Here is a 57,671-nt window from a genome sequence, read left to right as displayed (position 1 = left end):
GGGTCGAGCCCAAGGACGAGGTCGAGGCCGTCTTCACCAGCGAACAGCTCAACCGGCTGGTGGAGGACTCCGGTCAGGCCGGGCTCCTCGGCCCCGAGGAGCAGGAGCGCCTGGAGGACGCGCTGGAGCTGGGCTCCCGGCCGGTCCTGGACGTGCTGCTGCGCCGCGACGCCCTGGTGACGGTCAGCCCGTCGGTCACCCCCGGCGAGATCGTCGCGCTCACCGCCCGCACCGGCTACTCGCGTTTCCCGGTCGCCGCGGGCAACGGCGCCTTCATGGGGTATCTGCACGTCAAGGACGTCCTCGACCTGGAGGACTCCGACCGGGCCGTCCCGCAGCGGATATGGCGCCCGATGACGACGCTGAGGTCCGAGCTGCCGCTCGACGACGCGCTGACCGTGATGCGCCGCGCCGCCACCCATCTCGCCCAGGTGGCGGACGCCACCGGCAAGGTGCTCGGCGTGGTCGCGCTGGAGGACGTCCTGGAACTGCTCGTCGGCGAGGTCCGTGACCCCGCCCACCGCGCGGCCCCGGAGATCCGCCTCACCGAACCCCGCCCCAGCGGTGCACAGGCTCTCGCGACCTGAGCCGGACGCACACCCGCCCGAGCCCGCGGCCGCCCGGCCGCGGGCTCGCGCGCGTCCCGGACCCGCCGCGCCGCGCGCGCCGTCACAGGGCCGACGGATCCTGCGGGCCCCGGCCCGACAGCACCTCGCCGTACGCCTGCATCAGGTCCGGCAGCCGCAGGGTCGCCAGGTCGTCGCGGGTCAGGGTGCCGGGGTAGACGGACAGGCGCAGGTCGCGATAGGCGCAGCTCTTCTCGTACAGGGTGCGCAGGAACCTGCCGTTGCCGAGTTCGTCGATCCAGCCCTGGTCGACCACGTGCGCGGCGATCGAGCCCAGCTCGTCCAGCGCCTCCTCGTCCCACAGGTCGCCGTTCTCCGCGGCCAGCACCTTGCCGATCTCGGTCAGCTCGCCGGGGCGGTACGAGGGGAAGTCCACGCGGCTGGTGAAGCGGGACGAGAGGCCGGGGTTGGCGGCCAGCAGGCGGTCCATGCCCTCGGGATAGCCGGCGAGGATCACCACCAGGTGGTCCCGGTTGTCCTCGGCCCGCTTCAGCAGCACCTGGAGGGCCTCGTCGCCGTAGGCGTCGCCCTTGCCGTACCCCGAGTTGGACAGCGAGTACGCCTCGTCCACGAAGAGCACCCCGCCGATCGCGGAGTCGATCAGCTCGTTGGCCTTGACGGCGGTCTGGCCCAGATACTCCCCGACCAGGTCGGCGCGCTGGGCCTCCACCAGATGGTCGCCGCCGAGCAGGCCGAGCGCGTAGAAGACGCGGCCGAGGATGCGGGCGACGGTGGTCTTGCCGGTGCCGGAGGGACCGGAGAAGACGAAGTGTCGTTTCGGCGGCTGTACGGGCAGCCCCTGCCCGGCGCGCAGCCGGGCCATGTTCAACTGTGCCGACAACGCCTTGACCTGGCGTTTCACCGGCTCAAGACCCACCATGCGCTCCAGCTCGGCGAGCGCCTGCTCAAGTAACGCGGGGTCGGTGGGACCGCTGGGCAGCGGACCGCCCGTGCCCGTGCCGCGCTCGCGCACCCCGGGTCCGGCCGGCGGCGGGAACGGTCCGGCGGCGGGCGGATCGGGTTCGTCCAGACGCAGATCCCGGCCCTCGGTGCCGAACAGCGGGTCCAGCACGTCGGGGCCGTCCACGCTGTCCTGGCCGGCTCCGGCGAGGGTGACCGCGGCGAAGTCGGCGGCCTCGTCGTCGTAGCCGTCGCCCTCGGCGATGGCGGCGAGCCGTGCCGAGGTGTCCATGAAGGCGGGGTCGACCCGGTGCACCGCCCGGTACAGGGGGAGCGCGGCGGCGCTGCGGCCGGTGCCCTCGTGCGCCCGCGCCAGCCAGTAGCGCAGTTCCTTGCGCTGCGGCTGCTCGCTGCGGCACCGCATCAGCGCGGCCGACAGCAGCGGCTCGGCCTGTCCGTACATCTCCAGCCTGACCCGGGCCATGCCGCCGAACAGCCCGGCCTCTATGCCGAGCAGCGCGTCGTCGACCAGCGGGTCGGTGTGCCGTACGAGCTGTTCCCAGTCCTTGACCAGATAGGCCCGGCAGGCGTGCAGGAACCGGACCTGGGCGTCGGTGTCCACCGGCGGCAGCCCGGCCAGCGCCCGGTCCAGCTCGGGCACATGGCGGCCGTCCAGCCAGTGCGAGGCGTGCGCGAGCAGCAGGTCGCGGGGGCTCTCCAGCACCGGCTGCACCCACCAGCCGAGCCAGTACCAGGAGTTGAGGGTGCGGCGGTGCCGGGTGCGCTGCTCGCCGAAGCGGTCGCGGTGGCGGAACATCCGCAGCAGCGCGGTCGTCGTGTCGACGCGCAGCGCGTGCAGCCCGAGCCAGCCGTCCGCCATCGCCGGGTCCAGCTCCACCGCGGCCCGGAACTCCTCCTCGGCCTGCGGATAGGCGCCCATGGTGTAGGCGTCCACGCCCCGCAGCCAGGCGAGGTCGGCCGGGGCCTCGGGGCCCTGCGTGCCGAAGTCCATCACGTCCCCCACAGACCGTGCCCCCGTAGGTTGGCCGCCGGACGGTCGCCCGGTGGCCGCCTTGGTCGAACCGCTGTGCCGCGGACCGGAGTTGCAGGTGCGCGCAGCAGTCGTTCGAAGGCCGCACCGAGGGCATCGTACCTGCGGGGCCGTCGCCCGCCGAAGGGTGCGGTGCACGCCGTTCGACGCGCGGAGGGAGGGGGACGGGGAGGGACGGGGAGAGGGGACGGGAGGGGAGGGGAACGGACCGGACCGGGAGAAGAGCGGGAGCAGGACCGGAGGGGAGACCATACATCCGATTTAGTGACCGAGGGTGACCGAATGGAGCCGTCCGGCGTCCGGATAGCGGTGTCCGGGCAGAACGAAGCCCCCGGTCACGGGGGAACAACCGGGGGCTTCGCGTCAGTGGGCCGGTCTTCGATGACCGCACATTGAGAACGTAAGACCTGTACGGGCCCCCGGTCAAGCGAAGTTGGGACACTGGACCAAGTTCCTCCACAGGTGCCTTCACAAGTTCAGCACATTGCCTCCGGGTCCTCACCCTGCGTAGCGACTTGGTCCGGACCAGCCGCCCCGGCGGGGCCGGGCCGCAGCTCGTACCCCTCGGCGGAACGGCGCACCAGAAGATCCGCGAAGGGCCGGGACGGATCGGCGGCGAAATGCCGGCGCTCCGCCTCGACCCACCCGGACCAGAAATCGCGCTGCTCGGCGCCGTCCCGGGCCCGGCCGCGGGCCCAGGACTCCTCGCGCGGCAGGTCCATCCAGAGCAGCCGGGCCAGATGCGGGCGCAGCGCCCGGCGGCCCGCGCCGACCCCCTCGACCAGGACGACCGGCGCCGGTGCCAGCGTGCGCGAGGCGGGGCCGAAGCGCCGCGCCCGCCAGTCGTAGGGCGCGTAGCGGGCGTTCTCGCCCCGGGTGAACGGACCGATCACCTCGCGCAGCAGCCGCGCGTCCCATCCGAACAGTTCCGCGTGGCTCGCGACGTCGTCCAGGTGCAGGACCGGCGCACCGTCGAGCGCCTCGGACAGCCGGGCGGCGAAGGTGGACTTTCCCGACCCCGCGTGCCCGTCGACGCCGATCAGGCGGACGGGGCCGCAGGACGGGGAGAGGCGGCGCAGCCGGGCGGCGAGGGAGTGCATGGCTGTTCCCGGGGTGAGCGGTGCGGGCGGAGGGGCGGGTACCGACGTGATGGCATATTTACCGGGAACATTCTAGTGACCGGTCATACCGGACGTGCGCGACACCGCCGTGCGCACATTCGGGGAACGCGCGTCGGAACACCCTCAAGTCCCCCTCGCCGCACCGGCAATCACGGGACGAACATGTCGAGAATCGCGTTCCGGTTGTGCCTTGTGCTGAGTAAAGTGCCGTGAGCGCACCGTGAGGCTTCGGGCGGGAACGGCAGGGGGAAGATGACCGCTGGGTTATTCGACGGGCAGTACGTCTGGCACCCGGCGGCGGACGACCGCGTACTCGCGAGTGTGTGCGTGGACATCCGGGCCGGCCGCTGGGCGAGTGCCCGTACGGCTCTCGCCGAGACACGCGCCGACTTCGGGCTGCGGGCCCACCGCTCCCTGGTGCTGGCCTCGGAGGCCGCCGACTCCGATCTCGCCGAACGCTGGCTGGCCGAGGAACCCGGCCCCGAATCCGCCCTGATCTGGGCGCGGGTGGCGGTGCACCGGGCGCTGCGCGCGGCCGACGCCCGCGACGAGCGGGCCGCCGCGCTGGAGCGGATAGCGCTGTCGGCCTGCGACCGGGCCTCGGCGGTGGACCCGGCCGACCCCACGCCCTATGCGGCGAAACTGGCCATGGCCCGGCTGCACCGGCTGCGCGACCCCGCGCCGCAGGGCCTGCTGACGGCTCCGCCCGGACCCTGGCGGCTGTTCGCGCACATCCTCTCCCTCGACCCCTGGCACCGCGAGGCGCACCACCGATTTCTGGCCTTCTTCTTCACCCGGCACGGCGGTTCGGTCAACGCGGCCTGGGACGTGGCCGCCTTCCTGAGCCAGCGCGCGCCCGCCGACTCGGCGCTGCGGCTGCTGCCGCTGGTCGCGCTGGTGGAGAGCTACGACCCCTCGCAACTGCTCGCCGACCGGGTCTGGGAGCAGCCGCAGTGGCGCTCCGCCGCGCTGGCGAGCTACCGGAACTGGCTGCCCGCGGTGTCCGGTTACCGGTTCACACCGGTGCTGGACCTGGCCTATCTGGCGCATGCGCTGGTCCTGGCCGGCTGCGAGTTCGAGGCCCGTGCGGTGCTCACCGCCATGGGCCCCTACGCATCCCGGATGCCGTGGTGCGTCTTCGGCGACCCCGTGGAGCAATTGTCCCGGGCGCGGCGGGCCTGCGGCCTGCCGGTGCCGACCTCCCCCTGAACCCCTGTCCGACCCCCCACCGAGAGAGAGGCCGACCGTGTCGGAACGGATACAGCTCCCACGTGCGAGAAACCGTGGCGCAGCCGCCGCCCCGGGCGCGTTCGACGACGACGCGACCCTGCACGCGATGGGTTATCCGAGAAAACTCACCCGCCGTTTCAAGGCGTTCGACAATTTTGCGATCTCCTTCACCATCATCAATATAATCTCCGGTATTTTCTCCTCCTTCGGATTCGGAATGAACGCGGGCGGTCCGCGCATTCTCGTATTCGGCTGGATCGGCGTCTCGGTCATGGTGCTCTTCGTCGGCGCCGCCATGGGCGAGGTGGCCTCGGCCTATCCGACGAGCGGCGCGCTGTATTTCTCGGCGGGCAAACTCGCCCGTCGGCACAAGGGCGCCTGGTCCTGGTACACCGGCTGGCTGAACTTCGTCGGCCAGGTGGGCGGCACCGCGGCCACCGGGTACGCGGCGGCCACCTTCATCCAGGCGTTCATCGCGCTCCAGTGGTCCGACTACCGGCCGACCGCCCACCAGACCGTGCTGATCACCGCGCTCATCATCGTGCTCCAGGGGCTCGCCAACACCTTCACGGTCCAGTTGGTCGCGGTACTGAACCGGATCTCCGTGTGGTGGCTGCTGATCGGGATGGTGGTCATCGTCACCGCGCTGATCGCCGTCCCCGGTGATCACCGTCCGGCGTCGTTCGTCACGCATTTCGCGAACAACACCGGTTTCACAAGCGGACTTTACGGCGGGTTGCTCGGTCTGCTGGTCACCAGCTGGACCTTCACCGGCTTCGACGGCAGCTTCCACATGTCCGAGGAAACGGTGCAGGCGACCGTCAACGCGCCCCGGGGCATCGTCCGCGCCATCGGCTATTCCGCGATCACCGGTCTGATCCTCATGCTCGCGCTCGTCTACAGCATTCGGGACTACGCGCATGTGGCGAGCACGGACGCGCCGCCCGTCCAGATTCTCATCGACGCGCTCGGCCTGGGCACGGCCAAGGCGCTGCTGCTCATCGTCATCGGGGCCATGCTCTTCTGCGGACTGGCCAACCTCACCAGCAACACCCGGCAGATCTTCGCCTTCTCCCGGGACGGCGCCATGCCCGGCTCCCGCTGGTGGCACTCGGTCTCCCCGCGCACCCGCACCCCCGTCAAGGCCGTCTGGCTGGCGGTCGCCTGCTCGCTGGCGCTGATCCTGCCCGGCTGGTGGTCGCACACCGCCTTCACCGCCATCGTGAGCGTCAACGTCGTCGGGCTCTTCCTCGCCTACGCCGTCCCGATCCTGCTCCGGCTGCGCCTGGGCGACGAGTTCCAGCGGGGCCCCTGGCACCTGGGCCGCTGGAGCCGCCCGGTCGGTGTCGTGGCCGTCACCTGGATCGCGCTGAGCAGCATCCTGTTCATGCTCCCGCAGGCGTCGCCGATCACCGCCGACTCCTTCAACTACGCCCCGATCGCCCTCGGCGTGGTCCTGCTCGTCGCCACCGTCTGGTGGTTCGCCACGGCCCGCCGCCGCTTCCAGGGCCCGGTCAGCTACGGCCGCCCGGACGAGGTCGCGGCGATGGACCTGATCTGAGGGGGCGCGTACGGGTGCCCGGCGGATCCGCCGGGCACCGTGCCGGGCCCGGTGCCCCGGCGGACCGGGTCCTGAACCCGGGGTGAGCGGGCGGGACCGGTGGGTTCCCGTCCTGCGGGGCGCCGCCGCCACCCGAGTCCCCGACCTGCGCGGATGCGCGTCCCATGCCAGTGGTGGAGACCAATATTGCTGGGCGTGGCGTGCGACGAAGTGCTGGCAGGAGGCGGTCGCCGCCGCCATAGTGGGCGCATCCCGTGCACGGACCGGTCACCCGCCCCGACTCGGACACCTGGGGGTCTTCCACCCATGAGCGGACTCGAACAACCCTCCCGCCGATCCGTCCTGGCCGTCGCGGTCGCCGCCGCCGTGACGGGCACGGTCACCCCGGCAGCCGCCGCACCGCGCAGGGCCGCGGACTCGGCCGGCCCCGCCATCCCCTCCGGCGCCGGGCGCACCCCGGCCCGCCCCGTCGACTACCGCGCCTGGACGACGTACAGCGACTGGCGCGGCGGCACCGGGCACGGCACCCGGGTGTCGCCCGGCCCTCGCGCGGGCCTGGAGATCGCCGCCCCGGCGGGCACCACCGACTACACCGACCCGCACACCGGCACCACCGCCCCGTGGGAGTACGCCACCTGGACCGGCCCGCGCCACCGCCTCGCCGTCCCCGCCACCGAGGCGATCGCCTCCTGGAACGCGCACACCCCGCCCGGCACCTGGCTCCAGGCGGAGCTGCGGGGCACGTACTCCGACGGCACCGACACCCCCTGGTACGTGATGGGCCGCTGGGCCGCCGGTGACCAGGACATCAAGCGGACCTCCGTCGACGGCCAGAGCGACGGCAGAAGCACGGTCTGGACGGACACCCTCTCCGTGGACGACCCGGCCTCCGGCCTGCGCCTGGCCTCCTACCGGCTGCGGCTCACCCTGTACCGCAGGCCCGGCACCCGTCTCACGCCGACCGTCCACCGGTTCGGCGCCATGGGCTCCGACGTGCCCGACCGCTTCACCGTCCCCGCCTCCGCACCCGGCGCCGTGGGCACGGAACTCGGCGTCCCGCGCTACTCGCAGGAGATCCACGCGGGCCAGTACCCGCAGTACGACAACGGCGGCGAGGCATGGTGCAGCCCGACCTCCTCGCAGATGGCCGTCGAGTACCTGGGCGGCCGCCTCACCCCCGCCCAACTGGCCTGGGTCGACCCGGCCTACGCCGACCCGCAGGTCTGCCACGCGGCCCGCTCCACCTACGACAGCCAGTACGAGGGCTGCGGCAACTGGCCCTTCAACGCGGCCTACGCCGCGACGTTCGACGGCCTCCAGGGTGTGGTCACCCGGCTCGGCTCGCTCGCCGACCTGGAGACGCTGATCGCGGCCGGTCTCCCGGTCGTCACGTCCCAGTCCTTCCTCAAGTCCGAGCTGACCGGCGCCGGTTACGGCACCTCCGGCCATCTGATGGCGGTCGTCGGCTTCACCGCCGAGGGGGACGTGATCGCGAACGACCCGGCCTCGCCCGGCGACGAGGCGGTACGGCGCGTCTACCGGCGCCGTGAGTTCGAGAACATCTGGCTCAGGACCAAGCGCTACAACGACTCCGGGAAGGTCGTCTCCGGCAGCGGCGGCGTCTGCTACCTGTACTTCCCCGTGCACCTCACCCCGCGCAGGCGCCGGGCGCTCCAGGCGGTGGGCGTGCGCTGACCGGGCGGCGCACGCGCGCTGACCGGCGGCGCACGCGCGCGAAGGCCCCGGGAGACCGGGGCCTTCGCTGTGACCACCGGGCCTTTCCTGTGACCAAGCCCACCGCCGCCGCGGGCGCCGGCGGTGGCAAGGTGGACGGGAGGCGGGCGCAGTGCCCGCGGGGGAGTCCACCCGGCCCGTCAGACCCTGCGAGAGATCATGAGCGCTCCATCGGCCACCGCCGCCGCACCCGCCCGCGTCCGCACCGGCGGCCCCCAGGACGACGGCGACGGCGCCAAGGTCATCGAACACGTGCTCGGCTGGACCCTGGTCGTCGTGATCGCCATGCTCGTGGCCCAGCTCGGTCTCCTCTGACCCGGCCGCACTCCCGCCGCCTCCCCTTCCGCCCGGCCCCGGTCCGGCCGTCGGCCGACCCCTGTCCGGCCGTCGGTCCACCCCTGCCGCACCCCTCCCGGGCTCCGATCCGTCCGCTGCCCGGGAGCACGGTTCGGCCTTTCTTGAAGTAAGCGGTCGTTAACCGGTGACTCCATGCCTCTGATCGGGCATACTCACAGCGCACAGCCGCTGGTCAGCCGCTTCCCGTGACCCGGGAGGGCAGCCGTCGGCAGGCCCGAGGAGACCCCCGGCGGAGCCGCCCCACAGGGTGCTGTCCGCCAGTGCCCGACAGGGAGGAGAGCGTCGCCATGCCCGACCGCGCCCCGCAGCCGGTGGACCGGCAACTGCCCACGGACGAGGCCCGGGAGCTGATCTCGCTCGTCCGCGACATCGCCCAGCGCGAGATCGCCCCGAAGGCGGCCGAGGAGGAGGACGCCGGACGCTTCCCGCGCGAGGTCTTCGCCCTGCTGTCCCGCTCCGGACTGCTCGGCCTGCCCTACGACGCCGAGCACGGCGGCGGCGAGCAGCCCTACGAGGTCTATCTCCAGGTCCTGGAGGAGCTGGCGGCGGCCCGTCTCACCGTGGGCCTCGGCCTGAGCGTGCACACCCTGGCCGCCTACGGGCTCGCCACGTACGGCAGCAAGGAGCAGCGCGCCGAGCACCTGCCCGCGATGCTCGGCGGCGGACTGCTCGGCGCCTACGCCCTGTCCGAACCCGCCGCCGGTTCCGACGCCGCCTCGCTCAGCACCAAGGCGGTCCGCGACGGCGACGGCTGGGTGCTCAGCGGCACCAAGTCCTGGATCACCCACGGCGGCATCGCCGACTTCTACACGGTCATGGCCCGTACCGGCGGACCCGGCCCGCGCGGGATCACCGCCTTCCTGGTGCCCGGCGACGCCGAAGGGCTGAGCGCCGCCGCGCCGGAGAAGAAGATGGGCCTGAAGGGCTCGCCCACCGCGCAGCTCCACCTCGACGGGGTGCGGGTCGGCGACGACCGGCGGCTCGGCGAGGAGGGCCAGGGCTTCGCCATCGCACTGGCCGCGCTCGACTCGGGACGGCTCGGCATCGCGGCCTGCGCCATAGGCGTGGCGCAGGCCGCCCTGGACGAGGCGGTCGGGTACGCCACCGACCGGCACCAGTTCGGGCGCCCCATCGCCGACTTCCAGGGGCTGCGCTTCATGCTCGCCGACATGGCGACCCAGATCGAGGCGGGCCGGTCGCTCTACCTGGCGGCGGCCCGGCTGCGCGACGCCGGCAAGCCGTTCTCCCGGCAGGCCGCCATGGCCAAGCTGTTCTGCACGGACGCGGCGATGAAGGTGACCACCGACGCCGTCCAGGTGCTCGGCGGATACGGCTACACCGCGGACTTCCCGGTCGAGCGCTATCTGCGCGAGGCCAAGGTGCTCCAGATCGTCGAGGGCACCAACCAGATCCAACGCATGGTCGTCGCCCGGCACATCGCCGGACCCGAGACCCGCTGAACCGCCCGCGGCGGGGTCCGGCGGCGAGCCGCCGTCCGGACCCGTCCGGGGCGGCGCACACGCGCGCACAGATCCCGCACCAGGGCATGCCGGTACGCGCCGGTACGCGCCCATGGCACGGGAAGGTGCCGCGGAAGGCCGCGGCGGCCGTGGAGAGCGACAGAAGAGCGACGGAAGAGCGGTGGAGGCCGGGGGGCCGGGGGCCGGGCGGTGCCCGGCCGCTCAGGCTGCCTGGCGGCGCATCACCGGCGCGGGCATCCGCAGCGGGCGCGAGCCCGGACCGCCGACGTGCGAGAAGGGCTGCATCCGCCAGTCGAGGCCCTGCGGGAGCGTCAGCAGCAGGGCGGTCTGCTGCTCCTGCGGTCCGGCGGACTCGTCCGCGGGCCGGGCCTCCGTGGCGTTGCGCCCGGTGCCGGCGCAGACGGTGAGACCGAACGGGTTCCACGGCGAGGCGCACAGCGCGTGCTCCGGCAGGATCTCCTCGTCCGCCAGCAGCGCGATGGGCTGCGCGCACTCCGGGCAGACCACCCGGAACATCTCGAAGGTGTCGTAGGCGTCGAAGTCCTCGCCGAACTCGTCCGGTTCGACGCCCTCCGGCTGAGGCGCGATCACCGGCTGCTGCCGCTTGGGCACGGAGCGACCAGGGCGCTTAAGACTCTGCATGGGATTCTCCCCCTAAGGCTGGGCCGTGAAGGCGCTGCGGCCTCGACCACAGCAAGCACTTCCCGTCCGGTCTCGGCGGTAATCACGAGGACATCACGAAGCGCGCCCGGCTGTTTGTGGCGTTGGTCACATGCCACGCACAGGTGCCCGCCGCGTCCCGTTTGTCCTCCGGTGCGCCCCGGCCGGCGCCCCCTGCCGGACGGATCCCGGGCCGACCGGGCCCGAAGGCGGCGCGACCCGGGCCGCCGAGGTATCCGGAGAGATCAACCGCACTGTAGGTTCTTGCGCCATGGAGGAGCTGGACCGACAGATCGTGCAGCTGCTCGTCAAGGACGGGCGGATGAGCTACACCGACCTGGGCAAGGCCACGGGCCTGTCCACGTCGGCCGTGCACCAGCGGGTGCGGCGGCTCGAACAGCGTGGTGTCATCCGCGGGTACGCCGCGGTCGTCGACGCCGAGGCCGTCGGGCTGCCCATGACCGCCTTCATCTCGGTCAAACCCTTCGACCCCAGCGCCCCCGACGACATCGCGGACCGCCTGGCCGGTGTGCCCGAGATCGAGGCGTGCCACAGCGTGGCCGGCGACGAGAACTACATCCTCAAGGTGCGCGTCGCCACCCCGCACGAACTGGAGGAGCTGCTGGCCCGGGTGCGGACCCTGGCGGGCGTGTCGACCCGTACGACCGTGGTCCTGTCGACTCCCTACGAGGCGCGCCCCCCGCGGATCTGAGCCGGCCCGGCACGCGGGGCGACCGGCCCTGCGTGCGGGAGCGCGCGGGTGAGGCGCGAGACTGGTGCGCATGAGTGAGCGCACCGCCGAACCGCAGACCGTCCTCCTCCGCCGCGGCGAGGTCCACAGTCCCGCCGACCCGTTCGCCACCGCCATGGTCGTCGAGGCCGGACATGTCGCCTGGGTCGGCTCCGAGGGTGCCGCCGACGCCTTCGCGGACGGTGTCGACGAGGTCGTCGACCTGGACGGTGCCCTGGTCACCCCGGCGTTCACCGACGCCCATGTGCACACCACGAGCACCGGTCTCGCGCTCACCGGCCTCGACCTGTCCGACGCGCCCTCCCTGGAGGCGGCCCTCGCCCGGGTGCGCGACTTCGCCGCCGCCCGCCCCGGCGACCGGGTCCTGCTCGGCCACGGCTGGGACGCGGCCCGCTGGCCCGGCGGGCGCCCGCCCACGCGCGCGGAGCTGGACGAGGCCACCGGCGGACGCCCGCTCTACCTCAGCCGGATCGACGTCCACTCCGCGGTCGTCACCACCGCCCTCCTCGACCTGGTACCGGCCGTCTCCGGGCCCGTGGACGGCCCGCTGACCGCCGGTGCCCACCACGCGGTGCGGGCCGCCGCGTTCGGCGCCGTCACGCCCGCCCAGCGCACCGCGGCCCAGCGTGCCGCGCTCGCCCGCGCCGCCTCCCTCGGTATCGGCTCCGTGCACGAGTGCGGCGGCCCGGACATCTCCTCCGAGGACGACTTCACCGGCCTGCTGGCCCTCGCCGCCGAGGAGCCCGGTCCCCGGGTCGTCGGCTACTGGGCCGAGGAGGACGTCGACAAGGCGCGCGGCCTCGGCGCGCTCGGCGCGGCCGGGGACCTCTTCGTCGACGGCTCCATCGGCTCGCACACCGCCTGCCTGCACGCGCCGTACGCCGACGCCGGGAGCACCGGCACCTCCTACCTGGACGCGGACGCCGTCGCCGCCCACGTCACCGCCTGCACGGAGGCCGGTCTCCAGGCCGGGTTCCACGCCATCGGCGACGCCGCCGTCACCGCCGTCGTGGACGGGATGCGCGCCGCCGCCGAGAAGGTGGGCCTGGCCCGCGTGCGCGCCGCCCGGCACCGCGTCGAGCACGCCGAGATGCTCACCCCGCAGACCATCGCGGCCTTCGCCGAGCTGGGGCTCACCGCGTCCGTGCAGCCCGCCTTCGACGCGCTGTGGGGCGGCGAGGACGGCATGTACGCCCGGCGGCTCGGCCCCGGGCGGGCGCGCACCCTGAACCCGTTCGCCGCGCTGCTGCGGGCCGGTGTCCCGCTCGCCCTGGGCTCCGACAGCCCCGTCACCCCGCTGGACCCGTGGGGCACCGTCCGGGCGGCGGCCTTCCACCGCACACCGGAGCACCGGATCTCGGTGCGGGCCGCGTTCACCGCCCACACCCGCGGCGGCTGGCGGGCCACCGGCCGCGACGACGCCGGTGTCCTGGTGCCGGGCGCGCCCGCGGACTACGCCGTGTGGCGCACCGGCGAACTGGTCGTCCAGGCCCCCGACGACCGGGTCGCCCGCTGGTCGACCGACCCGCGCTCGGGCACCCCGGGCCTGCCCGACCTCGGTCCGGGCCGCGAGCTTCCCGTCTGCCTGCGGACGGTGGTGGGCGGCCGGACCGTCTTCGTACGGCCGGGCGAGTGATCTACGGGGGCGGCGCGGCGGCGGTGATCGCCCGCCGCCCCGTCGCGCGACCTGCGCATCCTCGGCACCCGGCGCACCGATGGGGCCGTCCGGGCAGGTCAGCTCCGTGTTTGACAGGCGACGGCAGGTGGCCGGTAGGTTCTGCCGGGTCCACCACCGGACGCACGGCCGGGGAACGTCCGTACCCGCGTCGCAGCGCCGCTGGGTCAGGGACGGTGTGCCGCACCGGGTCACCGTCGCTGGGAGCCAGGCTCAGCGTCCGCGTCGGCGGGGGAACGTTCCGGGCGGTCGGCGAGGTGTGACCCGGGTGGGGCCCGGTCGCTCAGTAGACAACGGCTCTCGGTCGATCCGCAGCCAGCGGGTCCCAGGTCGGCCCGAAGGGCGCCGGGCCCCCTCTCCGCACTCTCCGAGCTCTTCCGGAACCTCTCCGAAAAAGAGGATTCTTACCCCGCTCCGACGGAACCGACACCCCGGAATGCACGTCGCGTCGCATCAGCCCAGGCCGTGGCCACTATGGTGGTCCCCTGCGTACGGACATGAAGGGGCAGCAGTGAACCACGGCGACGGCACCCCCGCGGCTGGGGCCAAGGAGAGGCGGTTCGGTCCGCTCGGTACGGCACTGGTGATCATTCCGACCTACAACGAGGCGGAGAACATCAAGTCGATCGTGGGCCGGGTCCGCAAGGCCGTTCCCGAGGCGCACGTCCTCGTGGCCGACGACAACAGCCCCGACGGCACCGGCAAGCTCGCCGACGAGCTGGCCGGGGAGGACGGGCGGGTCCACGTCCTGCACCGCAAGGGCAAGGAAGGGCTCGGCGCCGCCTATCTCGCGGGCTTCCGCTGGGGCCTGGAGCGCGACTACGGCGTGCTGGTCGAGATGGACGCCGACGGCTCCCACCAGCCCGAGGAGCTGCCCAGGCTGCTGACCGCCCTGAAGGGCGCCGACCTGGTCCTCGGCTCCCGCTGGGTGCCGGGCGGCCGCGTGGTCAACTGGCCCAAGTCCCGCGAGTTCCTCTCCCGCGGCGGCAGCACCTACTCGCGGCTCATGCTGGACGTCCCGATCCGCGACGTGACCGGCGGCTACCGGGCGTTCCGGCGCGAGACCCTGGAGGGTCTCGGCCTGGACGAGGTGGCCTCCCAGGGGTACTGCTTCCAGGTCGACCTGGCCCGGCGCGCCATCCGGGCCGGCTTCCACGTCGTCGAGGTGCCCATCACCTTCGTGGAGCGCGAGCTGGGCGACTCCAAGATGAGCCGCGACATCGTCGCTGAGGCGCTGTGGCGGGTCACCTCCTGGGGCGTGGGGGAGCGCGTGACCAAGCTCACCGGCCGGGGCGGCGGCACCCGCTCGTAGGGCCCGGTCCGGCGTCGGTGCCCTTGGCCGTCCGGCCGCGGGCACCCGCTTATCCCGTGCTGAGCCGGGCCCAGGCACACTGGGAGTATGACGACAGGCGCTCCGACCTCCCCGCACTCCACCACCAGGCCCCGGCGCTCGCGGCTGCGCAGGTTCCTGCCGCTGGGCGTGGCCGTGTGGCTGGTGCTGGAGATCTGGCTGCTGACGCTCGTGGCGGGCGCGGCCGGCGGGCTGACCGTGTTCCTGCTGCTGGTGGCCGCCTTCGTGCTCGGCGCCGTGGTGATCAAGCGGGCGGGCCGTCGCGCCTTCCGGAATCTCAACGAGACGCTCCAGCGCGGCACCGCCCCCTCGGACCGGCGCGGGGGCAACGGCCTGATGATGCTGGGCGGCCTGCTCCTGATGATCCCCGGCATGATCTCGGACGTGGCGGGGCTGCTGCTGCTTCTCCCGCCGGTCCAGCGGGCCGTCGGCCGCCTCACCGAGCGCACGGTGGAGCGCAGGCTCCGCACGGCCGGTCCGGGCACCCTGGGCGACGCCTTCCAGCAGGCCCGTATGCACCGCCCCGACGGCAAGGTCGTCCAGGGCGAGGTCATCAGGGACGACCGGCCCGCCGACGCCCCGCGCGAGCAGCGCCCGCCGCTGAACCGCTGACCGGGCGGAGAACCGAGAGAACCGGAACCGCAACCGGAGAACAGAACAGGACGGGCGCCGTACGTGGATCACGTACGGCGCCCGTCCTGCTTGAGGTGCGCTGGTAACCGGCTCACGCCGCGCGGGACTACGCGCTCTTGCGGCTGTCCCGGGGATGAACAGCGATGTTCATCGCCCCGGACCGCAGCACGGCGAGACGCTCCTCGAGGACCTCTTCGAGCTCCTCGCGGGTGCGCCGCTCCATCAGCATGTCCCAGTGCGTACGCGCCGGCTTGGCCTTCTTCTCCTCCGGGCCGTCGCCGTCCACCAGGAGTGCCTGGGCCCCGCAGACCTTGCACTCCCACTCCGGCGGGATCTCCGCCTCGACCGAGAAGGGCATCTCGAAGCGATGCCCCTTCTCGCATGCGTACTCCACGGCCTGGCGCGGGGCCAGGTCGATGCCGCGGTCCGTCTCGTAGCTGGTCACCACGAGGCGCGTGCCGCGAAGAGCTCGCTCACTCATGAATCGTGCCTCCCGGGCTTGTCGCCCACAGGACAGGTGTCGCTGTCGTCGTCATCCGGTCAACGTCCGGTCGGCGGTAAAGATTCCCGTTCCGATGTCCCGTTCCGGGTCATGTGTCGCCGTCGTAGCCGCAGCCTTGTCAACCAGTGCAGTACCCACCGGCGCCCGGTTTGTCACATCTGCAAGGAGATGTCACCCAGCGTTTCGGCATCTTTGACGCGCAGTAACGGTACGCCTGGCAGGCCAAACGCGTACACTACAGCGCTTTCGCCCTCAGTGCTAAATCCGGTCGGGCACCGGATTCCCCGCGTCCTCGATCGCCCGCCCCACCGACACCCGCGCGAGCAGCACGAACCCGATCACGAAGAACACCACCAGCGAGACGATCGCGTCCCGGTAGCTCCCGGTCAGCTGGTAGGTGAGCCCGAACAGCAGCGGCCCCAGCCAGCTCATCCCCCGGTCGCTCATCTCGTACGCCGAGAAGTACTCCGCCTCCTTGCCCGGCGGCACCAGGTGCGAGAACAGCGACCGGGACAGCGCCTGGCTGCCGCCGAGGACGAGTCCGATCCCGGCCGCCAGCACGAAGAACCACACCGGCGCGCGGGCGGGCAGGAAGAACCCGGCGGCCAGGATCACCGTCCAGGCGGCCAGCGACCCGAGGATCGTGCGCTTGGCCCCGTGCACCCGGGCCAGCCGTCCCATCCCGAGCGCCCCGGCCACCGCCAGCACCTGCACCATCAGCACCGCCGTGATCAGCGTCGACTGGCCGAGCCCCAGCTCCTCCGAGCCGTACACCGACGCCTGCGAGATCACCGTCTGGATGCCGTCGTTGTAGACGAGGTACGCCAGCAGGAACGCCAGCGTGCGCGGCTTGCCGCGCATGTCCCGCACCGTGGCCGCGAGCTGGCGCCAGCCGTGCCGCCCGGACGGCGCCAGCCGGTCCGTGCGCCGGTCGCGCAGCCGGTTCAGCGGCACGAGGGTGAAGACGCCCCACCACAGCCCCGCCGAGGCCAGGCAGATGCGCACCGCCATCGCCTCGGACACCCCGAAGGAGTCGTGCGCGGTGAACAGCACCAGGTTCGCCACCAGCACGAGCGACCCGGCCGCGTAGCCGAACGCCCAGCCCCGGGAGGAGACCGCGTCGCGCTCGTCGGGGGCCGCGATCTGCGGCAGATAGGAGTTGTAGAGGACCATCGAGACGGCGACCGAGGCGTTGGCCACGATCAGCAGCCCGCCACCGAGCAGATAGCGGTCGCCGTCCAGGAAGAACAGGCCCGCCGTCGCCGCCGCGCCCACATAGGCGGCGGCCGCCAGCAGCGGCTTCTTGCGGCCGGTGCGGTCCGCCGCGGCGCCCGCCATCGGCATGAGCACGATCGCGACCACCACGGACACCGAGACGCAGTACGCGAAGAACGACCCGGCCCGCACCGGGACGCCCAGCGGGTGCACATACCCGTCGGCGTCCGCTGCGGCCCGCGCCACCGTGGTGAGGTACGGCCCGAGGAACACGGTGAGCACGCTGGTCGAGTAGACGGAGCAGGCCCAGTCGTAGAAGTACCAGCCGTGCTGCTCGCGCTGCCGCGCGGCGCCGTCGCCGTCCTCGGGGGACGCCGCCGCGCTCCGCCCAGGGGGGACGCCCATGGACCCCACAGTGCCGGTACCCACCAGCGCCCTCGCCTCCCCGCCGCTGCCGCCGCGCCGCCCGGAACCCGGTCGTGCCGGACTCAGACCCAGACGCCCCGCTCCTGGAGGACCGTGCGCAGCGTGTCGATGTGATCGGTCATGATGCCATCGACGCCGAGGTCCAGGAGCCGGTGCATCTCCGCCGCCTCGTTGACCGTCCACACATGCACGTGCAGTCCCCGCGCGTGGGCCGCGCGGACGAACAGCCGGTCGGCCACCGGGACACCCGACTGGGACACCGGTACCTGCACGGCCACCGCCGAGCGGCGCGGCGCGAGCGGCACGCCCCAGGAGCGCAGCCGCAGTTCCAGCACCGCGCGCGTGCCGTACGACGTGGCCAGGCGCGGTCCCGCCAGCCGCTGCGCCCGCGCCACGCGCGCCTCGGAGAACGATCCGACGCACACCCGCCCCCAGGCGTCCGCGCGGTCGAGCACGTCCAGCAGGGGCAGCAGCGCGGGCTCCGCCTTGACGTCGACGTTCCAGCGCACCTCGGGGAAGGCGGCCAGCAGGTCCTCGAAGAGCGGGACCGGCTCGCGGCCCGCCACGCGTGCCCGGCTCACCTCCCGCCACGGCAGCTCGGCGATCCGGCCCGCGCCGTCGGTCACCCGGTCCAGCGTCGCGTCGTGGAAGGCGACCAGACGTCCGTCGGCGGTGGCGTGCACATCGGTCTCGATGTACCGGTAGCCCCGCTCCACCGCCCGCCGGAACTGGGCCGCCGTGTTCTCCAGACCGTCGGCCGCCCCGCCGCGGTGCGCGAAGGCGATCGGGCCCGGATGGTCGAGATAGGGATGGCGTACGTGCGTGGTCACGGACGCAGTATCACCCGTTCGGGTGTACCGGCGGCAACGGCGGCGCCGCTGCCGGGAGCCCCGGGCACGGCGAACAGACGCAGGAAGAACTGGGCCAGCGGCCCGATGGAGACCGCGTACAGCACGGTGCCCGCGCCGATGGTGCCGCCGAGGGCGAAGCCGGTGGCCACCACCGCCACCTCGACGGCCGTGCGCATCAGCCGGATCGACCGGCCGGTGCGCCGGTGCAGCCCCGTCATCAGCCCGTCCCGGGGGCCGGGCCCGAAGCGGGCGGAGATGTACAGACCCGTCGCCGCGCCGTTGAGCAGGACGCCCGCCACCAGCACCGGGATCCGCACCGCCAAGGCGTGCGCGTCCGGCACCAGGGCGAGGGTGCCGTCCATGGCCAGTCCTACGACGAAGACGTTGGAGACGGTGCCGAGGCCGGGCCGCTGGCGCAGCGGGATCCACAGCAGGAGCACCACCGCCCCCACCGCGATCGACACCACTCCGATCGTGAGCCCGGTCAGCTCGGCCAGGCCCTGGTGCAGGACGCCCCAGGGTTCCAGGCCGAGTCCGGCCTCCACGAGGAGCGCGGAACTGGCGCCGTACAGCGCGAGACCCGCGTAGAGCTGGACGAGACGCCGCCCGAGGCGGTCCGGCGTGGACAAAGTGCCCCCCTGATGGTGGAAGTGGCCTGACCCGTGCCACTCTGTGGCGGAGGGAAGAGACCCATCCATGGCCAATTCGGGGAAGGTGGACTGGTCGGCATGGCACAGTGGACCTCTGCGGTGGGCGCGGCGCAGCTCGCCCGGCAGCTCGGCTCCCAGCAGGACCGCCCGGCGGGGCCCGGTTCCCGCCGCCCGCCCGCCTACCGGGCGCTCGCGGACGGCATCCGGCTGCTGGTCCTGGAGGGCCGCGTCCCGGTGGCCGCCCGGCTGCCCGCCGAGCGCGAACTGGCCCTGGCCCTGTCCGTCAGCCGCACCACCGTCGCCGCCGCCTACGAGGCGCTGCGCACCGAGGGCTTCCTGGAGTCCCGGCGCGGGGCCGGCAGCTGGACCGCCGTCCCGGCCGGGAACCCGCTGCCCGCGCGCGGCCTCGAACCCCTCCCGCCGGAGGCCCTGGGCTCCATGATCGACCTGGGCACCGCCGCGCTGCCCGCGCCCGAGCCCTGGCTCACCCGCGCCGTGCAGGGCGCCCTGGAGGAGCTGCCGCCCTACGCGCACACCCACGGCGACTACCCGGCGGGGCTGCCCGCGCTGCGCGCGATGATCGCCGACCGGTACACGGCCCTCGGCATCCCGACCATGCCCGAGCAGATCATGGTCACCACCGGGGCGATGGGCGCCATCGACGCGATCTGCCACCTCTTCGGCGGCCGGGGCGAGCGCATCGCCGTGGAGTCGCCGTCCTACGCCAACATCCTCCAGCTGATGCGCGAGGCGGGCGCCCGGCTCGTGCCCGTCGCCATGGCCGAGGGCCTGACCGGGTGGGACGTCGACCGCTGGCGCCAGGTGCTGCGGGAGGCCGCGCCCCGGATCGCCTACGTCGTCGCCGACTTCCACAACCCGACCGGTGCCCTCGCCGACGAGGACCAGCGGCGCCGCCTGGTGGAGGCGGCCCGTTCGGCGGGCACGGTGCTCGTCGTCGACGAGACCATGAGCGAGCTGCACCTCGATCCCGGCGTGGAGATGCCGCGGCGGGTGTGCGGTTTCGACCCGGCCGGGTCCACGGTGATCACCGTGGGATCCGCCAGCAAGGCGTTCTGGGCGGGCATGCGGATCGGCTGGGTGCGCGCCGCCCCCGACGTGATCCGCAGCCTCGTCGCCGCGCGGGCCTACGCCGACCTGGGCACTCCGGTGCTGGAGCAGCTCGCCGTCAACTGGCTGTTCGGCACCGGCGGCTGGGAACAGGCCGTCGAACTCCGCCGGGCCCAGGCCCGCGACAACCGCGACGCACTGGTCGCGGCGGTCCGCCGCGAGCTGCCCGCCTGGGAGTTCGAGGTCCCCCGGGGCGGTCTGACCCTGTGGGTGCGCACGGGCGGCCTGTCGGGCTCGCGCCTGGCGGAACTGGGGGAGCGGGTGGGGGTCCGCGTCCCCTCCGGGCCGCGCTTCGGCGTCGACGGCGCCTTCGAGGGGTATGTCCGGCTGCCGTTCACCGTGACGGGCGCGGTCGCCGAGGAGGCGGCGGTCCGCCTGGCGGCGGCGGCCCGGCTGGTGGAGTCGGGCGCCTCCGGGGGTGGCGAGTCGCCGCGGACGTTCGTGGCGTAGCGCGCGGACCGGGGCCCGGTGGCCGCGTGGCGGGGGGAGGGCGGTTGCCGGGAGGGCCGGGCGGTCGCTGAGGGGGCGGCGATCCGGCCGGCGGCGGCCCGGCTGGTGGAGGCGGATGCCTGCGGGGGCGGCGAGGCGGCCCCGGACGCGGCCGGTGAAGGCCGCCGCCGGGCGGCTCAGGACGGCTCGCCCACGGCCGCCTCCGGCGCCAGCGCTTCCTCGACCGCTTCCGCCACCGCCTCCGTCCCCTCCGCGTCCGCCGTCCCCGTCGCCTCCGCCGCCTCCACGGACTTGGTGAACCTGGCGGACTTCGCGGACCTGGCCACCGCCTCCGGAGGCTCCGGGACCGTCTCGCCGTCCGCCGGAGTGGTCTTCGGCGGCAGCAGATCCTGCACGGCCGTGCGCAGCGCGTCCCCGGCGGAGTCGTCGTACGGGTCGGGGGTCGCTGGCACCTGGAGCCGGTGCACGGGCCCGGTACCCAGCCGGGCGTACCCGCGTCCGGGCGGTACGACCGGCGGCGGCGTGGTGTGGGGCGGCGCCCCGAGCACCGCCTTGAGCTGTTCCGCCGTGGCGGGCCCGAGCACGACACGCGCGCGCGTGTGCTGGCGCAGCGCGTCGCTCAGCGCCTCCGCGCTGTCGAACTGCTCGGCGACGACGACCGTGACGTCGACCGCGCGGCCGTGTCGCAGCGGCACCTGGAGCAGCGCCTGCGGGTCCTCCCGGCCGTCCGCCGCGGCCAGGTGCGTGAACGCGGTCGGCCGGTCCAGCAGCAGCCACAGCGGACGCCGGGTGTCCGCCGGCGGCGGGTGGCCCGCCTGCCGCGCCCGGTTGACCGCGATCAGCCGACGCTCGGTCTCGGTGGCCGCCCACTCCAGGCTCGTCCGCACCCCCGACAGCCCGCACTCGACGGCGAGCACGCCGTCCCGGCCGGTCAGACAGGCGTACTCGCCGGTGCCGCCGCCGTCGACGATCACGACGTCGCCGTGCCGGAGCGCCTGGAGGGCGAGCGAGCGCAGCAGCGTGGAGGTGCCGCTGCCGGGCTGGCCCATGGCCAGCAGATGCGGCTCGGTGGAGCGCAGCCCGGTGCGCCAGACGACCGGCGGCACGTCGTGCTGCTCCTCGCCGTAGGTGAGGGGGAGCGTGCGCTGCACCTCGCTCGGGTCGGTGAAGCCGAGCACCGTCTCGCCGGGCGCGGTGACGAACCGCTGGGCGGCGATGCCGGTGGGCAGCGGATCCAGCGCGGTCAGGGACAGCTCGTTGCCCTCCTCGTTCCAGCCGAAGAGGTACTCCCGGTCGCGGCCCGCCTTGGCGGTCAGCAGATGCTCGATCCGCGCGCGCGACTCCGCCTCGCCGTCGGTGAAGTAGGCCGGGTAGCGGATCAGCAGCCGGCGCAGGCGGCCGGAGTCGTCGAAGGCGGAGGAGGGGAACGCCTTCTCCCACTCCCCGCCGTGCGCGTACAGCGGGGACGGGTCCTCGGCCGTGGAGAAGTACGGGACCAGGGCCTCGTAGAGCGTGCTCAGGCGCTGCTTGCGCGGCTCCTCGGCGGGGTCGGGGCCGGGCGGGGTCCGGTCGCGTCCGTGCCAGGCCGCGGCCGCGGTCACCACGAGGGCGGCGAGCAGCGGGCCGTACGGCACCAGGGCCACCGTGAGGATCACCGCGGCCACCAGGAACAGCAGCGGTCCCCGCCGGTCCCTGGGGGTCTCCGCCCATCTGCGCCGGGCGGCCGCGGCGAGCCGGCCCAGACCCCGGGCGATGGTGATGAGCGGATGGAGGATGTCCGTGGCGCTGTCGGCCGCCGTCCGGGCCAGCTCCCGGCTCCGGGCGAGCTGCGCGCTGCCTGTGCTCAGAATGCGGGGGAGGGGGCGCCGGGCCACTGCTGCCTCCTGGGAGTGCGTAGGGGAGACCGGGTTGCCCCCGGCACGTGGACGGAGCGGGCCGGGGGCGGGGTCCTCGGGGACCGCGAGATCCTGGACGTCCTCGGGGCGGGCGTCAGAACCGCATGCCGCCGAGCAGGCTGGCCAGGCTCTCGCCGCCGGCCCGGATGCTCGGCGCGATCGCGGTGCTCGCCAGGTAGAAGCCGAACAGCGTCGACACACACGCGTGGGAGGGCTTGAGCCCGTCCTTGCGGAAGAAGACGAAGCCGATGACGCCGAACAGGACGACGCCTGAGATGGAGAGGATCATGTGAGATCTCCTGGTGTCGAAGGGGGACGGTCACCCTGAGTCCTTCCAGGATCACAGCATGTATCTGTATGACAAAAGGTGCAACCGGGTGAAATGCTCGGTATCGCCCCCGGTCGGCGGACCCGGTCCCGGGTGCGGTGTCCGGGGCGGCCGACGGCGCCGCCGCCCGCGCCGGGGTCCGCGGCGATCTTCACCTCCGGTGCGGCGCGCCGCGCACGGGACGAGCCAGTACCCTGTCGATTCACCCGGACGGCCGAGCACCGCTCACGGCCGTACGCTTGCTCCCCGCACGTCACCAGCAGTCACCCACAGTCCCCGAAGCCCGCAGTGAGAGGTGGTCCGCCCGATGAGTGAAGCCCCCGACCCCGAGGTCGTGGAGCTGGCGACCAAGATCTTCGATCTGGCCCGGCAGGGGCGGACCGAGGCGCTCGTCGCGTACGTCGACGCGGGCGTCCCCGCCGACCTCACCAACGACCGGGGCGACTCCCTCGTGATGCTCGCCGCCTACCACGGCCACGCCGACGCGGTCCGCGCCCTGCTGGCCCGCGGCGCCGACGCCGACCGCGTCAACGACCGCGGTCAGACACCCCTCGCGGGAGCGGTCTTCAAGGGCGAGCAGGGCGTGATCGAAGCCCTGCTGGAGAGTGGCGCCGACCCGGCGGCGGGCACGCCGTCGGCGCTCGACACGGCCCGCATGTTCGGCCGCACGGAGCTGCTGGAACTGTTCGGCCGGCAGTGAGCGCGGCGGGCCCCCGACAGCCGGGAGGGGCCCGCCGACCGGCGACGACACGGAAAACGGGGGAGGCGGTACAGGGCCGCCGGAAATTTCGGTCGCGGCAGCGCAGACACCGGGCCATCATGACGTCGTGATTCACGGACGCGATGGCTGGGCAGGTGTTGCCGCACCGCGCGGGCCGTGAAGCGGCCCGTATGGGCCACCGACGAGAGGCAGAGGAAGATGGTCTACAGCAAGCCAGAGACGGCGGGTACCCCGACGTGTTGTCACGCGGCCAGCTAGTGCGTGTTCCCCGGTTGCGTCGACGCTTGATGTGAGGCTGTTTCCCATGTTCGATCCGGTCATAGCGCCCAGCGGCACGCTGCTCGGCCTGCTCCAGCGGGGCCGCGGCGACGGCACACTGCACGCGCTCACCGCCCCCCGCGCCGAGGCGCTCGCGGCACTGAACCACTGCGTGCTGCACGACCCCCGCCACGACTGGCAGGTGGAGAACCGCTCCCTGTACTACGCCCGGCTCCTGCTCGACCTCGGCGGCGAGCTGGACGCGATCGAGGCGCACCTGTTCGACCCCGAGGACACCCTGGACACCGAGGAGTCCCGCACCGGACTCGCCCTCGCCGTCCTCGGGCACCTCGCCTCCTACGGCCGCCGCGACGCGCTCGCCCTGCTGCGCCGGTACGCTGCCACCGGCACCAACTGGGCGTGGGCCCTGGACGAGCTGGCGCTGCGGGACGACGACGCGGGCCTGCGCGCCCTGGCCGTGCCCGTCCTCGCCCGCTTCTCCGCCGACGCCGGGGGCGAGGCCGCCCTGGCCGCCGCCGTCCGCGACGCCTTCGAGCCCCGGCCCTGGCGGCTGTGGGCCGAGGATCCCCGTCCGGCGATTGCCGGACGGGTGCGCGCCGCCCACGAGACGGGCTGTTTCGACCGCTGGCAGCGGCAGCTGAGCCCCACCGGACCCCGGCCGGGCTGGAGCGTACGCGCCGTGTTCGAGTGGGCCCAGCAGGGCGCCGAACGCGGCGCGGCCCTCCATGTCCCCGCCGCCCGCTGCCTGGCCGCCGTGGCGGGCCCCGACGACCGGCCCGAGATCCTCCGGGCCGCCCGGCAGGGCACCGACGGCGCCCGCTGCACCGCCCTGCGCTACCTCGCCGACGGCAACGACCCCGACACCCTCGCCCTCATCGAGGCGGCCGTGTCCGACGGCACACCCGCCGTCGTCGAGGCGGCCGTCGACGCCTTCGAACGCATGCGCAGCGTCGCCGCGGTCGACCGGGCGCGCGCCTGGGCCGGCCGCCCCGACCCGCTGGGCGCCGCCGCCGGACGCATGCTCGCCTGCCGGGGCGGAGCCGCCGACCGCGACCTCGTCCTGGCCGCCCTGCGCGAGGCGGTACGCGGCGAAGGGCCCGACGCGCCCACCCTGTGGACCCTGGTGGACGGCGCCGGACGGCTCGGCATCGCCTGCGCGGCCCCCGTGCTGCGGCACGTCTACCGCGAGACCGCCTCCTCCCATCTGCGCGGCCGCGCGGCCCGCGCCCTCGCCGCGACCGACCCCTCCTTCCCCGCCGGGTTCGCCGTCGAATGCCTGTGGGACTGCGAGGAGAGCACCCGCGAGGTGGCCGCGCGGAACGCCGAGACCGCCGACCTGCGCGTCGTCGAGCAACTGCGCAGGCTCGCCGCCGACCCGGCCGAGGAGGCCGAGGTCCAGACCGCCGTACGCAGCAGGATCGAGCCCGACGTCGCCACGGGGTGAGCGGCCCGCGGGGGCCCGGCGCGACCGGCCGGAGCCCCCGGACCGGGTCCGGCCGGGGCGCCCGGAGCAGGCGCGGCGCACCGCCGCCCGCAGGCGCCGTCCAACGCTCACGGGACGTTCCCCGGCCGGACAGATCGACGTCGACGCGTCCACGTCCGGCCCGGCGACAACCCGGGTATGCGTGTCGTCATCGTCACCGAGTCCTACCCGCCCGATGTGAACGGCGTGGCCCACTGCGCCCACCAGACCGCCCGCCACCTCGCCGAACGCGGCCACGACCCGCTGGTCGTGGCCCCGGCCGCCGCTCCGGGCGGCCCCGGCCGCACCGGGGAGTGCCCCGGCGTCCGCACCGTCCGGATCCCCTCCCTGCCGCTCCCGGGCTACCCCCAGGTCCGGGTCGCCCTGCCCAGCCGACGGGTCGCGGCGGCGCTCACCGCGCACCGCGCCGACCTGGTGCATCTGGCCGGGCCCTTCGTGCTCGGCGCGCGGGGCATGGCCGCCGCCGCCCGCCTCGGCATCCCGGCCGTCGCCGTCTACCAGACCGACCTCGCCGGATACGCCCGCACCTACGTGGGCACCGGCGAGGCCGCCGCCTGGCGGCGGCTGCGCGCCGTCCACTCGGCCGCCGACCGCACCCTCGCCCCCTCCGGCGCGGCCGTGCGCGACCTGCGCGCCCACGGCGTGCCCCGCGTCCGGCTCTGGCCGCGCGGCGTCGACACCGTCCGCTTCCACCCCGCCCACCGGGACGGGGCCCTGCGCCGCGCGCTCGCCCCGCACGGCGAACTGATCGTCGGCTACGTCGGGCGGCTCGCCCCCGAGAAGCGGGTCGGGCTCCTCTCGGAGGTCTGCCGCCTGGCCGGGGTCCGGGTGGTGGTCGTGGGCGACGGGCCCAGCGGGCCGCACCTGGCCGGCGCCCTGCCGGGAGCCGTCTTCACCGGCCCCCGCACCGGCCCGGAGCTCGCCCGGTACTTCGCCTCGCTGGACGTCTTCGTGCACACCGGCCCGTTCGAGACGTTCTGCCAGACCGTGCAGGAGGCCATGGCCAGCGGGGTACCGGTGGTGGCGCCCGCCGCCGGCGGCCCCCTCGACCTCGTCGCCCACGGCCGCACCGGGCTGCTCGTCCCGCCGGACGACGCCGCGGCCCTGCGCGACGCGGTCCGCGCGCTGGCCGCCTCGCCCGCCCGGCGCGCCGCGTACGGGGCGGCCGGCCGAGCGGCCGTCGAGGGCCGCACCTGGACCGCCGTCGGCGACCGGCTCATCGGCCACTACGAGGACGTGCTCGGGGCCCGGCGCACGGCGGTGGCGGCGTGAGCGCCGGGCCGCTGCGCATCGTCCGGCTCGCGAACTTCGTCACCCCGGCCTCCGGCGGACTGCGCACCGCGCTGCGCGAACTCGGCAAGGGCTACCGGGCGGCCGGTCACGAACCGGTCCTGATCGTGCCCGCCGACCGGCACACCGACCGGGAGACCGCGCAGGGCCGCGTGATCACCCTGCCCGGACCGCCGCTGCCCGGCACCGGCGGCTACCGCGTGCTCACCGACCGCCGGCGGCTGGCCGCCCTCCTGGAGGAACTGGCCCCCGGCCGCCTGGAGGTGTGCGACCGCACGACCCTGCGCTGGACCGGCCGGTGGGCGCGGCGGGCCCGGATCCCGGCCGTCATGGTCTCCCACGAGAGCGCCGACGGGGTGCTGCGCACCTGGGGCCTGCCCGAGCACCTGGCCCGGCGCACCGCCGACGCCGTCAACACCCGTACCGCGCACGCCTACGCGCGGGTCGTGTGCACCACCGGGTTCGCCGAACGCGAGTTCCGCCGGATCGGCGCGCGCAACGTCGTCCGCGCCCCCCTCGGGGTGGACCTGGCGGAACGGCATCCCGGGCGGTACGACCCGGGGCTGCGCGCCCGGTACGCGCGCGGGGACGAGGCGCTGCTGCTGATGTGCTCCCGGCTGTCGGTGGAGAAGCGGCCGGGCATCGCGCTGGACGCCCTCCAGGCACTGCGGCGGCGCGGAGTGCGGGCGGTGCTGGTGATCGCCGGGGACGGCCCGCTGCGCGGCCGCCTGGAACACCGCGCGCGTGCGCGTGACCTGCCGGTCGTCCTCCTCGGGCACGTCGGTGACCGGGAGCTGCTGAGCGCGCTCCAGGCGTCCGCCGACGTGTGCCTGGCCCCCGGGCCCGCCGAGACGTTCGGGCTGGCCGCCCTGGAGGCGCTGGCCTGCGGCACTCCGGTGGTCGCGAGCGCGTCCTCCGCGCTGTCCGAGGTGATCGGCGCGGCCGGTGCCACGGCGGCCGGCCACGGCGAGGCGTTCGCCGACGCCGTGGAGTCCCTGCTCGCGCTCGCCGGTCCCGAGCGGCGGGGGCGGGCACGCGCGCGTGCCGAGCGCTTCGGCTGGCCCGCCGCCGCTGCCGCCTTCCTCGCGGCCCACGACGCGCCGCCCGCGCCCGCGCTCGCCCGTGCGGCGCTCGCCCGTGGGACGCCGGATCGTGAGGTGCCCGATCGTTGAGCGATCCCGCAATACGCCTGTTGTCTCGTCCTCCTGTCTGCGATTGAATTCCGCGCATGGGAGACCAGCTGACGCCCTTGGCCGACGACCGCGCCCTGCTGGGCCGCACCAGCACCGCCGAGCGGGTCTCGGACATTCTCCGGAGCCGGATCGCCGAGGGCTTCTTCCCGCCCGGCACCCGGCTGTCGGAGGACGGCATCGGCGGCGCCCTCGGCGTCTCCCGCAACACCCTGCGGGAGGCGTTCCGGCTGCTCACCCATGAGCGGCTGCTCGTGCACGAGTTGAACCGCGGTGTCTTCGTCCGGGTGCTCACCGTCGAGGACGTCGAGGACATATACCGCACCCGGCGGCTGGTCGAGTGCGCCGTCGTCCGCGGCCTCGGCGAGCCGCCGTACGCCCTGGACGGCGTGGCCGCCGCCGTCGCCGAGGGCGCGCGGGCCGCGCGCGAGGCCGACTGGAAGACGCTCGGCACCGCCAACATCCACTTCCACCGGGAACTGGTCGCCCTCGCCGGCAGCGAGCGCACCGACGAGCTGATGCGCAGCGTCTTCGCCGAACTGCGCCTGGCCTTCCATGTCGTGGACGACCCGCAGCGGCTGCACGAGCCCTATCTCACCCGCAACCAGCACCTCCTGGACATCCTGCGCGGCGGCGACCGGCACGCGGCCGAACAGGAGCTGGCGGTCTACCTCGACGACTCGCTGGACAAGGTCGTCGAGGTGTACCGGCGGCGGGTCGGCGCACCGGCGTAGCGCGGCGCACCGGCCACGTCCCGGGCAGCGGGCGAGGGCCGCGCGCCGGGGTGCGTCTGCGCCGTTTGGGACGATGTCAGACCGAGGACCTAGTCTGTGCACCGTGACTTCGCCTGCACCGACGGACAGCGTTCCGCCCCAGTTCAGCGCGGGGCCGCGCCCCGCACCGGGCCCGGCCGCCGACGAGGGACTGGCGCGGCGGCTGCGCGCGCTCGCCTGCACCGCGCCGCTGCACGACCTCGACACCCGCAAGGCGAACCTGGCGGGGGAGTACTCGGTGTACGGCATGGCGGAGGTCGCCCTCGCCGCCATCGACCTCGTCACGCTCAACATGGACTTCGACACCGGCGCCGACCACGACCAGATCGTCGCCCGGCTCGTCCCGCGCGTCGCCGCCCAGGCCCCGCGCCGCCCCGCCGCCGAGCACGAGCGGGTCGCCCGCTGGGTCCTGGAGAACCTGATCAACGTCGGCAGCGCCGACCGGGGCTTCCGCGCCGTCTACGGCACCTTCGCGCAGGACGGCAGCTACGTCCGCCGGGACTACGACTTCAAGCTGATCGAGGAGGTCCCCGGCCCCGGCGGCAGCGTCTATCTGCGCACCACGGACGAGGCGGTCAACGTCCTGGTCGGCGCGCTGGACACCGACGTCACCAGCGCCCAGATCGCCGCCGAGGTCAAGCTCGAAGTACTCATCAGCCGCGGCCGGCTCGCCGACGCCCAGCTCGCCGCCGAACAGGCCCGCTACCGGACCGTGCAGTACTCCGAGACCCTGCGCCGCGCCCTCGACGCCACCCGGCGCAACGTCCGCGCGGTGGACTGGCTCAGCGCCGTGCCGGACATGATCGCCGAGGCCCTCGACCACGTCGCCGACCGCTACCGCCACGAGAACGCGATCCTGACCAACATCCGCAAGGCCCGCGACGAGACCGAGGAGCCCGAGCACAAGCGGCGCGCCGCCGAGCTCGTCGACATCGTCAAGGACTGCATCCGCCGCCACACCCAGCTCCAGTCCCGGCTGCTGGAGGCAGGTCCGCTCTTCCGCGCCGAGCAGGACCGGCAGGCGTTCGCCACCCCGCTGCCCACCTCCGGGACCGACCTCTACGGACATCTCCTCGCGCCCACGCTCCCGTTGCCGCTGGAGAGCGCCCTGCGTGTCACGGACGCCTTCTTCGCGCACGGCACCGGACTGCGCACGCCGGTCTCGGTGCGCGTCGCCGACCTCGTCGACATCCTGCTCACCCCGCCCGTGGAGCGCGAGCACCTGGGCGCCGAGATGCCCGAGCCCGACCTGATCGCCACCCCGGACGACAGCCGGTTCAGCGAGGAGCAGCTCGCCGCCGCCATGGAACTGCTCGACCTGCCCGCCGACGCCCCGCGCCGCCTGTCCGGGCTGCTGGCCGAGGCCCGCCGCACGGACGCCGACCTGCCCTACCTGGTCGCGCTGCTGGCCGTGCACGCGGCCAGCCCGCCGGTCGGCACCGCCTACCGCCAGGGCGAGCAGAAGCTGCTCTTCGCCGTGGACGACGGCACCGCACTGGACGACCCCGAGTTCGGCGGCGCCGACCTCATCGTCGGGACGGCGCTGCTGGACGCCGCCGGGATGGCCGCGGACCGGACGGAAGCAGCATGAGCGCGCACGACGGCGCCCACCGCGACCCCCGCGGCACCGCTGCCGCCAGTACCACCAGCGACGCCGGTGCCGCCGGTGCCGACATCGACAAGGAGCCCCAGCCGTGAGCGAGCACGTCGAGTGGAGCGAGGCGGAGACCACCCCCGCCCCGCAGCCCTCCGGCGCCGTCACCCCCGCCGACGCCGCCGACGCGGCCCGGCTCGTCGCCTTCGGCCTGCAACCCAGGCTCCAGCCAGCCCGCGACCAGGAGTACGCCGACCTGCTCCGCCGCCACCGCGAGGACCCGGCCTTCGCCCGCCTCGCGGACGCCGTGGCCGCCGGACTCGGACTGGTCGTCCTGGAGGTGTCCCCGCGCGCGGGCATGGCGGTGACCGCCGCCGAGGACTCGGTGTTCGCCGTCCGCATGGGCGACTACGCCCGGCGGACCGCCGCCGACTCCGGCGACCGCTTCCTGCACGGCCTCGCCCACCTCGCCGTGGCCGCCCTCGCCTTCCCGCGCCCCGAGGACCTGGCCGACGACGCCTACATCGGCCGGGTCACGGTCAACGGCGTCGACGCCTTCGTCCGCCAGGCCTGCCGCCGCCTGGAGGAGCGCGCCGAGGAACAGGGCGAGAACACCGACCCCGTCACCGACGCGCCCGGTCTGGAGGCCGCCTGGCGGATCTGGGCCCGGCGCAGCGCCACCGGCGCCACCAAGGACGCCCGCCGCCCCGCCGCCTCCACCACCGGCATCGTCGCCAAGGCACTGGCGTTCCTCACCGACTCCGGGTTCCTCCAGCGCACCGGCGACGAGAGCGGCGGCACCTACCGCACCACCGCCCGCTACCAGCTCCAGGTACGCGACATGGCGGGCGCCGCCGCCCTGGCCGAACTGCTCGACCTCGGCGTCGTCCCGGTCACCGACGGCACGCCCAGCCTGCTGCCCGCCGAGGACACCGACGACCTGGAACTGGTGGCCGACGCCGGACTGCCCTTCCACAGCCCCGCCCAGCCATGAACCAGCACAGAACAAGCCCGCACAGAACACGCCCGCACAGAACACGCCGGTACTGAACAACACGGCAGCCGACGCTGATCCGGCACCGGACCGGCGCCGCTCCCGCACCACCCCCCCCGAACTGCCAGAAGACTGACGAGAGTCCGCCATGTACGAGCTGTCCCGGGTCCGCCTCTACTCCATCGGTCCGGCCGGTGCGCGCTACGCCGACACCGTGCTCGACCTGCGAGGAGTGGGCGAGCCGGTGCCCGACCCCGCGCCCACGCAGGCGGAGTTCTTCGAGGAGGAGCCGGTCGGCCCGCCACGCCGCCCCGCACCCGCGGGCGTGCTCTTCCTGGAGAACGGCGGCGGCAAGTCGGTCCTGCTCAAGCTGATCTTCTCCGTGATGCTGCCCGGCCACCGCAACACCCTGGGCGGCGCCAGCTCCGGCGTCCTGCGCAAGTTCCTGCTCGCCGACGACTGCGGGCACGTCGCGCTGGAGTGGCAGCACGTGCTGACCGGCGAGTGCGTCGTCGTCGGCAAGGTCAGCGAGTGGCGCGGCCGCCAGGTCTCCAACGACCCGCGCAAGTTCGCCGAGGCGTGGTACTCCTTCCGGCCCGGACCCGGCCTCACCCTGGACAACCTCCCGGTCGCCGAGGCCACCTCCGTGCGCCCCTCCGCGGAGGGGACCTCCGGTGCCCAGGGCAGGCGCCGCACCATGAAGGGCTTCCGCGACGCCCTGACCGAGGCGGGCAAGGCGTACCCGCACCTGGAGGTCCACTGGGAGGAGATCCACGACCGCTGGATCGAGCACCTCGGCGACCTCGGCCTTGACCCCGAACTCTTCCGCTACCAGCGCGAGATGAACGCCGACGAGGGCGAGGCCGCCGGACTGTTCGCGGTGAAGAAGGACTCCGACTTCACCGACCTGCTGCTGCGCGCCGTCACCGACACCCGCGACACCGACGGACTCGCCGACCTCGTCAGCGGCTTCGGCAACAAGCTGGGCCGCCGCGCCGAACTCATCGCCGAACGCGACTTCACCGCAGGCTCGGTGGACCTCCTCGGCCGGATCGTCGACGCCGCCCAGGCCCGTAGCCGCGCGCGTGAGATCCACACCGGAGCCGAGCGCCGCACCCGCACCCTGGCCCGTCGGCTCTCCGCCCGCGCCGTCCGGGAGCGGCTGCGCGCCGCCGACCTCGCCCAGCGCGTCACCGCCGCCGCCTACGCCGTCACCCACCGCGAGGGCGCCCGCGAGCGCAGCTCGCTGATCGCCGCCGAACTCGCCTACCGGCACGCCTCGCTGGCCCTGGCCGCCGCCGAGAAGACCGCCGCGGCGCAGAAGCGTGAACTGGCCGACGCGCGCACCCTGCACTCCGCCTGGCAGGCCGCCGAGGCCGTGCTGCGCCACCGCGCCGCCGCCGACCGCGTCACCCGCGTCTCCGCCGCCATCCAGGAGGCCGAACGGGACGCGGCCCCCGCCCTGGCCGCCCGCGCCAAGGCCGCCGTCGACCTCGTACGGGCCCTGCACGCGGCGGCGCAGAGCGCCGAGACCCTCGCCAACGAGGGCGAGGAGCGCTCCGCCCGGCTCCAGGAGACCGGCGAGGCGGCCCACCGCGACGCGACCGCCGCCGCCACCGAGGCGCAGCGCGCCCGCAGCGAGACCGGTCATCTGCGGCAGCGGCTCACCGAGGTCGAGCAGGAGACCGCCGAGGCCGTCCGCGCGGGCTGGCTCGACGACAGCGCCCCCGACGCCGACCCGGCCCGCGCCGCCCTCGCCGCCAGCGACGCCGAGAAGACCGCCGTGGCCGCCTGGGACGAGGCCCGCGAGGTCGCCCGCAGGACCACCGAACACGCCCGCGAGGCCGCCTCGGCGGAGTCCCGCGCGGAACTCACCGCCGCCCGCGCCGCCGACGCGGCGGCCGCCGCGGGGCGGGCCCACGACGCCGAACGGCGGACCGCCGAGGCCCTCGCCGCCGAGCCCCGCCTGGCCGAGCTGCTGAGCCTGCCCGCCGCCCCGCCCGCCCGCGTCGGTGTCCCCGGCCCGCGCACCGGCCCCGACGACACGGCAGGCGCGGCGGCCCCGGCCGCCCAGACGGGCGCCCCCGCCGCCGAGCCCCGTCACCCCGCCGACGGCCCCCTCGGCCCCGAGGACCTGGACCGCTGTGCCGACGACCTGCGCGCCCTGCTCGACGAGGCCGTCTCCACCGCCGAACGGCACCTGTTCGACCTGCGCACCGCCGCCGCCGACGACTCCCGGATCCTCGGCGCGCTCGGCGACGGCGGCCTGCTGCCGCCCGGCCCCGACGTCCTGGCCACCGTCGAGTTCCTCGGCGAGCACGGCATCCCGGCCCTGCCCGGCTGGCGCTACCTCGCCCAGGCCGTCGACCCCGCCGACCACGCGCGCGTCCTGGCCGCCCGGCCCGAACTGGTCGACGGCGTGATCATCACCGACCCGGACACCCACGCCCGCGCCCGCGACGCCCTCGCCGACGCGGCGCTGCTGCCCCGCTCCGCCGTCGCCGTCGGCACCGCCGCCGCCCTGCTCGCCCCCACCCCGGCCGCCGACGACACCGCCACCGGCGTCTTCCTGGTCCCGCCGAACCCCGCCATGCACGACGAACACGCCGCCGACGAGGAACGGCAGGCACTGCGCGCGCGGGCGACCGAACGGGACGAGGAGATCCGCGGGCTCGCCGCCCGGCTCGGCAAGGACCGCGAACTGGCCGCCCGGCTCGCCTCCTGGCGCACCGGCTGCCCCGCCGGGCGGCTGGCCGAACTGACCGCGGTGGCCGAGCAGGCCCGCGCCTTCGCCGAGGAGGCCGAGGCCGAGCTGGCCGAGGCACGGACCGTCCGCGCGGAGGCCGAGGAGAGCGCCGCCGAGGCCACCCGCGTGCGCGACGAGCGCCAGGAGAGCGCCCAGAAGGCCCGGCGCGCCGCCGACGCCCTCGCCGGACTCGCCTTCCGGCTGCGCGAACGCGCGGGCTGGCAGGCCAGACTCCGCGAACTGGCCGACGAGAGCGCCGAGGCGGAGGCCCGCGCCCAGAGCTGCCTGGACCGCGCCCGCGCCGCCGACGAGGACCGCCGGGCCGCCCAGCGCGCCGCCGACGACGCCCGCCGCACCGCCCGCGCGCTGCGCGCCGAGCGCTCCGAGATCGCCGGCGCCCCCGACGACGTGCCCGAGAGCGACGACGACACGCCGAAGGCGTCCCTGCCCGCGCTGCGCGAGGCGTACCGGGCCGCCTCCCAGGTGTACGAGAAGGTCGGCGTCGGCGCCGACCTGCGCGCCGAACAGGCCCGCGCCGAGAGCGACGAGAGCGCGGCCCGCGCCGAACTGGACCGGCTCAGCAACAAGGTCCGCACCCGCGCGGAACAGCTCCTCCAGTCACCCGACGGCTCCGACGGCCCCTCCCGGCAGGCCGCCGCCGCCCGCGCGGAAGAACTGGTGCAGCTCCTGGAGACCCGCATGTCGTCCGCGAGCGAGCAGCTCGGGCGGCTGCGCGGCGAGGCCGAACGCCTCGCACCCGAGGACGGCGGGACCCACACCGAGCTGCCCGAGGACCTGCTCCCGCGTGACGCCGAGCACGCCCAGGCCCTGCTGCGCACCGCCACCGGCGAACTCGCCACGCACACCGGGGAACTGGCCGGGGCCCGGGAGACCCACGGCGAGCTGCTGGAGTCCCATCGCGCCGCCGACGACGCGGCCGGCGGCTTCGACGAGATCGCCGCCATGCTCCGCGACCTGCTGCGCGAGCCGAGCGGTGACGAGGAGCAGGAGGAGCCGGAGCCGTACCCGGGCAGCCCGGAGGAGGCCCGGCAGGCGGCGGCCGAGGCCCGCCGCTCGCTGCGCGGCTGTGCCGCCGACCTGTCCGCCGCCGACTCCGCCGTGCGCGAGGCGAGCGACATCCTGGTCCGGCACGCCAACTCCACCCGCTACGAGCAGGTCCGCACCCCCGCCCGGCAGCAGATCCGCGAACTGCCCGCCGCCGCCCTGCCCGAGCACGCCCAGAAGTGGGCCGAGGCCTTCGCGCCCCGGCTGCGCGTCCTCACCGACGAACTGGCCCAGCTGGAGCGCAACCGCGACTCGATCGTGGACCGGCTGCGCGGCCTGGTGGAGTCGGCGCTGGCCACGCTCCGCTCCGCCCAGCGCCTGTCCCGCCTGCCGGAAGGGCTCGGCGAGTGGTCCGGGCAGGAGTTCCTGCGCATCCGCTTCGAGGAACCCGACCAGGCCACCCTCACCGAGCGGCTCGGCGAGGTCATCGACGAGGCGACCCGCGCCGCCGTGAAGAAGAACTCCGACCTGCGCCGCGACGGCATGTCCCTGCTGCTGCGCGGAGTGGCCGCCGCGCTCCGCCCCAAGGGCATCGCCGTGGAGATCCTCAAGCCGGACGCCGTGCTGCGCGCGGAGCGGGTCCCCGTCGGGCAGATGGGCGACGTCTTCTCCGGCGGCCAGCTGCTCACCGCCGCCATCGCCCTGTACTGCACGATGGCGGCGCTGCGCTCCAACGACCGGGGCCGCGACAAGCACCGCCACGCGGGCACCCTGTTCCTGGACAACCCCATCGGCCGCGCCAACGCCACCTATCTGCTGGAGCTCCAGCGGGCCGTGTCGGACGCGCTCGGGGTACAGCTCCTCTACACCACCGGCCTGTTCGACACGACCGCGCTCGCCGAGTTCCCGCTGGTGATCCGGCTGCGCAACGACGCCGACCTGCGCGCCGGGCTGAAGTACATCAGCGTGGAGGAGCATCTGCGGCCCGGTCTGCCCGAGCAGCCCACGGGCGACGAGGCGGCGCACAGCGAGATCACGGCGACGCGGATGTACCGCCGCCCGGCCTGACGGGCCTGACCGGCCGGGCCCGCGGCGCACCCCGGGGCGCGAGAGCCTCCGGGGTGCGCCGCGGCCACCAGGGGTGCGGCACAGCCACCAGCTAGGGGTGCGAGAGCCGTCCCGCGCCGCCCTGGCGGCGTATGCGCTCCTGGGCGCGCTCCGCGGCCCGCGCCTCCCGCCGGGCGCGGCGCCGCTCGCGCCTGAGGGCCCGCGCGGTGCTGCTCGGCGTGGAGACGACGCCGTTGCGCTGCTTCCACACCTGGCGGGTCACCCAGACGTCCAGCGCGGCCCAGGTGGCCACGACCGTGCTGGCCACACCGCTGATGACCATGGGAAACGCCAGCCAGGACCCGGCCAGCGTGCACAGGAACGCCACCACGGCCTGGATGAGGGTGAGCGCGATGATCAGCACCGCGCGCACGGCCGCCTCACGCACCGGGTCCGGCATCCTGCGCCGCCGCGCGGGCTCCTCGATCCACAGCGGCCTGTACACCGGCCGCTGCTCCGGCCCGCCCTCGTACGCCGCGCCCGCCCGCCCGCCGTGGCGGTGCCGCTCGCCCCGGGCCGCCGGAATGTCCCGATCGGATGCCTCCCAGGCCGCCCGCCCCGCCCGTGCCCCGCGCGCCGCAGCACTGTCGGCCGCCTCCGCGCGCCGCCCCGCCGTGCCCATCAACCCGTCACTCCCCACCGCCAGCAGACCGCTCGCCCCGGTGCCCGAAGAACCGGCTCCCCATTGGCTGCCCGGCTTGCGCTGTTCTACGCCGCACAGGTGCGGCACGCGGCCCCAGTGGCCGATTCCGCCCCATGCCTCATGGAGTAGGACGAACGGCACGTCGTGAAGATTCCCGGAAAGGGAATGATCTCGGCCAACCGACCGGGGCGTCCGGCCTGTTCCGATGGCCTGTCAGTTTCGTGTTCCGGGCCGTCATCTCCCGCAATGCCCGGACAACTCGCCCTCTGGTGCCGCTGATGCGGACGTTCGTCCTCCGGCCGCCCCTTCGAGTTACCTGTGTGTCGGTAGTAGGCTCGCGCCGTTTGTTGACGCACATGTGTACCCCCTGACGGAGGGGGTCGAGCTGGGGGAGGCCATGCGCTTTCGCGGGAAGTCCATCCGCCGGAAGATCGTGGCGCTTCTTCTCGTGCCGCTGCTCTCGCTGACGGCCGTCTGGGCCTTCGCCACGGTGATCACCGGCCGGCAGGCCGGCCGGCTCTTCGACTCGTCGACCGTGGTGGAGAAGGTCGTCTATCCCACCGAGGACACGGTCCGGGTGCTCCAGCAGGAACGCCGCCAGACCCTGGTCCATCTCGCCGACCCGCGCGCCGCCGACGGACTCGCCGCGCTGCGGCGCAGCCGGACCGCCACCGACCGCGCCGTCGGCGAACTCCGCCGGAACGCGAACGCCGGTGACGTCCGCGGCGCGCTCGGCACCGGCGACGACGGGCGGCTGACCGCCGTACTGGACGCCCTGGACGGACTCGACTCCCTGCGCCGCAGCGTCGAGGACGGCACCGTCCGCCGCGGCCAGGCCCTCGACCTCTACAACCGCCTGGTCGACCCCTGCTTCGGCCTGCTCGCCGGCCTCCGGGTCGTGGACGACGCCGAACTGGACAAGCAGTACCGCGCCCTGGTCGACCTCGACCGCGCCCGCGAACTCCTCTCCCGCGAGGACGCGCTGCTCGGATCCTCCCTGGTCGTCGGCACCGTCACCCGCGACGAGGCCCGCAGCGTCTCGGCCCTCGTCGCCCAGCGGTCCCTGCTGTACGACGTGAACCTGCCGCTGCTGCCCGCCGCCGAGCGGAGCCGCTACCAGCGCTTCTGGGTGAACGCCGCGTCCGCCCCGCTGCGCACGGCCGAACAGGCGGCCGCCGCCACCACGTCCGGCACGCCGCACGGCGTGAGCGCCAAGAGCTGGGATGCCGCCGCGGCGAACGCGCTCGCCGACCTCGGCACCATCGGCGACCGCGCCGACGACCGCTTCGAGGACCGGGTCGGACCGGTCGCGATGAGCGTCATCCTCCAGGCCGCCGTCGCCGGTGTCCTCGGCCTGCTCGCGCTGCTCTTCTCGCTCTACCTCTCCGTGCGCATCGGCCGCGGACTCGTCCGCGACCTGCGCCAGTTGCGGCTGGAGGCCCATGAGGCGTCCGGCGTCCGCCTGCCCGGCGTGATGCGCCGGCTGTCGGCGGGCGAACAGGTCGACGTGGAGACCGAGGCGCCCCGCCTGGAGTACGACAAGAACGAGATCGGCGAGGTCGGCCAGGCCCTCAACACCCTCCAGCGGGCCGCGGTGGAAGCCGCCGTGAAGCAGGCCGAACTCCGCGCCGGTGTCTCCGAGGTCTTCGTCAACCTCGCCCGCCGCAGCCAGGTCCTGCTGCACAAGCAGCTCACGCTCCTGGACACCATGGAGCGCCGGACCGAGGACACCGAGGAACTCGCCGACCTGTTCCGCCTCGACCACCTGACCACCCGGATGCGCCGCCACGCCGAGGGCCTGGTGATCCTCTCCGGGGCGGCCCCGTCGCGGCAGTGGCGCAAGCCGGTGCAGCTGATGGACGTCGTCCGCGCCTCCGTCGCCGAGGTCGAGGACTACGAGCGCATCGAGGTCCGCAGACTTCCCAGGGTCGCCCTCACCGGCCCCGCCGTCGCCGACCTCACCCACCTCGTCGCCGAACTCCTGGAGAACGCCACGGTGTTCTCCCCGCCGCACACCGCCGTGCAGGTCGTCGGGGAGCGGGTCGCCAACGGGTTCACCCTGGAGATCCACGACCGGGGCCTGGGCATGTCCGCCGAAGCGCTGCTGGACGCCAACCTGCGGCTCGCCGAGACCCCCGAGTTCGAACTGTCGGACACCGACCGGCTCGGGCTCTTCGTGATCAGCCGGCTCGCCCAGCGGCAGAACGTCCGCGTGTCCCTCCAGCCGTCGCCGTACGGCGGCACCACGGCGGTGGTCTTCATCCCGGACGCGCTGCTGACCGACGAGGTCCCCGACACCAACGGCATCGGCTTCCGCCTCGACCGGCCCGCCGCCAAGGCCGCCGACCCCGACGAGAGCCGCAGGGCCGCCCTCTCCCAGAACCCCGTCCAGCTCCCGGGCCTGCCCGTGTCGCTGCTGGACGGACCGGTGGAACTGGAGGCGCCCGTCGACCTGGACGCCATCGCGGGGTTCGAGGAGTTCCCCGGCGCCCTCGGCGACGAGGACAGCGAGCGCGGCGGCCTGTTCCGGCCCCGGTCCGCGTCCCGGCCGCAGCCGAACGAGCCCGCCGCGCGCCGGGCGGCCGGTCCCGGTGCGGGCACCGGCCCGCGCGGCACGGCGGACCGGGCACCCGGTGACGAGAGCCCGGACGGCCCGGTGCCGCTCACCCGGCGCCGGGCGCCCAAGCTGGTCAGCTCCCACGGCCGCCCGGTGACCGAGGCGCGGCCCCGCCGCGACGGCGCGGACCGGCAGGACACCGCGCGGACCGGCCGCACCGAGCCCGATGCCGCCGCCGGACTGCCGACCCGCCGCCGCGGTGGCACACCGGCGCCCCGCACCACCGAGCCGGACCCCCGCGCCGGGCAGGACACCCCGCACGCTCCGGCGGGCGCGAGCGGGGAGAGCGGGCGTCCTCCCGCCCTTCCCCAGCGCGCCCGCCGCGCCGCCCTCGCCCCCGGCGACCGGGACGGAGCGGACGGCACAGAGGGCACGGACGGCACGGACGGCACAGACGGCATCGAAGCCACAGCGGCCACACCGGTCATACGGGCCACACAGACCACACCGGTCAGGGCAGCCGCTGCGGACGCAGACGTCACAGCAGACGCCGCGGACACCGCGGACACCGCCCGGACCGGGGGCCCGGACGGACCGCCCGCCGGCGCCGGGGCGCTGCCCCGCCGCGTCCGGCAGGCGAGCCTGGCCCCCCAGCTCAGACAGACTCCCGCGCCGCGCACCGGGACCCGGGCCGAACCGGACGAACGGGACGCCGACGAGGTACGCGACCGGATGGCCGCGCTCCAGCGCGGCTGGCGGCGCGGCCGCGAGGAGAACGCCGTGGGTGACGACGCCCACGACGGCAGCACCGCACCACGAACGACTAAGGGGGACGGTCGATGACCGCACCGAAGGCGACCGGCCACACCGCCACCGGCAAGAAGGAACTGAACTGGCTCCTCGACGACCTCGTGGACCGGGTCGCGAGCATCCGCAAGGCCGTCGTGCTCTCCGGGGACGGCCTGGCGACCGGGGTGTCCAAGGACCTGACCCGCGAGGACAGCGAGCACCTGGCGGCCGTGGCCTCCGGCTTCCACAGCCTCGCCAAGGGCGTGGGCCGGCACTTCGAGGCGGGCAGCGTCCGGCAGACGCTCGTCGAACTGGACGACGCGTACCTGTTCGTGACCGCCGCGGGTGACGGCAGCTGTCTCGCCGTGCTCGCCGACGCGGACGCCGACATCGGCCAGGTCGCCTACGAGATGACCCTCCTGGTCAAGCGGGTCGGGGAGCACCTGGGCGCCGCCCCGCGCACCGACCTGCCGGCCGGCGGGTAGTGGGATGACATGAACGGAGACGGTCAGGCACCCAGCCACTGGTTCGACGACGAGGCCGGACCCGTGGTCCGCCCGTACGCCATGACGCGGGGCCGTACCACCCACGCGGCACAGCACCGCCTCGACCTGATCGCGGTCGTCGTCACCGAACCGCACGTGGACGACGCGGAGGAGGACCACTCGCTCTCCCCGGAGCACGTGGACATCGTCGAGCTGTGCCGCCGCACCCCGCAGTCGGTCGCCGAACTCGCCGCGGAACTCGACCTCGCCATCGGCGTGGTGCGCGTCCTGATCGGAGACCTCGTGGACCAGGAGTACGTCCATGTGAGCCGGCCGGTGCCCCCGGCCGAGCTGCCGGACGAGAGTGTGCTGCGTGATGTGATCAACGGCCTGCGGGCGCTGTGAGCGTCCCGGCGGCCGGCCGGCCCAGGCCGGAGAAGAGACCCATGCCGAGCAGGAGAAGAATTCGATGATCTTCGGGCGTTCCGAGCGCGGCAAGCCGCCCGTCGAGCCCCTCACGCTCAAGATCCTGGTGGCCGGCGGCTTCGGCGTGGGCAAGACGACCCTCGTCGGCGCGGTCAGCGAGATCAGGCCGCTGCGCACCGAGGAACTGCTCACCGAGGCGGGCCGCCCGGTCGACGACGTCAGCGGGGTGGAGGGCAAGCACACCACCACGGTGGCCATGGACTTCGGCCGGATCACGCTCCGCGAGGACCTGGTGCTCTATCTGTTCGGCACCCCCGGGCAGGAACGGTTCTGGTTCATGTGGGACGAGCTGTCCGAGGGCGCGCTCGGCGCGGTCGTGCTCGCCGACACCCGCCGCCTGGAGGACTGCTTCGCCGCCGTCGACTACTTCGAACGGCGGGCCATCCCGTTCGTCGTCGCCGTCAACTGCTTCGAGGGAGCCGCCCGTTACCCGGCGCGGACCGTACGGGACGCGCTCGACCTGGACGACGGCGTCCCCCTGCTGCTGTGCGACGCCCGCGAGCGCGAGTCGGCCAAGGAGACCCTGATCGGCGTCGTCCAGCACGCCATGGCGTACACGGCGGCCCGCCGCCGGGCCGTCTCCGGCTGAGGCCACGCCCACGCGCGCGCGTGCGTCACGGATGTCCCGCACGCGCGCGTGCCGGACGTACGGCGCCGATGGTCACGCGTCGTCGTCACCCTCCTCCAGCCAGCCGAAGCTCTTCTCCACCGCCTTGCGCCAGTTGTGGTACTCGCGCTCACGCACCCGGTCCTCCATGGAGGGCGTCCACTCGGCGTCCTTCTGCCAGTGGGACTTCAGCTCGTCCAGGTCGTTCCACACGCCGGTGGCGAGCCCGGCCGCGTAGGCGGCACCCAGACAGGTCGTCTCGGAGACCTTGGGCCGGATCACCGGCACGCCGAGCACGTCCGCCTGGTGCTGCATCAGGAGATTGTTCTTCGTCATCCCGCCGTCCACCTTCAGGGCCGTCAGGCGCACCCCGGAGTCCTGGTACATGGCGTCCACCACCTCGCGGGTCTGCCAGCTGGTCGCCTCCAGCACGGCGCGCGCCAGGTGGGCCTTGGTGACGTACCGCGTCAGGCCGGTGACCACGCCCCGCGCGTCCGCACGCCAGTAGGGCGCGAACAGACCGGAGAACGCGGGCACGATGTACGCGCCGCCGTTGTCCTCGACACCGGCCGCGAGGGGCTCGATGTCGTCGGCGGTGCTGATGATGCCGAGCTGGTCGCGGAACCACTGCACCAGCGCGCCGGTGATCGCGATGGCGCCCTCCAGGCAGTAGACCGGCGCCTCGTCGCCGATCTTGTAGCCCATGGTGGTGAGCAGCCCGTTCTTGGACGGCACGGGCCGGTTGCCGGTGTTCAGCAGCAGGAAGCTGCCGGTGCCGTAGGTGTTCTTCGCGTCGCCCACGTCGTAGCAGGCCTGCCCGAACACGGCCGCCTGCTGGTCGCCCAGGGCCGAGGCCACCGGCACGCCCGCCAGGTGGCCGACCGCGGTGCCGTACACCTCGGACGAGGAGCGGATCTCCGGGAGGATCGCCTCGGGCACGTCCATGGCCGCCAGGATGGCCGGATCCCACTGGAGGGTCTCCAGGTTCATCAGCATGGTGCGGCCCGCGTTGGTGACGTCCGTGACGTGCCGGCCGCCGTCCGTGCCGCCGGTCAGGTTCCAGATGAGCCAGGAGTCGATCGTGCCGAAGGCGATCTCCCCGCGCTCGGCGCGTTCGCGCAGGCCGGGCACGTTGTCCAGCAGCCAGGCGGCTTTGGGACCGGAGAAGTAGCTGGCCAGCGGCAGCCCGGTCTGCTCCCGGAACCGGTCCTGCCCCTCGCTGCCGCCCAGCCGGTCGCACAGCGCCGCGGTACGGGTGTCCTGCCAGACGATCGCGTTGTGCACGGGCTTGCCGGTCGCGCGGTCCCACAGGACGGTCGTCTCGCGCTGGTTGGTGATGCCCAGCGCGCTGAGCTGCCCGGCGCGCAGCCCCGCCTTGGCCGTGGCGCCCGCGACCACCGCCTGCACCTTCGCCCAGATCTCGGTGGCGTCGTGCTCGACCCAGCCCGGCTTGGGGAAGATCTGGCGGTGTTCGCGCTGGTCGACGGCGACGATGGCACCGCGCCGGTCGAAGACGATGCACCGGCTCGACGTGGTGCCCTGGTCGATTGCGGCCACGTACTTCTCGGCGTTGTCCGTCATGGCTACCCCTTGGAGACGCGGTTCCGGCGGATCGCGCGGCCGGAACCCCACCGGAGGAACGACCGGGCACCGGGCCGCTGCGGCCTCCGTGCCCTCACTCGTACGAGTGTGTCCCAGCGCGGCGGAACCCGCTCGGCACGACCACCGCGCCCCCGGCCACCCCACCCGCGCCCCGGCACGAACCCGGCGCCCGCCCACACCCCCGACCGCCCCGCCCAGCCACGACCGTCCCGCCGTCCCGCCGTCCCGGCATCCCGCCGTCCCGCCGTCCCGCCGTCCCGGCATCCCGGCATCCCGGCGGGACTGTCACCCGGCCTGCGGCACCGTGGCCGTCCGCCCGCGGCGGATTGTGTGGCCGGGCCGGGGCGCCCGGCCGACGACCCAGCTGGGGCCCTCCAGGGCCTTCGCCGCCCGCTTGAGCGGGGTCAGGCAGGCTGCTGCCTGCCGGTGGTCGGCCACGCTTCCCGGCTCGCAGACGACCGTGGCCAGGGACAGGGTGACCGGCGTTCCGCCCGCCGACCAGGGCGGGTCCAGTACGGCGGCCGCCAGCGGATCGAGCGCTTCCGGATCCGCCAGCAGCAGGAAGTCGTCGCCGCCGATATGTCCCACGCGCGTGGTTCCGGACGCGGCCTGCTCCAGGCTCCGCCCCACCGACCGGATCAGCTCGTCCCCGGCGGCGAACCCGGCGCCGTCGTTGACCTGCTTGAAGCGGTCGATGTCCAGCCAGCTCAGCGAGAACGCCCGGCCGGAGCGGATCCGCCGGTCCACCTCGGCCGTGATCGCGTCCGAGCCGGGCAGCCGGGTCAGCGGATTGAGCCCGGCCGCCTCCTCCACCCGGGACTCGGCCAGGGCCCGTACGAGGTCCGCCGGGCGTACGACGCCCACGCACCGCCCCCGGCGGTCGACCACCGCCACGTCGTCGGAGGTCCGCTCCTGCGTGCCGCGCGCGATCATGTCCAGCACCTCCCAGGCCGTCGCCTCGACGTCCACCGTGCGCGGCGGATCGCCGAGCCGGGCGGCCGGGCGGTCGGCGTACAGGGCGTGGCCGTAGCGCCCCGACATCATCAGCAGGAAGCGGGACCGGTGCACGGACCGCAGCGGCACCCCGTGACCGTCCACGAGCAGCACGCCCGTCACCTCGGGCGCACCGGTGAGCAGCGCCCGCACCCGGCCCGCCGGGACGTCCGCGGGCAGGAGCGCGGCGGGCCGCAGGAAGGGGCGCAGCGACGGTCCCGGGCCCGGCGCGGCCGGGGCGAGGGCGGGGGAGCGGGGCGGCACGTACACGTCGGCCACGGGCCGCCGGGCCGGTGGCGCGAACAGCTCGCCCTGCGCCCACTGGGCCCCGGCGGACACCGCGAGCGCGCACTGACGTTCGGTCTCCACGCCCTCGACGGACAGCAGCGCCCCCGACTGCTCGCACAGCGTGCGCATCGCCCGTACCGCCGCCGGCCGGGACAGCAGCGAGGAGTCCAGTTTCACCAGGTCGGGGGCGAGGTCGACGAGCAGGCGCAGTGGCAAGTCGCCGTCCCCGACCCCGTCAGCGCCGATCCGGAACCCCCGCTCCCGCACGGCGGACACGGCCTCCAGCAGGGCCGGGCGCGGTACGTGCGCGTACGGCGGTACGACGTCGAGCGTGACCTCCCACGGCAGGCGGCCCGCCCGGCGCACGGCCTCGTACAGGGCGGCCAGGTCACCGAGGTCGGCGAGCGTGCGGGCGAACACATTGATGTGCAGGGGCAGCAGCGTCTCCGTACGGGCCGCCGCGCGCAGCGCCGACACGGCCAGCCGGCCGTCCAGCTCGGGGTCGCGGAGCGCCTCGGCGAGCACGTCACCGGTCTCCGGCCGGGCCAGGACCTCCAGGGCCACGACCCCTCCGGTGGCCAGGTTGACCACCGGCTGGAAGGCGAAGCGGAGCGAGTCCGCCCAGGGACGCATGGGATGCACGGGAGCATGATGGCGCCGCGTACGGCGGCGCGGGCCGCGTTCATGAGACGTTCACGTGAGGCCACCCGTCGGCGGTACCCCGTAGGCGGAGCGGCTTCCGGGCGTTCCGCTTCCCCGGCGGGCCGGACCCCGCTAGATGTAGGAGACATGACACGACTGTCCCGGGCAGCCCGCACCGCCGTCACCGCCCTCGCCGCCCTGCTGACCCTGACCGCCGCTTCCGCGACGACCGCCGCCGCACCCCGGACCCGTACCGTCCCGGACCCGCGGGCGCCCGCCGACTTCGTGGCCCTGAGCGACATCGACCCGACGATCCTCCAGGAGATGCGCTACTTCACCCCGCACAACTTCATGGGCGAGCCCGTCGACGGTTACCGCCGGCCGATGTGCCTCCTCACCCGCCCCGCCGCCCAGGCCCTGCACCGCGCCCAGCGCCGACTGCTGCGCCGGGGCCACACCCTCAAGGTGTACGACTGCTACCGGCCGCAGCGCGCCGTCGACCACTTCGTGCGCTGGGCCCGCGACCTCGACGACCAGTCCATGAAGGGCGAGTTCTACCCGCGCGTCGACAAGACCCGCCTGTTCGACGACGGCTACATCGCGGCGAAGTCCGGCCACAGCCGCGGCTCGACCATCGACCTCACCGTCGTCCCGCTCCCGGTCCGGCCGACCCCTCCGTACGACCCCGCCCGGCCCCTGACGCCCTGCTACGCACCGCGCGCGGAGCGCTTCCCGGACAACTCCCTGGACATGGGCACGGGCTTCGACTGCTTCGACACCCTCGCGCACACCCTCGACCCCCGGATCCGGGGCCGACAGCACGCTCACCGGATGCTGCTCAAGGACACCCTGGAGCGCGTCGGTCTCGTGAACCTGCCCGAGGAGTGGTGGCACTTCACCTACCAGCCCGAACCGTACCCGGACACCTATTTCGACTTCCCCGTCTCCCGGGCCTCGCTCACCAGCGGCCCGCGCTCGGATGCCGGACCCTCCTGACGCAGGACGACCGGTCGGGATCGGATACAGTCCGCGCGTGTCCGAGAATCCACACCCGACTGTCAACTCCGTGCCCGATTCCCACTGTTCGGGCTGCGGAGCGCCCTACGGAGAGGGCATCTCCGGCTGGCCCCGCACCTGCCCGGCCTGCGGGGCCGTGGCCTACCGCAACCCGCTGCCGGTGGCGGTGGCCCTCCAGCCCGTCTACGACCCGAAGGGCACCGCCCTGGTGGTGATCACCCGCACCATCGACCCCGCGCGCGGCGGCACGGCCCTGCCCGGCGGCTACGTCGACGACCGCGAGGACTGGCGCCAGGCCCTCGTGCGCGAGCTCAAGGAGGAGACGGGCATCGACGCCGCCGCCCGCGACGTACGGCTCGCCGACGCCATGAGCGCGCCCGACGGCCACCTCCTGCTCTTCGGGATGCTTCCCGAACGCCCCGCCGAAGGGCTGCCGGAGTCCGCCGCCACCGACGAGACGTCCGGCTGGCACCTGCTGCGCAGGCCCGAGGAACTGGCCTTCCCTCTGCACACCCTGGCGGCACGGGCCTGGTTCGAGGGCCGCTACGTCTGACCCGTCCAGTCCTCTCCCGTCACGCCCCGTCTCCCGCCCCGGACCGGGCCACCGGGCCCACCGCCCGGCCCGGCCCGGCCCGCCTCGGCCCGGCCCGGCCCGGCTCAGTCAAGCCCCCGCACCCGCACCGGACGCGACGGCGCCACCGCACCGTCCTCCCGCTCCTGCTCCACGACCACCCGCCGGCCCTGCCTGCGGACGGAGTACCGCTCGATCGCGGGCTCGTCCCAGCCGTCGCCCGCGTCCGGCACCACCAGCCCGCCCCCGCCACGCCCGGGGGCGGGCGCCCACACCTCCAGTTCGACCTCGTCCGTCCCGCCCCGCACCGGGAGCACGGCACCCGCGCGCGCGAACACCGGGATCCGCCCCAGCGGCGCCTCCACGACCGCCTTCCCCGGCCCCTCGTACGCCCGGCCGGTCGCCGTGTCGTACCAGCGGCCCCGCGGCAGCCGCACCGTCCGCCGCTCCGCGCCGGGCTGGAGCACCGGCGCCACCAGCAGCGCGTCGCCCAGCAGGAAGGCGTCCCCGCAGTCCCGCAGCGCCCGGTCCTCGGGGGTGTTCCACCACACCGGGCGCACGTACGGCGCGCCCGTGCGCCGGGCCAGATGCGCCAGCGTGACGAAGTACGGCAGCAGCCGACGCCGCTCCAGCAGCGCCGCGCGCGCGTGCTCCAGCACCTCGGGACCGAACTCCCACGGCTCCCGCCGCCCCGCCCGCAGGCTCGCGTGCGTCCGGAACAGCGGCAGATACGCGGCCAGCTGGAACCAGCGCAGGAACAGCTCGGGCGAGGGACTGCCGTCGAAGCCGCCCACGTCGGGCCCCGAGTAGGGCACCCCGCACAGGCCCAGGCCCAGCACCAGCGACAGCGACGCCCGCAGTCCGGGCCAGCCCGTGGCCACGTCCCCCGACCAGGTCCCGCCGTAGCGCTGGAGCCCGGCCCAGCCCGAACGCGAGAACACGAACGGCCGCTCCCCGGGCACCGCGGCGCGCACGCCCTCGTACCCGGCCTGCGCCATGCACAGCCCGTACACGTTGTGCGCCTCGCGGTGGTCGCCGCCGCGGCCCTCCAGGGCGTGCCGCGCCGACCGCGGCAGCGTGGTCTCGCCGAAGGCCGCGAAGGACGTCGGTTCGTTCATGTCGTGCCAGAAACCGGAGAAGCCCTGGTCCAGCCGCTCCCGGTACAGCCCGCCCCACCACGCGCGCACGCGCGCGTGCGTGAAGTCCGGGAAGACCGTCTCGCCGGGCCACACCACACCCCGTACGACGTCCCCCGACGCGTCCCGTACGAACGCGTCCCGCGTCGTCCCCGAGTCGTACACGGCGTCCCCCGGCGCGGCGGGCACTCCCGGGTCGACGATCGACACCAGCCGGATCCCGTCCCGGCGCAGCTCCTCCGCGAGCACCGGCAGCTTGGGGAAGCGCTCCTGGTCGACGGTGAACACCCGGTGCGCGTCCAGGTGGTCGATGTCCAGGTGCACGGCGTCCAGCGGGAGACCGCGCTCCTGGTAGCCCGCGACGATCCGGCGCACCTCCTGCTCGCTGCCGAAGCCCCACCGCGCGTGCTGGTGGCCGAGCGCCCACGCGGGCGGCAGCGCGGCCGCTCCGGTGAGCGAGGCCCAGGTGTGCAGCACGCGCGCGGGAGTGCCGACGACCACCCAGCAGCGCAGCGGTCCGCCGTCCATCCGCAGCTCGCTCGCGCCGGGCCGGTCGTGCCCCGAACCGGCGCCCTCCTCACCCTCGCGCAGGACGACGGTGCCGTCCCAGGAGTTGTCGTGGAACACCAGGTGGGTGCCCGCGTCCGCGACGACCAGCTGCACCGGCATCGTGAGGTACAGCGGATCGTCGCCGGGCCCGAACGGGCGGCCGGGATCGGTGTTCCACAGGCGGTAGGCGCCGTCGCGCAGACGCGGACCCGACGCCCGCGCGCCCAGGCCGAAGAACCGCGCGTCCGCCGTCACCCGGGACCGCTGCATCCAGCGCGCCGTCCCGCCGCCGACCGGCTCCCACCAGCGGGGCGGCAGATCGCGGCGCAACGGCACACCGCCGGGCGTGCACACCTCCACGGCGCCGTGCCGCGAGACGGTGACGGTGACCCGCTCGGCCACGACCCGCCAGCCGCCGTCCTTGTCCGGCTCCAGCACCGCCCGCGGGTCGGGCTCGGGGCCCTCCCCGGCCAGGGCGTACGACGGCAGGGGAGCGGCCCCGTCCCAGCCCCAGAAGACCGCTCCGTTCGCCGCGACGAGCAGGCGCAGCTCCGAGCGGCTGAACCGCACCACACCGCCCCCCGGGCCGGGCAGCGCGTCCAGCACCTCACCGGGCACCCGCGCCCGCTCCGCGCCCCGCGGGGGCAGGCCCTCGGCGTCGGCACGCCGCCGACGCCAGGCGGCCCGTACGGTGCGCACCCCCTGGGCCGCCCCCGCGGAGCCGACCGCCTTCACCGAACGCACCAGGTCACGACCGTTCATGCTGATCACCCTGCCATTGACGGCGCCGCGCGGAGGTGTCGTTCAACTGCCGTTCACCCAGGCTCAGGCCACATCTTCACGACAGGGACTATGTGGGGCCAACCCTGGTGCGGAAGTCGATCACATGGCATCGTCCGTGTCAGCCGCGTCACGCGCACACCCCAGCACGTGCGCGGACCGACGCACACGACGCGCAGAGTCCGGGAGCCGCCCATGTCGACCGTGAACCCCCTGCCGCTCTGGCAGCCCGATCCGCAGCGGATCGCCCAGGCCCAGATCACGCAGTTCCAGGCGTGGGCGGCCGCACACCACGGAGCGCCCGCCGAGGGCGGCTACCCGGCCCTGCACCGCTGGTCCGTCGACCACCTGGAGAGCTTCTGGCAGGCCGTCACCGAGTGGTTCGACGTCCGCTTCAGCACCCCCTACGCGCGCGTGCTGGGCGACCGCACGATGCCCGGGGCGCAGTGGTTCCCCGGCGCCACCGTGAACTACGCCGAGCACGCCCTGCGCGCGGCCGCCACCCGCGCGGACGAGCCCGCCCTCCTCCAGGTGGACGAGACCCACGAACCGCGCCCGGTGACCTGGTCCGAGCTGCGCCGCCAGGTCGGCTCGCTCGCGGCCGAGCTGCGCGCCCTCGGCGTACGCCCGGGGGACCGGGTCAGCGGCTATCTCCCGAACGTCCCCGAGGCCGTCGTCGCCCTGCTCGCCACCGCCGCGGTCGGCGCCGTCTGGACCTCCTGCGCCCCCGACTTCGGCGCCCGCAGCGTCCTCGACCGCTTCCAGCAGGTCGAACCGGTCGTGCTGTTCACCGTCGACGGCTACCGCTACGGCGGCAAGGAGCACGACCGCGGCGACGTCGTCGCCGAACTGCGCCGCGAACTGCCCACCCTGCGCGCCGTGGTGCACATCCCCCTGCTGGGCACCGCCGCACCGGAGGGCACCCTCGCCTGGTCCGACCTGACCTCGGCCGACGTCGAACCCGTCTTCGAACAGGTGCCCTTCGACCATCCGCTGTGGGTGCTGTACTCCTCGGGCACCACGGGCCTGCCCAAGGCCATCGTGCAGTCCCAGGGCGGCATCCTCGTCGAGCACCTCAAGCAGCTCGGCCTGCACTGCGACCTGGGGCCCGGAGACCGCTTCTTCTGGTACACGTCCACCGGCTGGATGATGTGGAACTTCCTCGTCTCCGGCCTGCTGACCGGGACGACGATCGTCCTGTACGACGGCAGCCCGGGGTACCCCGACACGGGCGCCCAGTGGCGCATCGCCGAGCGCACTGGGGCCACCCTCTTCGGCACCTCGGCCGCCTATGTGATGGCCTGCCGCAAGGCGGGGGTGCACCCGGCGCGCGACCACGACGTGTCGCGGATCCGGTGCGTCGCCACCACCGGGTCGCCGCTCCCGCCCGACGGATTCCGCTGGCTGCACGACGAGGTCGGCGACGACCTGTGGATCGCCTCCGTCAGCGGCGGCACCGACGTCTGCTCCTGCTTCGCCGGGGCCGTGCCGACCCTGCCCGTCCACATCGGCGAGCTCCAGGCCCCCTGCCTCGGCACCGACCTGCGGTCCTGGGACCCGGAAGGGCGGCCCCTGGTCGACGAGGTCGGCGAGCTGGTCGTCACCAACCCCATGCCCTCGATGCCGATCCACTTCTGGAACGACCCGGACGGCAGCCGCTACCACGACAGCTACTTCGCCGTGTACCCCGGCGTATGGCGGCACGGCGACTGGATCACCCTCACCTCCCGCGGCTCCGTGATCATCCACGGCCGCTCCGACTCCACGCTCAACCGCCAGGGCGTGCGCATGGGGTCCGCCGACATCTACGAGGCCGTCGAGCGGCTCCCCGAGATCAGGGAGTCCCTCGTCATCGGCGTCGAACAGCCCGACGGCGGGTACTGGATGCCGCTCTTCGTCCAGCTGGCCCCCGGAGCCGTCCTGGACGACGCGCTGCTGGACCGCATCAAGCGGACCATCCGCGAACAGCTCTCCCCGCGCCACGTGCCCGACGAGGTCATCGCGGTCCCCGGCGTCCCGCACACCCTCACCGGCAAGCGCATCGAGGTCCCGGTCAAACGCCTGCTCCAGGGCACCCCGCTGGAGAAGGCCGTCAACCCCGGCTCCGTCGACGACCTCGGCCTGCTGCGCTTCTACGAGGAACTGGCCCGCAAGCGCGCCTGACGCGGACGGGCCGGGCCCGCCGCCCGCCGGTCAGCCGCCGTAGGTGGCCTCCGACTCGTCCAGCACCGCGGCGAAGTCGGAGGCCAGCCGGGCCGCGTCCGCGGGTTCCAGGCCGGCCACGGAGATCCGCAGCCCCGGCGGCGACGCCAGCCGGAACCTGGCACCCGCCGCGACCCACCAGCCGTAGGACCGCAGCCCGTTCACCACCGCCGACTCGTCGGCCACCGGAACCCACACGTTCATCCCGCTCGCCCCATGGGCCGCGATGCCCCGGTCCGCCAGCTCCCCGAGCAGGGCGCCGCGCCGCACGGAGTACGCCCCACGCGCGCGGGACACCAGCGCACGCGTGTCCTCGTCGGTCAGCAGCCCGTGCACCGTCTCCTGGAGCAGATGGCTGACCCAGCCCGAGGTCAGCAGCAGCCGCCCGTCGTGCCGGGCCAGGGTGACGGCGTCGCAGGCCGCCACCGCACAGCGCAGGTCCGCCCCGAGGAACTTGCTCACCGTCCGCACATGCACCCACCGGGACAGGCCGGCGGAGCCGAGGGCGTGCAGCGGTACGTCCGCCACCGCCGACGTGTGGTCGTTCTCCAGGACCAGGACGTCCGGCTCCGCGCGCAGCACATCGGCGAGCGCCGCGCGCCGCTCGGCCGAGAAGCACCCGCCGTACGGGTTCTGCCCGCGCGGACTGCACACCACGGCGCGCGCACCGGCCCGCAGCGCCCGCCGCAGGGCCTCGGGCCGCATCCCCTCGTCGTCCACCGCCACCGGCACGCTGCGCAGCCCCAGCGCGGTCACCAGGTCGAGCAGGTGGTGGTAGCCCGGGTCCTCCATCGCCACCGCGTCGCCGGGACGCAGCTCCACGGAGAGCAGCCGGCCCACCAGATCCAGCGCGCCGTGCGCGAAGGTCACGTGCTCCACCGGCACTCCGTCCGCGCCGAGCCAGTCGCGCACCGTGTCCTCCAGCCGGGGCAGCCGGGGGGACGAGCGGTGCGAGCGCGCGCCGGGCGCCAGCCGGGACGGCGGCGCCAGAGCGGGCAGGAACGCGGGATCCGGATGCCCGCCCGCCAGGTCACGCAGCCCCTGCGGGACCCTCGGCGGCCGCCGCGAGGCCACCGCGGGGGCGGGCGCCACCACGGTCCCGCCCCGGCCGCGGGTCACCACGATGCCCCGCCCGCGCAGCTCCTTGTACGCCGTCGCCACCGTCCCCGGGCTCACCGCCAGTTCGTCCGCCAGCCGCCGCACCGGCGGCAGCGCCGCGCCCGGCGCCAACGCCCCCTCGGAGACGGCGTGTTCCACCGACGAGGCAATCGCCTTGGCCGTCGCCCCACTGATCGCATAATGTACTGCCACGTTGATCATTATGTATCAATACATAATTTCAGGCAAGGGGGAACAGTGCGCATCACTCGCGGCACGAGAACCAAGGGCACCGGCACCACACCGACCACCAGGACAGGACGCCCGCGCGTACCCGGCGGCCCCGACGGCCGCCGCATGCTCCTCGTCGCCCTCGTCGACCGCACCGGCAGCGGACTGTGGGCCTCCGTCTCCGTCCTCTACTTCACCTACGTCTCCGGACTCTCCCTCGCCCAGGTCGGCACCCTCGCCGCCCTCGCCGGAGCCGTCGGCATCGCCGGCGCCCCCCTCGGCGGCCGCCTCGCCGACCGGTTCCCGCTCACCCGCGTCCTCATCGCACTGCAACTCCTGCGCGCCGTCGCCTCCCTGGGCCTGCTCACCACCGGCGACTACGGCCTGCTGCTCGTCTTCTCCGCCCTCGGCGGCCTCGGCGACCGCGCCGCCAGCATCCTCACCAAGCTCTACGCCACCCGCGTCTCAGGCCCCGACCGCGTCCGCTACCAGGCCCTCAACCGCACCGCGGCCAACGCGGGCTGGGCCCTGGGCGGCCTCGCGGCCGCGGGCGCCCTCGCCGTCGGCACCACCGCCGCCTACCGGTGGCTGCTCCTCGGCGACGCCCTCTCCTTCGTCGCCGTCGCACTGCTCACCCTGCGCTGCGGCGAACCCCCCTCGCCCTCCCGCACCGTCACCGTCACCGGCACCCCCGCTCCCGCCGCCCGGCCCGCCACCCCGTGGCGGGACCGCACCTACCTCGCCTACGTCGCCACCGAGACCGTCCTCTTCCTCGACGACGCGGTCTTCAGGGTCGGCCTCCCCCTGTGCATCGCCCACAGCAGCGACGTCCCGCACGGCCTCGCCCCCCTGCTGATGGTGCTCAACAACGTGCTGGTCGTCGCCCTCCAGGTCCCCCTGGCACGCTTCGGCGCCACCACCGCCGCCGCCCGCACCCTCCTGCTCCCGCTCTCCGCCGCCTACGCACTCGGCGGCGCCGCCCTCGCCCTCTCCACGACCGGCGGCACCCTCACGGCCGTCGCGCTCCTCACCGGCGCCGCCACGGTCTTCACCCTCGCCGAGATGCTCCACGCCACCGTCTCCTGGGAACTGTCCGTCGCCCTCGCCCCCGGCACGGCCCAGGGCACCTACCTCGGCGTCCACGGACTGGCCCAGGCCGCCCAGCGCACCATCGGCCCCCTCGCCGTCACCGCGGCCCTCGCCACCGGCCCCGCCGGATGGGCCGTCTTCGGCGGCGGCATCGCCCTGACCTGCGTCATCCAGCACCGCACCGTCCGCGGCCGCCTCAGCAGACCCCCGTTGTCAGTGCCCCCGGTTACGGTGAGTGAGCATTGATCGACCGTGCACACACGGCACACCATGGGGGAAACATGGCGCACACCGACCACCGGACCATGCGACGCGCCCTGCGCCGCGAGATCGCCGGCACCATCGGCCTGCTCACCGACGCACAGGACTTCCGCGCCATGCGGCGCTACCGGAGCTTCGTCTTCGACGACCACACCACCTACCTCCGCCACGTCGAAGCACTCCTGAGGGTCAGGGCGGCCCAGGGCGGCCACACCACCGTCGCCCTCTTCGACCCCGAGGAATACGCCGCGTTCTGCGCGCGGACCGGCCTCGACCCGGACACGGGCGCCAGCCGCGCCCGCTTCACCGCCGAGCTGGCCGGCGCGGGCCCGGCCCTGCCCTACGACGGCAGGCCCCTCACCGAACTCGTCCCCGCCCTCGTCGACGAGGCCGTCCGCCAGGCCACCTGGGAGTACGCCTCCACCCTCCTCGCCCGGCTCGGCCCCTGCGCCGCATGCGGCGAGGACATCGGCCGCGCCGCCTTCGCCAGGGCCGCCGGCCTCCTCGTCCGCATCCTCGACACCGCCCCGCCCGGCAACCGCCACCTGGTGTGCAGCGTCTCCACCGCACCCGAGACCCTGCTCGCCGCGCTCCGCGCCGACGACCAGGACGGCGACGGTCCGCCGGGCGACACCACCCGCCTCGACGAGGCCGAAGCCCTCGAATTCACCACGGTCCTGGCCCTCGGCCTCGCCACCCGCAGCCCCGGCGGACTCGTCATGCGCACCACGGCACCGGGCACACCCGACCGCATCTACGGCTGGCGCCTGCGCGGCGACCGGCTGCACCCGCTCACCGCCGCCGAGGTCTTCGACGCCTACTGCACCGACATCGAGTCCGGCGACCTCGTCGCACCCGAGTCCGGCGTGGACTACACGACACCCCCCGACCTCGGGGACGAAGAACCCACACCCCCGCACCGGCACTGAACAGCACCGGCACCGGGCACACCGGACACACGAGGGGCGCTCCACCCGAAGGCGGAGCGCCCCTCACGGACCGGCCGGAGCGCCGACCGGCCCTCTCACCGTCCGCTCACTCGCCGGACAGCACCGCCTGCGCCGCCTCGCGCGCCTCCTCGGCACTGTCCGTGGCCCGCGCCGCAGCCGCGGCACGCTCGCACTGCGCCAGCGTGTACTTGGCCAGCGCGGCGCGCACATACGGAAGCGACGCCGCACCCATCGACAGGGAGGTGACCCCCAGACCGGTCAGCACACACGCCAGCAGCGGATCCGCGGCCGCCTCACCGCAGACACCGCAGCTCTTGCCCTCGGCCCGCGCCGCCTCGGCGGCCAGCGCGACCAGGTCGAGCAGCGCAGGCTGCCACGGATCCTGCAACCGCGACACCGCACCCACCTGACGGTCGGCGGCGAAGGTGTACTGCGCGAGGTCGTTGGTCCCCAGCGACAGGAACTCCACCTCCTGGAGCACCGACCGCGCCCGCAGCGCCGCCGACGGGATCTCCACCATCGCACCGAACTTCGCCCGCAGCCCCGCCGCACGGCAGGCGTCCGCGAACGCCTTGGCGTCGGCCCGGTCGGCGACCATCGGCGCCATGACCTCAAGGTGCACCGGCAGCCCCTCGGCCGCCTTGGCGAGGGCCGTCAGCTGGGTGCGCATCACCTCCGGGTGGTCCAGCAGCGTCCGCAGACCACGCACCCCCAGAGCGGGGTTCGGCTCGTCCGCGGGCGTCAGGAAGTCGAGCGGCTTGTCCGCGCCCGCGTCCAGCACCCGCACGACCACACGGCCCTCGGGGAACGCCTCCAGCACCTGCCGGTAGGCCGCGACCTGCTTCTCCTCGGACGGCGCGTTCTTGTTGTCGTCCAGGAACAGGAACTCGGTCCGGAACAGACCCACGCCCTCGGCGCCCGCCTCGACCGCCGCCGGGAGGTCCGCGGGCCCGCCGATGTTGGCCAGCAGCGGCACCTTGTGGCCGTCGGAGGTCGCACCCGGACCCGTGGACGCGGCCAGCGCCGCCCGGCGCTCGGCCGCGGCCGTCTCCAGCTGCCCCTTCTTCTCCTCGCTCGGGTTCACGAAGATCTCGCCGGAGCTGCCGTCCACGGCGATCACCGTGCCCTCGGCCAGCTCACCGGCCCCCGGCAGCGCCACCACGGCCGGCACCCCGAGCGCCCGCGCCAGAATCGCGCTGTGACTCGTCGGCCCGCCCTCCTCGGTGACGAAACCGAGGACCAGCGTCGGATCGAGCAACGCGGTGTCGGCCGGCGCCAGATCCCGCGCGACCAGCACATACGGCTCGTCACTGTCCGGCACGCCCGGCATCGGCACGCCCAGCAGACGCGCGACGATACGGTTCCGCACGTCGTCGAGGTCCGCCACGCGCCCCGCGAGGTACTCACCGGCACCCGCCAGCAGATCCCGGTACGCGGCGAACGCGTCGTACACGGCGCGCTCCGCGGTGCTGCCGACGGCGATACGCCGGTCGACGTCCGCGATCAGCTCCGGGTCCTGCGCCATCAGGGCCTGCGCCTCCAGCACGGCCTGCGCCTCGCCGCCCGCCAGGTTGCCCCGCGCGGTGAGGTCGGCGGCCACGGCGTCCACGGCCTGGCGGGCGCGCCCCTGTTCACGCTCCGCCTCGTCCGCCGCTATCTGCTTCGCGGGCGGCTCCAGGACCGCCGTACCCATGTGCCGAACCTCGCCGATCGCCACACCGTGGCTCACACCGACGCCTCGCAGCGTTGTCTCCATCTCACCCGTCTCCGTTAATGCGGCGCATGCCGCCGTGGTGGTCGTTCTGTGCGCCGTCCCGGCGAACGGCGGGGCGGTCAGCTCCAGGAGAAGAGGCTGTCGCCGGCCTTCACCTCGCCGCTCTCGTGCAGGTCGGCGAGGGACTCCGCCGTGGCCTCGAGCGCGACGACGGGACATACGGGGGACTTGCCGGCGGCCTCGACGGCGGCGGGGTCCCAGCGCACCACGGCCTGGCCGCGGGTCACCGTGTCGCCCTTGTTCACGAGCAGCTCGAAGCCCTCGCCGTTGAGCTGAACGGTGTCGATACCGAGGTGGACGAGCACGCCGTGGCCCTGCTCGTCGACGACGACGAAGGCGTGCGGGTGCAGCGAGACGATGACACCGTCCACGGGGGCGACGGCCTCGGAGGGCTCACGCACCGGGTCGATGGCGGTGCCGGGGCCGACCATGGCGCCGGCGAAGACGGGGTCCGGCACGTTGGCCAGTCCGATGGCACGTCCGGCGAGCGGGGACGTCACGGTGGTCATGGGAAGCCTCCCAGGGGTGGAGATTCGTAGGGCCGTCACTGCCTGTACCGGACGGCGTGCTGTCCAGCAGCGTATGTCACGGTAAGTGCCGGTTCCGGCCGAGAGCTTACGACAGCTCACCTTAGTGGTCTAGACCACCAATCCCATGGATTTGCACCCGCTCCACGGGCCCCTGTACAGTCGTACTCCTGCCTGGGGGTGAGTGACGCGAACAAGCGTCCTCGACCCGAGCGGAACCCAACTCGTCAGATCCTATCTCTGGATCCCCTTCCGCATGCTCGCGGGACGGTGGTCAAGAGGGCCGGAAAAGCCTGATAGAGTTTGGAACACCGAAGGGAAGCGCCCGGAGGAAAGCCCGAGAGGGTGAGTACAAAGGAAGCGTCCGTTCCTTGAGAACTCAACAGCGTGCCAAAAGTCAACGCCAGATATGTTGATACCCCGTCTCCGGCCGTCATGGTCGGGACGAGGTTCCTTTGAAGAAAACACAGCGAGGACGCTGTGAACCGGGGGAACATTCCTTCCCCTTGGTTCCGCTCTCGTGGTGTCGACCGGATTACCGGTAAACATTCACGGAGAGTTTGATCCTGGCTCAGGACGAACGCTGGCGGCGTGCTTAACACATGCAAGTCGAACGATGAACCACTTCGGTGGGGA

At 74.3% G+C, this 57,671-nt stretch carries 44 protein-coding genes and 1 rRNA gene (1 of these 45 running past the window's edge); 29 read left to right on the top strand and 16 right to left on the bottom strand.

Features of this window, described 5'->3' with window-relative positions; all coding sequences use genetic code 11:
- On the top strand, positions 1 to 587 hold the 3' portion of the coding sequence (locus ACWDYF_RS15065; RefSeq protein ID WP_037896481.1) for a hemolysin family protein. The gene continues 493 nt to the left of window position 1, outside the view; 587 of the gene's 1,080 nt are visible here — the last part of the coding sequence; its start codon lies beyond the left edge, outside the window; its stop codon occupies positions 585 to 587.
- Positions 588 to 669: 82 nt separating this feature from the next.
- Here ACWDYF_RS15065 and ACWDYF_RS15060 read toward each other — a convergent pair whose 3' ends face one another.
- Together ACWDYF_RS15060 and ACWDYF_RS15055 are read right to left on the bottom strand one after the other, a co-directional pair.
- Positions 670 to 2,538, bottom strand: a complete 1,869-nt coding sequence (locus ACWDYF_RS15060; RefSeq protein WP_381737112.1) for an AAA family ATPase — start codon at positions 2,536 to 2,538, stop codon at positions 670 to 672.
- A 515-nt stretch (positions 2,539 to 3,053) separates the two neighbouring features.
- Entirely contained in the window at positions 3,054 to 3,677 is a 624-nt protein-coding gene (locus tag ACWDYF_RS15055; RefSeq protein ID WP_389464237.1) for a uridine kinase family protein, read from the bottom strand.
- Positions 3,678 to 3,950: 273 nt separating this feature from the next.
- Between ACWDYF_RS15055 and ACWDYF_RS15050 the strand changes: the two genes are divergently transcribed.
- From ACWDYF_RS15050 to ACWDYF_RS15030, 5 genes are all read left to right on the top strand, one after another.
- Positions 3,951 to 4,907, top strand: a complete 957-nt coding sequence (locus ACWDYF_RS15050) for a hypothetical protein (RefSeq protein WP_026252914.1) — start codon at positions 3,951 to 3,953, stop codon at positions 4,905 to 4,907.
- Positions 4,908 to 4,944: 37 nt separating this feature from the next.
- Positions 4,945 to 6,489, top strand: a complete 1,545-nt coding sequence (locus tag ACWDYF_RS15045) for an amino acid permease (RefSeq protein ID WP_381737114.1) — start codon at positions 4,945 to 4,947, stop codon at positions 6,487 to 6,489.
- 306 nt (positions 6,490 to 6,795) lie between these two features.
- Positions 6,796 to 8,184: a peptidase C39 family protein gene (locus ACWDYF_RS15040; protein WP_389464240.1), complete on the top strand. Its 1,389-nt coding sequence runs from the start codon at positions 6,796 to 6,798 to the stop codon at positions 8,182 to 8,184.
- Positions 8,185 to 8,382: 198 nt separating this feature from the next.
- Entirely contained in the window at positions 8,383 to 8,538 is a 156-nt protein-coding gene (locus tag ACWDYF_RS15035) for an SCO1431 family membrane protein (protein WP_381737116.1), read from the top strand.
- Between the two features lie 329 nt (positions 8,539 to 8,867).
- Positions 8,868 to 10,040, top strand: a complete 1,173-nt coding sequence (locus ACWDYF_RS15030; protein ID WP_018570154.1) for an acyl-CoA dehydrogenase family protein — start codon at positions 8,868 to 8,870, stop codon at positions 10,038 to 10,040.
- Positions 10,041 to 10,262: 222 nt separating this feature from the next.
- On the opposite strand, the gene ACWDYF_RS15025 is transcribed toward ACWDYF_RS15030, so the two are convergent.
- Positions 10,263 to 10,703: a hypothetical protein gene (locus tag ACWDYF_RS15025; protein WP_026252912.1), complete on the bottom strand. Its 441-nt coding sequence runs from the start codon at positions 10,701 to 10,703 to the stop codon at positions 10,263 to 10,265.
- Between the two features lie 289 nt (positions 10,704 to 10,992).
- On the opposite strand from ACWDYF_RS15025, the gene ACWDYF_RS15020 reads away from it, so the two are divergent.
- The 4 genes from ACWDYF_RS15020 (at position 10,993) to fxsA (ending at position 15,110) form a co-directional block, all read left to right on the top strand.
- A complete protein-coding gene (locus ACWDYF_RS15020; protein ID WP_018570152.1) occupies positions 10,993 to 11,433 on the top strand; it encodes an Lrp/AsnC family transcriptional regulator in 441 nt (146 codons plus the stop codon).
- A 70-nt stretch (positions 11,434 to 11,503) separates the two neighbouring features.
- On the top strand, positions 11,504 to 13,108 hold the full coding sequence (locus ACWDYF_RS15015; RefSeq protein ID WP_389464244.1) for an amidohydrolase: 1,605 nt from the start codon (positions 11,504 to 11,506) through the stop codon (positions 13,106 to 13,108).
- A gap of 550 nt (positions 13,109 to 13,658) precedes the next feature.
- The gene (locus tag ACWDYF_RS15010; RefSeq protein WP_389464246.1) at positions 13,659 to 14,459 is read left to right on the top strand and encodes a polyprenol monophosphomannose synthase; all 801 of its coding nucleotides are present in this window, start codon (positions 13,659 to 13,661) and stop codon (positions 14,457 to 14,459) included.
- 87 nt (positions 14,460 to 14,546) lie between these two features.
- Positions 14,547 to 15,110, top strand: coding sequence for an FxsA family membrane protein (gene fxsA, locus ACWDYF_RS15005; protein ID WP_381737119.1), 564 nt, complete (start codon positions 14,547 to 14,549; stop codon positions 15,108 to 15,110).
- A gap of 127 nt (positions 15,111 to 15,237) precedes the next feature.
- Here fxsA and ACWDYF_RS15000 read toward each other — a convergent pair whose 3' ends face one another.
- The 4 genes from ACWDYF_RS15000 to yczE form a co-directional block, all read right to left on the bottom strand.
- Positions 15,238 to 15,612 (bottom strand): RNA polymerase-binding protein RbpA, encoded by a 375-nt coding sequence (locus tag ACWDYF_RS15000; protein WP_003977404.1) that lies wholly within the window; start codon positions 15,610 to 15,612, stop codon positions 15,238 to 15,240.
- A gap of 279 nt (positions 15,613 to 15,891) precedes the next feature.
- Positions 15,892 to 17,253 carry an MFS transporter gene (locus ACWDYF_RS14995; RefSeq protein ID WP_389464248.1) on the bottom strand — a complete coding sequence of 454 codons (1,362 nt, stop codon included), beginning with the start codon at positions 17,251 to 17,253 and terminating at the stop codon, positions 15,892 to 15,894.
- A gap of 83 nt (positions 17,254 to 17,336) precedes the next feature.
- On the bottom strand, positions 17,337 to 18,104 hold the full coding sequence (locus tag ACWDYF_RS14990) for a glycerophosphodiester phosphodiesterase (protein WP_389464249.1): 768 nt from the start codon (positions 18,102 to 18,104) through the stop codon (positions 17,337 to 17,339).
- Complete coding sequence (gene yczE / locus ACWDYF_RS14985; RefSeq protein WP_389464251.1) at positions 18,101 to 18,754, bottom strand: membrane protein YczE; 654 nt, start codon at positions 18,752 to 18,754, stop codon at positions 18,101 to 18,103. The genes ACWDYF_RS14990 and yczE overlap by 4 nt, the downstream gene beginning before the upstream one ends.
- Positions 18,755 to 18,853: 99 nt before the next feature.
- Between yczE and ACWDYF_RS14980 the strand changes: the two genes are divergently transcribed.
- The gene (locus ACWDYF_RS14980; RefSeq protein ID WP_026252909.1) at positions 18,854 to 20,353 is read left to right on the top strand and encodes an SCO1417 family MocR-like transcription factor; all 1,500 of its coding nucleotides are present in this window, start codon (positions 18,854 to 18,856) and stop codon (positions 20,351 to 20,353) included.
- Positions 20,354 to 20,529: 176 nt separating this feature from the next.
- Here the strand turns inward: ACWDYF_RS14980 and ACWDYF_RS14975 are convergent, their stop codons facing one another.
- Positions 20,530 to 22,227: an ATP-binding cassette domain-containing protein gene (locus tag ACWDYF_RS14975; RefSeq protein WP_389464253.1), complete on the bottom strand. Its 1,698-nt coding sequence runs from the start codon at positions 22,225 to 22,227 to the stop codon at positions 20,530 to 20,532.
- 115 nt (positions 22,228 to 22,342) lie between these two features.
- Positions 22,343 to 22,537 (bottom strand): hypothetical protein, encoded by a 195-nt coding sequence (locus ACWDYF_RS14970; RefSeq protein ID WP_018570143.1) that lies wholly within the window; start codon positions 22,535 to 22,537, stop codon positions 22,343 to 22,345.
- A 346-nt stretch (positions 22,538 to 22,883) separates the two neighbouring features.
- On the opposite strand from ACWDYF_RS14970, the gene ACWDYF_RS14965 reads away from it, so the two are divergent.
- The 8 genes from ACWDYF_RS14965 to ACWDYF_RS14930 all read left to right on the top strand — a co-directional run bounded on the left by ACWDYF_RS14965 (position 22,884) and on the right by ACWDYF_RS14930 (position 35,719).
- The gene (locus ACWDYF_RS14965; protein WP_018570142.1) at positions 22,884 to 23,276 is read left to right on the top strand and encodes an ankyrin repeat domain-containing protein; all 393 of its coding nucleotides are present in this window, start codon (positions 22,884 to 22,886) and stop codon (positions 23,274 to 23,276) included.
- A 325-nt stretch (positions 23,277 to 23,601) separates the two neighbouring features.
- Positions 23,602 to 25,020 (top strand): HEAT repeat domain-containing protein, encoded by a 1,419-nt coding sequence (locus tag ACWDYF_RS14960; protein WP_389464256.1) that lies wholly within the window; start codon positions 23,602 to 23,604, stop codon positions 25,018 to 25,020.
- A gap of 177 nt (positions 25,021 to 25,197) precedes the next feature.
- The gene (locus ACWDYF_RS14955; RefSeq protein WP_389464258.1) at positions 25,198 to 26,331 is read left to right on the top strand and encodes a glycosyltransferase family 4 protein; all 1,134 of its coding nucleotides are present in this window, start codon (positions 25,198 to 25,200) and stop codon (positions 26,329 to 26,331) included.
- A complete protein-coding gene (locus ACWDYF_RS14950) occupies positions 26,328 to 27,521 on the top strand; it encodes a glycosyltransferase (protein ID WP_389464259.1) in 1,194 nt (397 codons plus the stop codon). Before ACWDYF_RS14955 ends, ACWDYF_RS14950 begins: the two co-directional genes overlap by 4 nt.
- A 56-nt stretch (positions 27,522 to 27,577) precedes the next feature.
- Complete coding sequence (locus tag ACWDYF_RS14945) at positions 27,578 to 28,273, top strand: GntR family transcriptional regulator (RefSeq protein WP_018570138.1); 696 nt, start codon at positions 27,578 to 27,580, stop codon at positions 28,271 to 28,273.
- 103 nt (positions 28,274 to 28,376) lie between these two features.
- Positions 28,377 to 29,903, top strand: coding sequence for a hypothetical protein (locus ACWDYF_RS14940; RefSeq protein WP_389464262.1), 1,527 nt, complete (start codon positions 28,377 to 28,379; stop codon positions 29,901 to 29,903).
- 103 nt (positions 29,904 to 30,006) lie between these two features.
- Positions 30,007 to 30,900, top strand: a complete 894-nt coding sequence (locus ACWDYF_RS14935; RefSeq protein WP_389464264.1) for a hypothetical protein — start codon at positions 30,007 to 30,009, stop codon at positions 30,898 to 30,900.
- Positions 30,901 to 31,048: 148 nt separating this feature from the next.
- Positions 31,049 to 35,719, top strand: a complete 4,671-nt coding sequence (locus ACWDYF_RS14930; RefSeq protein ID WP_389464265.1) for a hypothetical protein — start codon at positions 31,049 to 31,051, stop codon at positions 35,717 to 35,719.
- A gap of 91 nt (positions 35,720 to 35,810) precedes the next feature.
- On the opposite strand, the gene ACWDYF_RS14925 is transcribed toward ACWDYF_RS14930, so the two are convergent.
- Positions 35,811 to 36,380, bottom strand: a complete 570-nt coding sequence (locus ACWDYF_RS14925; RefSeq protein ID WP_381737151.1) for a hypothetical protein — start codon at positions 36,378 to 36,380, stop codon at positions 35,811 to 35,813.
- Positions 36,381 to 36,798: 418 nt separating this feature from the next.
- On the opposite strand from ACWDYF_RS14925, the gene ACWDYF_RS14920 reads away from it, so the two are divergent.
- The 4 genes from ACWDYF_RS14920 (at position 36,799) to ACWDYF_RS14905 (ending at position 41,307) form a co-directional block, all read left to right on the top strand.
- Positions 36,799 to 39,801, top strand: coding sequence for a nitrate- and nitrite sensing domain-containing protein (locus tag ACWDYF_RS14920; protein ID WP_389464267.1), 3,003 nt, complete (start codon positions 36,799 to 36,801; stop codon positions 39,799 to 39,801).
- On the top strand, positions 39,798 to 40,232 hold the full coding sequence (locus ACWDYF_RS14915) for a roadblock/LC7 domain-containing protein (protein WP_018570131.1): 435 nt from the start codon (positions 39,798 to 39,800) through the stop codon (positions 40,230 to 40,232). The genes ACWDYF_RS14920 and ACWDYF_RS14915 overlap by 4 nt, the downstream gene beginning before the upstream one ends.
- A 9-nt stretch (positions 40,233 to 40,241) precedes the next feature.
- Positions 40,242 to 40,637, top strand: coding sequence for a DUF742 domain-containing protein (locus ACWDYF_RS14910; protein ID WP_389464269.1), 396 nt, complete (start codon positions 40,242 to 40,244; stop codon positions 40,635 to 40,637).
- 64 nt (positions 40,638 to 40,701) lie between these two features.
- A complete protein-coding gene (locus ACWDYF_RS14905) occupies positions 40,702 to 41,307 on the top strand; it encodes a GTP-binding protein (RefSeq protein WP_018570129.1) in 606 nt (201 codons plus the stop codon).
- Between the two features lie 72 nt (positions 41,308 to 41,379).
- Here the strand turns inward: ACWDYF_RS14905 and glpK are convergent, their stop codons facing one another.
- On the bottom strand, positions 41,380 to 42,906 hold the full coding sequence (glpK, locus tag ACWDYF_RS14900; RefSeq protein WP_389464270.1) for a glycerol kinase GlpK: 1,527 nt from the start codon (positions 42,904 to 42,906) through the stop codon (positions 41,380 to 41,382).
- A gap of 306 nt (positions 42,907 to 43,212) precedes the next feature.
- Positions 43,213 to 44,841, bottom strand: coding sequence for a GGDEF domain-containing protein (locus ACWDYF_RS14895; protein WP_389464296.1), 1,629 nt, complete (start codon positions 44,839 to 44,841; stop codon positions 43,213 to 43,215).
- A gap of 156 nt (positions 44,842 to 44,997) precedes the next feature.
- Between ACWDYF_RS14895 and ACWDYF_RS14890 the strand changes: the two genes are divergently transcribed.
- Together ACWDYF_RS14890 and ACWDYF_RS14885 are read left to right on the top strand one after the other, a co-directional pair.
- Positions 44,998 to 45,846 (top strand): M15 family metallopeptidase, encoded by an 849-nt coding sequence (locus ACWDYF_RS14890; protein WP_018570126.1) that lies wholly within the window; start codon positions 44,998 to 45,000, stop codon positions 45,844 to 45,846.
- Positions 45,847 to 45,883: 37 nt separating this feature from the next.
- Complete coding sequence (locus ACWDYF_RS14885; protein WP_381737134.1) at positions 45,884 to 46,420, top strand: NUDIX domain-containing protein; 537 nt, start codon at positions 45,884 to 45,886, stop codon at positions 46,418 to 46,420.
- 104 nt (positions 46,421 to 46,524) lie between these two features.
- On the opposite strand, the gene ACWDYF_RS14880 is transcribed toward ACWDYF_RS14885, so the two are convergent.
- Positions 46,525 to 48,885, bottom strand: a complete 2,361-nt coding sequence (locus ACWDYF_RS14880) for a glycoside hydrolase family 31 protein (protein WP_389464271.1) — start codon at positions 48,883 to 48,885, stop codon at positions 46,525 to 46,527.
- Positions 48,886 to 49,098: 213 nt separating this feature from the next.
- Between ACWDYF_RS14880 and ACWDYF_RS14875 the strand changes: the two genes are divergently transcribed.
- Positions 49,099 to 51,066, top strand: a complete 1,968-nt coding sequence (locus tag ACWDYF_RS14875) for an acetoacetate--CoA ligase (protein ID WP_389464273.1) — start codon at positions 49,099 to 49,101, stop codon at positions 51,064 to 51,066.
- A 30-nt stretch (positions 51,067 to 51,096) separates the two neighbouring features.
- Here ACWDYF_RS14875 and ACWDYF_RS14870 read toward each other — a convergent pair whose 3' ends face one another.
- Entirely contained in the window at positions 51,097 to 52,416 is a 1,320-nt protein-coding gene (locus tag ACWDYF_RS14870) for an aminotransferase class I/II-fold pyridoxal phosphate-dependent enzyme (protein ID WP_037874224.1), read from the bottom strand.
- Positions 52,417 to 52,461: 45 nt separating this feature from the next.
- On the opposite strand from ACWDYF_RS14870, the gene ACWDYF_RS14865 reads away from it, so the two are divergent.
- Positions 52,462 to 53,769, top strand: a complete 1,308-nt coding sequence (locus ACWDYF_RS14865) for an MFS transporter (protein ID WP_389464274.1) — start codon at positions 52,462 to 52,464, stop codon at positions 53,767 to 53,769.
- Between the two features lie 35 nt (positions 53,770 to 53,804).
- On the top strand, positions 53,805 to 54,713 hold the full coding sequence (locus ACWDYF_RS14860; RefSeq protein ID WP_389464276.1) for a hypothetical protein: 909 nt from the start codon (positions 53,805 to 53,807) through the stop codon (positions 54,711 to 54,713).
- Positions 54,714 to 54,819: 106 nt separating this feature from the next.
- Here the strand turns inward: ACWDYF_RS14860 and ptsP are convergent, their stop codons facing one another.
- The gene (ptsP, locus tag ACWDYF_RS14855) at positions 54,820 to 56,490 is read right to left on the bottom strand and encodes a phosphoenolpyruvate--protein phosphotransferase (RefSeq protein ID WP_389464277.1); all 1,671 of its coding nucleotides are present in this window, start codon (positions 56,488 to 56,490) and stop codon (positions 54,820 to 54,822) included.
- Positions 56,491 to 56,567: 77 nt separating this feature from the next.
- Positions 56,568 to 57,017, bottom strand: a complete 450-nt coding sequence (locus ACWDYF_RS14850; RefSeq protein WP_018570118.1) for a PTS sugar transporter subunit IIA — start codon at positions 57,015 to 57,017, stop codon at positions 56,568 to 56,570.
- 566 nt (positions 57,018 to 57,583) lie between these two features.
- Here ACWDYF_RS14850 and ACWDYF_RS14845 point away from each other — a divergent pair.
- Positions 57,584 to 57,671: ribosomal RNA gene (locus ACWDYF_RS14845) — 16S ribosomal RNA — on the top strand; the annotation flags it as partial.

Source organism: Streptomyces sp. NPDC003284, from assembly GCF_053589675.1.
Note: the sequence above shows the minus strand (reverse complement) of the source record. Positions and strands in the feature narration are given on the sequence as shown.

What these genes read in the sequence shown, in the direction of transcription:
- ACWDYF_RS15060 (WP_381737112.1), bottom strand. Translation starts at nt 2,538, where the DNA reads ATGGACTTCGGCACGCAGGGCCCCGAGGCCCCGGCCGACCTCGCCTGG.
- ACWDYF_RS15020 (WP_018570152.1), top strand. Translation starts at nt 10,993, where the DNA reads ATGGAGGAGCTGGACCGACAGATCGTGCAGCTGCTCGTCAAGGACGGG.
- ACWDYF_RS15030 (WP_018570154.1), top strand. Translation starts at nt 8,868, where the DNA reads ATGCCCGACCGCGCCCCGCAGCCGGTGGACCGGCAACTGCCCACGGAC.
- ACWDYF_RS14920 (WP_389464267.1), top strand. Translation starts at nt 36,799, where the DNA reads ATGCGCTTTCGCGGGAAGTCCATCCGCCGGAAGATCGTGGCGCTTCTT.
- ACWDYF_RS15000 (WP_003977404.1), bottom strand. Translation starts at nt 15,612, where the DNA reads ATGAGTGAGCGAGCTCTTCGCGGCACGCGCCTCGTGGTGACCAGCTAC.
- ACWDYF_RS15035 (WP_381737116.1), top strand. Translation starts at nt 8,383, where the DNA reads ATGAGCGCTCCATCGGCCACCGCCGCCGCACCCGCCCGCGTCCGCACC.
- ACWDYF_RS14945 (WP_018570138.1), top strand. Translation starts at nt 27,578, where the DNA reads ATGGGAGACCAGCTGACGCCCTTGGCCGACGACCGCGCCCTGCTGGGC.
- ACWDYF_RS15040 (WP_389464240.1), top strand. Translation starts at nt 6,796, where the DNA reads ATGAGCGGACTCGAACAACCCTCCCGCCGATCCGTCCTGGCCGTCGCG.
- ACWDYF_RS14875 (WP_389464273.1), top strand. Translation starts at nt 49,099, where the DNA reads ATGTCGACCGTGAACCCCCTGCCGCTCTGGCAGCCCGATCCGCAGCGG.
- ACWDYF_RS14925 (WP_381737151.1), bottom strand. Translation starts at nt 36,380, where the DNA reads ATGGGCACGGCGGGGCGGCGCGCGGAGGCGGCCGACAGTGCTGCGGCG.
- ACWDYF_RS15015 (WP_389464244.1), top strand. Translation starts at nt 11,504, where the DNA reads ATGAGTGAGCGCACCGCCGAACCGCAGACCGTCCTCCTCCGCCGCGGC.
- ptsP (WP_389464277.1), bottom strand. Translation starts at nt 56,490, where the DNA reads ATGGAGACAACGCTGCGAGGCGTCGGTGTGAGCCACGGTGTGGCGATC.
- ACWDYF_RS14980 (WP_026252909.1), top strand. Translation starts at nt 18,854, where the DNA reads ATGGCACAGTGGACCTCTGCGGTGGGCGCGGCGCAGCTCGCCCGGCAG.
- ACWDYF_RS14970 (WP_018570143.1), bottom strand. Translation starts at nt 22,537, where the DNA reads ATGATCCTCTCCATCTCAGGCGTCGTCCTGTTCGGCGTCATCGGCTTC.
- ACWDYF_RS14905 (WP_018570129.1), top strand. Translation starts at nt 40,702, where the DNA reads ATGATCTTCGGGCGTTCCGAGCGCGGCAAGCCGCCCGTCGAGCCCCTC.
- glpK (WP_389464270.1), bottom strand. Translation starts at nt 42,906, where the DNA reads ATGACGGACAACGCCGAGAAGTACGTGGCCGCAATCGACCAGGGCACC.
- ACWDYF_RS14915 (WP_018570131.1), top strand. Translation starts at nt 39,798, where the DNA reads ATGACCGCACCGAAGGCGACCGGCCACACCGCCACCGGCAAGAAGGAA.
- ACWDYF_RS14930 (WP_389464265.1), top strand. Translation starts at nt 31,049, where the DNA reads ATGTACGAGCTGTCCCGGGTCCGCCTCTACTCCATCGGTCCGGCCGGT.
- ACWDYF_RS14995 (WP_389464248.1), bottom strand. Translation starts at nt 17,253, where the DNA reads ATGGGCGTCCCCCCTGGGCGGAGCGCGGCGGCGTCCCCCGAGGACGGC.
- ACWDYF_RS14880 (WP_389464271.1), bottom strand. Translation starts at nt 48,885, where the DNA reads ATGAACGGTCGTGACCTGGTGCGTTCGGTGAAGGCGGTCGGCTCCGCG.
- ACWDYF_RS15055 (WP_389464237.1), bottom strand. Translation starts at nt 3,677, where the DNA reads ATGCACTCCCTCGCCGCCCGGCTGCGCCGCCTCTCCCCGTCCTGCGGC.
- ACWDYF_RS14890 (WP_018570126.1), top strand. Translation starts at nt 44,998, where the DNA reads ATGACACGACTGTCCCGGGCAGCCCGCACCGCCGTCACCGCCCTCGCC.
- ACWDYF_RS14860 (WP_389464276.1), top strand. Translation starts at nt 53,805, where the DNA reads ATGGCGCACACCGACCACCGGACCATGCGACGCGCCCTGCGCCGCGAG.
- ACWDYF_RS14955 (WP_389464258.1), top strand. Translation starts at nt 25,198, where the DNA reads ATGCGTGTCGTCATCGTCACCGAGTCCTACCCGCCCGATGTGAACGGC.
- fxsA (WP_381737119.1), top strand. Translation starts at nt 14,547, where the DNA reads ATGACGACAGGCGCTCCGACCTCCCCGCACTCCACCACCAGGCCCCGG.
- ACWDYF_RS14850 (WP_018570118.1), bottom strand. Translation starts at nt 57,017, where the DNA reads ATGACCACCGTGACGTCCCCGCTCGCCGGACGTGCCATCGGACTGGCC.
- ACWDYF_RS15050 (WP_026252914.1), top strand. Translation starts at nt 3,951, where the DNA reads ATGACCGCTGGGTTATTCGACGGGCAGTACGTCTGGCACCCGGCGGCG.
- ACWDYF_RS14960 (WP_389464256.1), top strand. Translation starts at nt 23,602, where the DNA reads ATGTTCGATCCGGTCATAGCGCCCAGCGGCACGCTGCTCGGCCTGCTC.
- ACWDYF_RS14965 (WP_018570142.1), top strand. Translation starts at nt 22,884, where the DNA reads ATGAGTGAAGCCCCCGACCCCGAGGTCGTGGAGCTGGCGACCAAGATC.
- ACWDYF_RS14910 (WP_389464269.1), top strand. Translation starts at nt 40,242, where the DNA reads ATGAACGGAGACGGTCAGGCACCCAGCCACTGGTTCGACGACGAGGCC.
- ACWDYF_RS14895 (WP_389464296.1), bottom strand. Translation starts at nt 44,841, where the DNA reads ATGCGTCCCTGGGCGGACTCGCTCCGCTTCGCCTTCCAGCCGGTGGTC.
- ACWDYF_RS15025 (WP_026252912.1), bottom strand. Translation starts at nt 10,703, where the DNA reads ATGCAGAGTCTTAAGCGCCCTGGTCGCTCCGTGCCCAAGCGGCAGCAG.